48 protein-coding genes and 1 tRNA gene are annotated in these 44,415 nt (G+C 37.6%); 22 read left to right on the top strand and 27 right to left on the bottom strand.

Annotated features, from left to right (window positions below; all coding sequences use genetic code 11):
- Positions 1-75 precede the first annotated feature (75 nt).
- Both rpsB and tsf read left to right on the top strand, forming a co-directional pair.
- Positions 76-906, top strand: a complete 831-nt coding sequence (gene rpsB / locus A6M55_RS12835; RefSeq protein WP_064197995.1) for a 30S ribosomal protein S2 — start codon at positions 76-78, stop codon at positions 904-906.
- A gap of 105 nt (positions 907-1,011) precedes the next feature.
- The gene (gene tsf / locus A6M55_RS12830; protein WP_064197994.1) at positions 1,012-1,842 is read left to right on the top strand and encodes a translation elongation factor Ts; all 831 of its coding nucleotides are present in this window, start codon (positions 1,012-1,014) and stop codon (positions 1,840-1,842) included.
- Between the two features lie 72 nt (positions 1,843-1,914).
- On the opposite strand, the gene A6M55_RS17640 is transcribed toward tsf, so the two are convergent.
- From A6M55_RS17640 to A6M55_RS12820, 3 genes are read right to left on the bottom strand one after another with little or no spacing between them, the layout of a single operon-like run.
- A complete protein-coding gene (locus tag A6M55_RS17640; RefSeq protein ID WP_255364420.1) occupies positions 1,915-2,043 on the bottom strand; it encodes a hypothetical protein in 129 nt (42 codons plus the stop codon).
- Positions 2,040-2,630: a zeta toxin family protein gene (locus tag A6M55_RS12825; protein WP_064197993.1), complete on the bottom strand. Its 591-nt coding sequence runs from the start codon at positions 2,628-2,630 to the stop codon at positions 2,040-2,042. Before A6M55_RS12825 ends, A6M55_RS17640 begins: the two co-directional genes overlap by 4 nt.
- Before the next feature lie 51 nt (positions 2,631-2,681).
- Complete coding sequence (locus A6M55_RS12820) at positions 2,682-3,380, bottom strand: porin family protein (protein ID WP_082893016.1); 699 nt, start codon at positions 3,378-3,380, stop codon at positions 2,682-2,684.
- Positions 3,381-3,597: 217 nt separating this feature from the next.
- Between A6M55_RS12820 and A6M55_RS12815 the strand changes: the two genes are divergently transcribed.
- The gene (locus tag A6M55_RS12815; RefSeq protein WP_064197991.1) at positions 3,598-4,953 is read left to right on the top strand and encodes a methyltransferase RsmF C-terminal domain-like protein; all 1,356 of its coding nucleotides are present in this window, start codon (positions 3,598-3,600) and stop codon (positions 4,951-4,953) included.
- A 159-nt stretch (positions 4,954-5,112) separates the two neighbouring features.
- On the top strand, positions 5,113-6,270 hold the full coding sequence (locus tag A6M55_RS12810; RefSeq protein WP_064197990.1) for an iron-containing alcohol dehydrogenase: 1,158 nt from the start codon (positions 5,113-5,115) through the stop codon (positions 6,268-6,270).
- A 61-nt stretch (positions 6,271-6,331) separates the two neighbouring features.
- Here A6M55_RS12810 and A6M55_RS12805 read toward each other — a convergent pair whose 3' ends face one another.
- From A6M55_RS12805 to A6M55_RS12795, 3 genes are all read right to left on the bottom strand, one after another.
- Entirely contained in the window at positions 6,332-7,672 is a 1,341-nt protein-coding gene (locus tag A6M55_RS12805; RefSeq protein WP_064197989.1) for a thioredoxin family protein, read from the bottom strand.
- Positions 7,673-7,814: 142 nt separating this feature from the next.
- Positions 7,815-8,846 carry a PmoA family protein gene (locus A6M55_RS12800; protein WP_064197988.1) on the bottom strand — a complete coding sequence of 344 codons (1,032 nt, stop codon included), beginning with the start codon at positions 8,844-8,846 and terminating at the stop codon, positions 7,815-7,817.
- A gap of 191 nt (positions 8,847-9,037) precedes the next feature.
- The gene (locus A6M55_RS12795; protein WP_064197987.1) at positions 9,038-9,772 is read right to left on the bottom strand and encodes a DUF2490 domain-containing protein; all 735 of its coding nucleotides are present in this window, start codon (positions 9,770-9,772) and stop codon (positions 9,038-9,040) included.
- A 346-nt stretch (positions 9,773-10,118) separates the two neighbouring features.
- Here A6M55_RS12795 and typA point away from each other — a divergent pair, with 346 nt between their 5' ends.
- The 3 genes from typA (at position 10,119) to proB (ending at position 13,744) form a co-directional block, all read left to right on the top strand.
- Positions 10,119-11,939, top strand: coding sequence for a translational GTPase TypA (typA, locus tag A6M55_RS12790; RefSeq protein ID WP_064197986.1), 1,821 nt, complete (start codon positions 10,119-10,121; stop codon positions 11,937-11,939).
- A 157-nt stretch (positions 11,940-12,096) separates the two neighbouring features.
- Positions 12,097-12,630, top strand: coding sequence for a transposase (locus tag A6M55_RS12785; protein ID WP_229235530.1), 534 nt, complete (start codon positions 12,097-12,099; stop codon positions 12,628-12,630).
- Positions 12,631-12,709: 79 nt separating this feature from the next.
- Positions 12,710-13,744 carry a glutamate 5-kinase gene (gene proB, locus A6M55_RS12780; protein WP_064197996.1) on the top strand — a complete coding sequence of 345 codons (1,035 nt, stop codon included), beginning with the start codon at positions 12,710-12,712 and terminating at the stop codon, positions 13,742-13,744.
- Positions 13,745-13,848: 104 nt separating this feature from the next.
- Here proB and A6M55_RS12775 read toward each other — a convergent pair.
- Positions 13,849-13,920: transfer RNA gene (locus tag A6M55_RS12775), tRNA-Arg, on the bottom strand.
- Positions 13,921-14,033: 113 nt separating this feature from the next.
- Here A6M55_RS12775 and A6M55_RS12770 point away from each other — a divergent pair.
- A complete protein-coding gene (locus A6M55_RS12770) occupies positions 14,034-14,420 on the top strand; it encodes a hypothetical protein (RefSeq protein ID WP_064197984.1) in 387 nt (128 codons plus the stop codon).
- Between the two features lie 85 nt (positions 14,421-14,505).
- Here A6M55_RS12770 and A6M55_RS12765 read toward each other — a convergent pair whose 3' ends face one another.
- From A6M55_RS12765 to A6M55_RS12755, 3 genes are all read right to left on the bottom strand, one after another.
- Complete coding sequence (locus tag A6M55_RS12765) at positions 14,506-15,021, bottom strand: acyl-CoA thioesterase (RefSeq protein WP_064197983.1); 516 nt, start codon at positions 15,019-15,021, stop codon at positions 14,506-14,508.
- Between the two features lie 24 nt (positions 15,022-15,045).
- Positions 15,046-15,630, bottom strand: a complete 585-nt coding sequence (locus A6M55_RS12760) for a methyltransferase (protein ID WP_064197982.1) — start codon at positions 15,628-15,630, stop codon at positions 15,046-15,048.
- Positions 15,631-15,733: 103 nt separating this feature from the next.
- The gene (locus A6M55_RS12755) at positions 15,734-16,231 is read right to left on the bottom strand and encodes a rhodanese-like domain-containing protein (RefSeq protein ID WP_064197981.1); all 498 of its coding nucleotides are present in this window, start codon (positions 16,229-16,231) and stop codon (positions 15,734-15,736) included.
- Positions 16,232-16,451: 220 nt separating this feature from the next.
- On the opposite strand from A6M55_RS12755, the gene A6M55_RS12750 reads away from it, so the two are divergent.
- The 4 genes from A6M55_RS12750 (at position 16,452) to tatC (ending at position 21,087) form a co-directional block, all read left to right on the top strand.
- Positions 16,452-18,914, top strand: coding sequence for a penicillin acylase family protein (locus A6M55_RS12750; RefSeq protein ID WP_064197980.1), 2,463 nt, complete (start codon positions 16,452-16,454; stop codon positions 18,912-18,914).
- Positions 18,915-19,028: 114 nt separating this feature from the next.
- Entirely contained in the window at positions 19,029-19,385 is a 357-nt protein-coding gene (locus A6M55_RS12745) for a hypothetical protein (protein ID WP_156511056.1), read from the top strand.
- 152 nt (positions 19,386-19,537) lie between these two features.
- Complete coding sequence (locus A6M55_RS12740) at positions 19,538-20,140, top strand: OmpH family outer membrane protein (protein ID WP_064197978.1); 603 nt, start codon at positions 19,538-19,540, stop codon at positions 20,138-20,140.
- A gap of 71 nt (positions 20,141-20,211) precedes the next feature.
- The gene (gene tatC, locus A6M55_RS12735; protein WP_064197977.1) at positions 20,212-21,087 is read left to right on the top strand and encodes a twin-arginine translocase subunit TatC; all 876 of its coding nucleotides are present in this window, start codon (positions 20,212-20,214) and stop codon (positions 21,085-21,087) included.
- A 665-nt stretch (positions 21,088-21,752) separates the two neighbouring features.
- Here tatC and A6M55_RS12730 read toward each other — a convergent pair.
- A complete protein-coding gene (locus tag A6M55_RS12730; RefSeq protein ID WP_064197976.1) occupies positions 21,753-22,124 on the bottom strand; it encodes a DoxX family protein in 372 nt (123 codons plus the stop codon).
- A 117-nt stretch (positions 22,125-22,241) separates the two neighbouring features.
- On the opposite strand from A6M55_RS12730, the gene A6M55_RS12725 reads away from it, so the two are divergent.
- From A6M55_RS12725 to A6M55_RS12695, 7 genes are all read left to right on the top strand, one after another.
- Positions 22,242-22,598, top strand: a complete 357-nt coding sequence (locus A6M55_RS12725; RefSeq protein ID WP_064197975.1) for a helix-turn-helix domain-containing protein — start codon at positions 22,242-22,244, stop codon at positions 22,596-22,598.
- 2 nt (positions 22,599-22,600) lie between these two features.
- The gene (pnuC, locus tag A6M55_RS12720; protein ID WP_064197974.1) at positions 22,601-23,254 is read left to right on the top strand and encodes a nicotinamide riboside transporter PnuC; all 654 of its coding nucleotides are present in this window, start codon (positions 22,601-22,603) and stop codon (positions 23,252-23,254) included.
- A gap of 128 nt (positions 23,255-23,382) precedes the next feature.
- Positions 23,383-24,660 carry a TIM barrel protein gene (locus A6M55_RS12715; protein WP_064197973.1) on the top strand — a complete coding sequence of 426 codons (1,278 nt, stop codon included), beginning with the start codon at positions 23,383-23,385 and terminating at the stop codon, positions 24,658-24,660.
- A gap of 100 nt (positions 24,661-24,760) precedes the next feature.
- Complete coding sequence (locus tag A6M55_RS12710) at positions 24,761-25,501, top strand: (Fe-S)-binding protein (protein WP_064197972.1); 741 nt, start codon at positions 24,761-24,763, stop codon at positions 25,499-25,501.
- A complete protein-coding gene (locus A6M55_RS12705; RefSeq protein WP_064197971.1) occupies positions 25,498-26,907 on the top strand; it encodes a lactate utilization protein B in 1,410 nt (469 codons plus the stop codon). The genes A6M55_RS12710 and A6M55_RS12705 overlap by 4 nt, the downstream gene beginning before the upstream one ends.
- Positions 26,908-26,935: 28 nt before the next feature.
- A complete protein-coding gene (locus tag A6M55_RS12700) occupies positions 26,936-27,499 on the top strand; it encodes an LUD domain-containing protein (RefSeq protein WP_064197970.1) in 564 nt (187 codons plus the stop codon).
- Between the two features lie 117 nt (positions 27,500-27,616).
- Entirely contained in the window at positions 27,617-28,336 is a 720-nt protein-coding gene (locus tag A6M55_RS12695) for a hypothetical protein (RefSeq protein ID WP_064197969.1), read from the top strand.
- 3 nt (positions 28,337-28,339) lie between these two features.
- On the opposite strand, the gene A6M55_RS12690 is transcribed toward A6M55_RS12695, so the two are convergent.
- From A6M55_RS12690 to A6M55_RS12640, 10 genes are all read right to left on the bottom strand, one after another.
- On the bottom strand, positions 28,340-29,032 hold the full coding sequence (locus tag A6M55_RS12690; RefSeq protein ID WP_064197968.1) for a LytTR family DNA-binding domain-containing protein: 693 nt from the start codon (positions 29,030-29,032) through the stop codon (positions 28,340-28,342).
- 114 nt (positions 29,033-29,146) lie between these two features.
- Positions 29,147-30,346: a sensor histidine kinase gene (locus A6M55_RS12685; RefSeq protein ID WP_082893015.1), complete on the bottom strand. Its 1,200-nt coding sequence runs from the start codon at positions 30,344-30,346 to the stop codon at positions 29,147-29,149.
- A gap of 22 nt (positions 30,347-30,368) precedes the next feature.
- Positions 30,369-30,734: a hypothetical protein gene (locus tag A6M55_RS12680; protein WP_064197966.1), complete on the bottom strand. Its 366-nt coding sequence runs from the start codon at positions 30,732-30,734 to the stop codon at positions 30,369-30,371.
- A 17-nt stretch (positions 30,735-30,751) separates the two neighbouring features.
- Positions 30,752-31,255, bottom strand: a complete 504-nt coding sequence (locus A6M55_RS12675; RefSeq protein ID WP_064197965.1) for a hypothetical protein — start codon at positions 31,253-31,255, stop codon at positions 30,752-30,754.
- Positions 31,256-31,262: 7 nt separating this feature from the next.
- The gene (locus tag A6M55_RS12670; RefSeq protein WP_064197964.1) at positions 31,263-31,511 is read right to left on the bottom strand and encodes a hypothetical protein; all 249 of its coding nucleotides are present in this window, start codon (positions 31,509-31,511) and stop codon (positions 31,263-31,265) included.
- 88 nt (positions 31,512-31,599) lie between these two features.
- Positions 31,600-31,779, bottom strand: coding sequence for a hypothetical protein (locus A6M55_RS12665; RefSeq protein WP_064197963.1), 180 nt, complete (start codon positions 31,777-31,779; stop codon positions 31,600-31,602).
- Between the two features lie 32 nt (positions 31,780-31,811).
- Positions 31,812-32,084 carry a hypothetical protein gene (locus A6M55_RS12660; protein ID WP_156511055.1) on the bottom strand — a complete coding sequence of 91 codons (273 nt, stop codon included), beginning with the start codon at positions 32,082-32,084 and terminating at the stop codon, positions 31,812-31,814.
- Between the two features lie 207 nt (positions 32,085-32,291).
- Positions 32,292-33,086, bottom strand: coding sequence for a hypothetical protein (locus tag A6M55_RS12650; protein WP_156511054.1), 795 nt, complete (start codon positions 33,084-33,086; stop codon positions 32,292-32,294).
- A 153-nt stretch (positions 33,087-33,239) separates the two neighbouring features.
- Positions 33,240-33,530 carry a hypothetical protein gene (locus tag A6M55_RS12645; protein WP_064197959.1) on the bottom strand — a complete coding sequence of 97 codons (291 nt, stop codon included), beginning with the start codon at positions 33,528-33,530 and terminating at the stop codon, positions 33,240-33,242.
- Between the two features lie 30 nt (positions 33,531-33,560).
- Complete coding sequence (locus A6M55_RS12640) at positions 33,561-34,307, bottom strand: type II CAAX prenyl endopeptidase Rce1 family protein (protein WP_064197958.1); 747 nt, start codon at positions 34,305-34,307, stop codon at positions 33,561-33,563.
- 330 nt (positions 34,308-34,637) lie between these two features.
- Between A6M55_RS12640 and A6M55_RS12635 the strand changes: the two genes are divergently transcribed.
- From A6M55_RS12635 to A6M55_RS12625, 3 genes are all read left to right on the top strand, one after another.
- Entirely contained in the window at positions 34,638-36,731 is a 2,094-nt protein-coding gene (locus tag A6M55_RS12635; RefSeq protein WP_064197957.1) for a BatA domain-containing protein, read from the top strand.
- 56 nt (positions 36,732-36,787) lie between these two features.
- Entirely contained in the window at positions 36,788-37,600 is an 813-nt protein-coding gene (locus A6M55_RS12630) for an SUMF1/EgtB/PvdO family nonheme iron enzyme (RefSeq protein ID WP_082893014.1), read from the top strand.
- Between the two features lie 125 nt (positions 37,601-37,725).
- Positions 37,726-38,586 carry a hypothetical protein gene (locus tag A6M55_RS12625; RefSeq protein ID WP_064197955.1) on the top strand — a complete coding sequence of 287 codons (861 nt, stop codon included), beginning with the start codon at positions 37,726-37,728 and terminating at the stop codon, positions 38,584-38,586.
- A gap of 42 nt (positions 38,587-38,628) precedes the next feature.
- Here the strand turns inward: A6M55_RS12625 and A6M55_RS12620 are convergent, their stop codons facing one another.
- The 6 genes from A6M55_RS12620 to A6M55_RS12595 all read right to left on the bottom strand — a co-directional run.
- A complete protein-coding gene (locus A6M55_RS12620; protein ID WP_064197954.1) occupies positions 38,629-40,446 on the bottom strand; it encodes a hypothetical protein in 1,818 nt (605 codons plus the stop codon).
- Positions 40,447-40,554: 108 nt separating this feature from the next.
- Positions 40,555-40,995: a DUF5990 family protein gene (locus tag A6M55_RS12615; protein ID WP_064197953.1), complete on the bottom strand. Its 441-nt coding sequence runs from the start codon at positions 40,993-40,995 to the stop codon at positions 40,555-40,557.
- Between the two features lie 110 nt (positions 40,996-41,105).
- Positions 41,106-42,152, bottom strand: coding sequence for a 2-oxoacid:ferredoxin oxidoreductase subunit beta (locus A6M55_RS12610; protein WP_064197952.1), 1,047 nt, complete (start codon positions 42,150-42,152; stop codon positions 41,106-41,108).
- A 100-nt stretch (positions 42,153-42,252) separates the two neighbouring features.
- Entirely contained in the window at positions 42,253-42,468 is a 216-nt protein-coding gene (locus tag A6M55_RS12605) for a hypothetical protein (RefSeq protein ID WP_156511053.1), read from the bottom strand.
- Positions 42,469-42,472: 4 nt separating this feature from the next.
- Positions 42,473-42,943, bottom strand: a complete 471-nt coding sequence (locus tag A6M55_RS12600; RefSeq protein WP_064197950.1) for a DUF6932 family protein — start codon at positions 42,941-42,943, stop codon at positions 42,473-42,475.
- Between the two features lie 6 nt (positions 42,944-42,949).
- On the bottom strand, positions 42,950-44,415 hold a 1,466-nt coding region (locus A6M55_RS12595), incomplete at its 5' end, for a 2-oxoacid:acceptor oxidoreductase family protein (RefSeq protein WP_064197949.1).

The raw sequence follows: 44,415 nt of genomic DNA, 5'->3' as shown, positions 1-44,415 counted from the left end.
GACAGCACTTAATCGTGTCCGGTGTGCTGTGCTGCGTAGTTTAATTTATTATTTACATCTTACTAATTTAGTCAAATGGCACAATTAGAGTACAAAGAATTATTGGATGCAGGTGTACACTTCGGTCACCTTACCCGTAAATGGGATCCAAAAATGGCACCGTATATCTTCATGGAGAAAAACGGTATCCACATCATCGACCTTAACAAAACACTTGCTTGTCTTGAAGACGCTCAAGAAGTTGTAAAAGGAATCGTTCGTTCTGGACGTAAAATCATGTTCGTAGCTACGAAGAAACAAGCTCAAGAAATCGTTGCTGAAGAAGCACGTCGCTTGAAAATGCCTTACGTAACTGAGCGTTGGTTAGGTGGTATGCTTACAAACTTTGCAACAATCAAAAAATCTTTGAAAAAATTGCAAAACGTAGAGCGTATGTTGAAAGACGAAGCTACTGCTAAAAATATAGCAAAGCGTGAGCGTTTAATGCTTGACCGTGAGCGTATCAAACTTGACAGATTGTTGGGTGGTGTTGCTGACTTGTCGAGACTTCCTGCTGCTTTGTTTGTTGTTGACGTTAAGCGTGAACACCTTGCAGTTTCAGAAGCTCACCGTTTGGGTATTCCAGTAATCGCCATTTGCGATACTAACTCAAACCCTGAGGCAGTTGAGTATCCAATCCCAGGAAATGATGATGCTTACAAATCAGTAGCCTTGATTACTTTGGCTATCGGTAAGGCTATCGAAGAGGGTATCATGGAGCGTAAAGTTGACAAAGACAACGCTGCATTACAAGACGAAGAAGATGCAAAACGTGCAGTTGACGAAGCAAGAGCAATTATCTCACCTGCGGCTGAAGCTGTGGTAGAAGAAACTCCTGCCGTAGCTGAAGACGAAACAGAAGCTTAATATAAGGCTAATGATATAATTCAGATAGAATAGCCCGAAGCGAAAGTTTTGGGCTGTTCTGTTTCAAAAGAAAACGTATTAATACAAACTTAATAAAAACATAAAATGAATATCACAGCAGCAGATGTAAACAAACTCCGTCAGATGACAGGAGCGGGTATGATGGACTGTAAAAAAGCTTTGACAGAAGCAGAAGGCGATTTCGACAAAGCAGTAGAGGTTCTTCGTAAAGCTGGACAAAAAGTAGCAGCAAAACGTGCTGACAACGAAACAAATGAAGGATTGGTATTAATCGATGTAAGCGATAGCGGTAAAAGTGCAAAAATTATAGCTCTTGCTTGCGAAACTGAGCCAGTTTCTAAAGTTGAGGTTTTCCGCACTTTGGCAGAAGATATTTTACAAGTAGGTGTGAAACACCACACAAAAGATGTAGCAACTTTGATGACTCAACCAATGGCTGATGGCCGTTCGGTAGAAGAAGCGATTCTTGAATTAGTTGGTAAAATCGGTGAGAAAATCGTTATCACTGACTTCCAACACGTTGAAGCTGAGCAAGTTGTATCATATAGCCACTCAACTGGTAAATTAGGTGTATTGGTAGCTTTTGATAATACTCAAGGAACTGATGTAACTGAAGTTGGTAAAGACGTAGCAATGCAAATTGCGGCGATGAAGCCAGTAGGTCTTGACAAAGACGATGTTGACCCAGCTATCGTTCAAAAAGAAATCGAAATCGGTATGGAAGTTGCTCGCCAAGAAGGTAAAGCAGAAGCCATGTTGGAGAAAATTGCAATGGGTAAATTAGGTAAATTCTACAAAGAAAATACTTTATTGAACCAAGTTTTCGTAAAAGATAATAACTTGACAATCGCTCAATTATTAGAATCAACTTTGAAAGGCTTGAAAATCACAGCTTTCAAAAGAGTTCAAATCTAATAGTCCACGGACGATTAATTTTAGGGGAGTCTTCGCTTTGAGCGAAGCCCCCCTTTTTGTTTAGAAGAACCTTTATTTTTTATCTTTTAATGCTTCTTTACGCTTCTTTTCTTGTTCTAATTCAGCAGGAATATGAGCGTAGGCTTTGAGAAGTCCTTTATGAATATTCTCAAGAAGAGGGTCACGTTTTAATATTTTCATGTTTCAGTATTGCTAATGTTATTCAATATATTCCAAATTTCAACATTCTCAACTACAACCATTTCTTTTGGAAATTGCTCTGCAATGAGTTGAGGATGCCCCAATGTATAATCTGAGTTGTCATAAATTGACCATTTATCAACAATCGGCAAAAAAAGATTCATCAGGTTTCTTATCCCACTTTCATAACGTCTTCCGATAACTTCTTCAGGAATATTATGCCCTCCTTGACGAACTCTTCGAGCTACCCTTTCAACAGCTTGGTCAGCATTTTCAAGCCAAAAATAGACCAAAACAACTTCATAAGCAAGATTCTGAGCTTTCTTAACTAATTCAACGTAGCTTTTGGTAGCCAATGTTGTTTCTATCACAAAATCTATTTGTTTCTCTAAAGCTACATTAATTTCCTTGAGCATTTGCCTACCCGCCTGAATGGCCACACTTTCAGGAGAAACAGGGTTTAGTTGAGCTGCAATTATATCGGCATTCAGAAAGGTTTCAATTCTGAAAACATCGGGTAAAAGCACCTTTGCGGCAGTAGTCTTGCCCGCCCCATTGCAACCTGCTATGATGTATAAATTAGGCATTCTTAGATTTAATTTGGTCAAATTTACTAAAAATACCTAATTCGACAAGTTTTAAACCTCTCTCAGCTCCGACCTCAAAGCAAACGATAAACCCACCGAAAAACCTACGGTTTGATTTCTTACGGGCAATTGCACCAAAGGCAGATTCAACACACGAGAAAACCCATGTTGATAGCGACCTTCCATGAAAAACTTGCCATTTCTGAACGGAATTTCATAACCCAAAGCCCCTACCCCACTAAATTCTGCATCTTTAAAGAGTCCTGTTCCAAGTCCCGTACGAATCGGGAAGATATTTAGCACTCGAATAACGGTTCTGGAATCAAACAAATAGCCAACCGATGGCCCAAGCAGAATGTAAGCATGACCTTGGTTTGAGTCTCCAAGTTTGAATTTTGCTAAAATTGGTACTTCTAAATGATTGTTTTTCAAAGCTATTCTTCCCCCAATTGGAATATTGATTCCGAATAAATTTTCACCTCCACTCACATTAAAAGATTCATTTATTACAACGCCTTTTTGAGTAAAAGCCAATTCAGGTTGAATCGAAATTCGGTCAGAAATCGGTAATTCTACAAAAATAGCACCCGATGGAGCAGGTAAAAGTTTAAAATCAGGAGTGATATTTTCAATCAATTTGAATTTTGTCATGCTCGAACCAGTAACGCCTCCACGCACACCAACAAAAATTTGGGCAAAAGTAAAATTTGCCAGCAATACAAATACAAGTGTTTTGAACATTGTTCTCATTTTAGTAATCAGTTTTAGTTAAATTTGTAAAAAAATGAGTAATATTCTCGAATAGGCAATTTGGTTAAATTAATTTGACAAAAGATTATTGACAAGAGACAAAAGAAAGAAAAATTGAAAAGCTTTGTTCTCATGTCTTTTGTCTCACTTCTCACATCTTTCTTCAAAATGCCATTAAGACATCGAGCGTTGCACTTTTACTGTTAATGAAAAGTAAATGAATTTACCCGAAAATTTTGTAGCCCAAATGCAGCACATCCTTGGTGCTGAATATTCGACTTTTGCCGAAAGTCTCGAACAAGAAACGCCAACAGCTATTCGACTGAACCCACGTAAAAAGGTCACAAACGATGTTCTATTCGATCAAGAAACCGAACCAGTAAAATGGAATGCCGATGGTCGATATTTACCCCAAAGACCTAGTTTCACGCTTGACCCTGCCTTTCATGCAGGAGCATATTATGTGCAGGAAGCATCATCAATGTTTGTGACCGAAGCCGCCAAACAAACCCTTGATTTTGAAAAACCACTCAGAGTCATGGATTTATGTGCCGCCCCTGGTGGAAAAACTACGCTTTTGGCTTCGTTGCTCAATGAAAAAAGCCTTTTGGTAGCCAATGAAGTGATTAAAAGTAGGGTTGCTCCTTTGAAAGAAAATCTCGAAAAATGGGGTTTTCCGAACTACATCGTAAGCAACCATGACCCCGAAGACATGATTGATTTAGAAGGCTTTTTTGATTTAGTTCTGACCGATGCACCGTGTTCGGGCGAGGGGCTTTTCAGAAAAGACCCAAAAGCTCGGAACGAATGGTCGGAAGATAGCGTACAGCTTTGCTCGGCTCGCCAAAAACGTATTTTACAAGCGGCGGCAATGTTGGTTGCTCCGAATGGTTATTTGTGCTACTCGACCTGCACATATAATGAAAAAGAAAACCAAGAAAATGCAAAATGGCTCACCCAAACGGCTGATTTTGAAGAAGTTAAGCTAACTATTCCTGCCGAATGGAATATTACCGAGAAAAGTTTTGGTTATCAGTTTTATCCGCATAAAACCAAAGGTGAAGGCTTTTATTTGGCTATTTTCAGAAAAACACAAGGTTCAAGAGCCGAAGTAAGAGGAAAAGTAAAGTTTAACCGTGTTCCACAAAAAAAGGTTGAATTATTAAAAAAATGGCTGGCAAACCCTGAAAACTTTGATTTCTATGAAAAGCCAGAAGGAGCAATCGTAGCGATTCCGACAAATTTGGCCAACGAATACTCTACGATTTTGAGAGTTTTACAAAAACGCTCGTCGGGTTTTGAAATTGGACAGTTTAAGGGTGAAGATTTTATTCCAAGCCACGATTTGGCTTTGAGTACGGCTATTTCAACAGATTTGCCTTTTATCGAATTAACAAAAGATGATGCCTTGAAATTTTTAAAAAAAGAACAGATTTCGGTTGAAAATGAACAAAATGGTTGGCTTTTAGCTCGTTATGAAGGCTTAAATCTGGGTTTTATGAAAGTTATTGGCAATAGAATGAATAATTACTTGCCTAAAGAATGGCGAATTCGGATGGATATTCCTGAGTAATTTTTCACCACGGAGGCACGAATTACATGGATTGACACTGAGATAAATTCTGTGAAACTTTGTGTAATCTGTGCCTCCGTGGTTATTTAATATTTTTTAGAAAAACTTTATTCAAAATAGCATTGTTTGTAATAGATAGAATCATCAAACAAAAAGCTAATGTTTAATAATTTCGTCTATCAAAATCCAGTAAAAATACTTTTTGGCAAAGGCCAAATTGCCCAACTGAGCAAGCAAATACCAGCTGATGCAAAGATTTTGCTTACTTATGGCGGTGGAAGTATCTTCCAAAATGGGGTTTATGAGCAAGTAAAAAAAGCCCTCGAAGGCAGAAATATCGTAGAATTTGGCGGTATTGAAGCCAATCCAACTTACGAAACACTCATGCAAGCCGTTGAATTGGGGCGTAAAGAAGAAATAACTTTCTTACTGGCCGTTGGTGGTGGCTCGGTGCTTGACGGAACCAAATTTATTGCCGCAGCCATTCCGTTTGAGGGTGACGATGCTTGGCAAATTGTAACAGGACAAACAAAATATAAGACAGCCATCCCGTTGGGTTCGGTGCTTACTTTGCCCGCAACTGGCTCAGAAATGAATTATTATGCCGTAATCAGTAAGAAATCTACGCACGAAAAGAAAGGAATGGGTGGGCCATTAGTTTACCCAAAGTTTTCGATTCTTGACCCTGAAACTACGTATTCGCTACCGCCACGCCAAATAGCCAACGGTATTGCCGATGCTTTTACGCATACAATGGAGCAATATATGACCTACCCTGTCGATGCTCAAATTCAAGACCGTTTTGCCGAATCAGTCATTCAGACGTTGATTGAGGTTGCACCAAAAACCCTCGAAAATCCGACTGACTATGAAGCTCGTGCCAATTTTATGTGGGCGGCTACGGTAGCACTCAATGGTTGGATTGGTTTGGGCGTGCCGCAAGATTGGGCTACGCACCAAATCGGACATGAAATAACTGCTTTTCACGGTGTTGACCATGCTCGTACACTTGCCGTTGTTTTGCCACATTTATTGAAATACAAACAAGCCGACAAACGAGCAAAATTGATTCAATATGCCAAAAGAGTTTGGAATTTGAGCGGAACTGATGATGAGTTAGTAGCAGGAGCAATTCAGAAAACAGGCGAGTTTTATGAGTCGTTGGGCTTACCAATTAAGGCTTCGGAATATGGCGTAAATCAAGATACGATTGCTAAAATTAAACAGCGTTTTGAAGAGCGAGGAATGAATTTTGGGGAAAAGGCAGATATTACCCCAGAAGTTGTAGCTGAGATTTTAGAAATGAGTATTGCGTGAATTGCGTGAAACGAATTACGAATAAAGGTGGCATATTCTAAAAATATGCCACCTTCATCGTTTATTGCTTCATTTTTTCAAGTGTTTCTTCAAATTTAGTCGTATCAGCTTTCCATAATTTTGCAGTTTCTATCACATCGGTTTGCCATTTGATTGCATCTTCTTTTTGTCCTAATTTGAAAAGTAGCTGGGCGTAGGTGTCCATCATATAAGGGTTTTTCTTTCGTGAAGCATCCATAGACAACACTTCGTTGATTTCTAAAGCTCTTTTTGCCCATTTCAAGGCTTTATTCAACTTATTTAAATCATTTGAATACTCAAAATATCTGTAAGCAATATCATTAAGTTCATCGGCATATTTTTGATAAAATGAATTATAAGATTCAGAAATAAGTGTGTCTTTCTTTGTACTTGCAAGGTATTTACTTCGAGCAATACTATCTCTTTTCAACAGAGTATCAAGGCTTGAAGTCATCAAAGTATAGTTTGCAAATGTTTCTGCCGTACTCAGAAACTTCAATGTATCTTTCACTTCCTTATAAAATCTAAGTATTGTTGTTTGATAAAAAAAACTTCCTTTCTCCCAGTCTTTTCCATGACCATTAGAGACAAAAGTGGCCAAACGACCAGCTAAAGTGCTGTTTTTTTCAGTAGCCGCTTTCCTGAAAGTAGCACCACTAATCTTACTATTTATTATAACTCGTTGATTAAATGGCAAAATTCTAAACAAGCTATCTGTCATTTTTTCAGGTAAAACTGCGTATAATACTTTTCTTATTTTACTATCAATCGGAGAAGCTGTGTTTATCAAAAGTTTTACATTTTCAATCGTTGATAATTCTCCGATTGTATGGAGGTTGATGTATTCTTCTGTTATGCTCTCAACTTCATGCTCGACCGAAATTTTATATTCTATATACTTTTTTAAAAAATCTTTATCTCTATTACCGCTTTTATATTTGGCTTCTAAGTCTCGTCTTACTGGGTCTTTCGCATTTGTAATAGCATTGTCCGCAAGTTCTAAGTACTTATTTTCATCAAAATGACTTTCCCAATCTAACCCTATTAAATCGGCATTGGTATCTAAAAAAATCGAACTTGGAAGAACTCTAAATGTAGTTTTCTTTATTAATTGCTTGTAAATTTTTGACTCCATGTCAACCTCAATAGAGATGAAATTTTGAGCATATTTCTCTCTCAATTTTGTACTACTCAAACCCATTCGGGCAACATCATTACACTGATTACAATTGTCAGATTTGGTCTGTACGAAAATCAATTTATTGCGTGTTTGGGCGGCAGTAAGCAAAGTTTGTAAATCATCAAAACTTTCAAATTTAACTTGCGAGAAACCTAACTGAGTAATTAATAATAGAAATACGAAGAAACTGCGGAGTATCATGAGGTGAATAAAATTAGATGTGTTTGACTGGATTCAGTTGCAATTAAAAAAGTAAACTTCAGAAAGAAAAGGTGTTTGGAAAATAAAAAAACGTGGCACATTCATAAAATGTACCACGTTTGCTTTCTAAAAAACTATAATCTTACTGAACCTTCGCAAAATCGGCAGTTAATTTATTCATTTCAGTGTCTGAAACTTCGCCCGAAGTTACCACTAATCTAAAACGGAAAGTTGTTGATTGATTTGGTGCAAGTTTGAAATTCAAGACATCTTTTCCGTTTGAAAATGCTTTTTGTCCAAGCGGATTTGCCGAGAAAAGACCATAGCCACGTGAATGCCAATAAGTTGGATAACCAACATTTTTGGGGTGGTCGATAATCGCAACCGAAATTTTTTCTTCACCAATTTTTCCACGAAGATTTACCCAATCCGAGCGTTTTGCCCAAGTATCTTCTCCTTCGATTCCTTCTTTATTTCTGTAACTTCCCGTAATTCCAGTATTATCCAACGACGGAACGTTGGTCGCAACACCACTTGCATCAGTAAAAATTTCTGCTTTTGTAGATGGATGTTCCAATTGGCGAGCTAAACGAATCGCAAAAGTACCATCTTTCACATCTTTAAATAAAACTTCTTTATCGGCAGCCGTAAGGGTCGTAATTCTATCGGTAATACGCTGTTTATCAGTTCCTTGAAAAATATAGGTTGTTGTTTCTTTCAGCATCACTTTGCCATCTTTATCGAGCCAATCGGCCGTTACGACCAACGAACCTTTGTTTTTACCCGATTTTACAGACTTAATTCCTGTGTGTACGATTGTTCCATAAACACCCTTCGGATTTGGCGGTGTGTTTGAATTATTCCAGAAATCATGACCGTTTACATCTTCGTAGTTAAACCATACACCTACGTGGTGCGGATGGTCAACACGCTCGCCTGGGCGTGGGTCCATTGGCCAGCCACGAGTGATAAGTGTACCTTCCGATGTACGAACTGGATATAAAACTGCTTTTTTTAGTTTATCTGGGCCTGGATAGATGTAAGAAGTAAAAGCCTTACCATCGACGAGTACATCTACTTTTTTATTAGCATCATCACGAACAATTTTCACAGGCTTTGTTTGTCCGAAAAGAGCAGCAGGAACAAGTGAAAAAAGCAAAAATATTCTTTTCATGAGTTTTGGATTTGGATAGATTAAATAATGTAACAAAGTACGCACTCTTTTTCAAGCATAAAACCCAAATTTTTGCTTTTTTCTAATATTTTTTTGACTTTTAATCAGTTTTCCTTCATAAATGAAAAATATAATCCGCTGACGGATTCCGTAGGAACGTCCAAATTGGACGTTCTGGTGGTCAAACCTCCCTATAAACGCAGCATTAAACCCACTACAAGTGCATTTTCGTTATCAATTTCATCGGTAGTACGGCGACGACGAAAAATATAACGGTAGCCAATTTCTGATTCCAATTTATCAGTAAAATTATGGTTAAACGTCACTCCAAGTTGATTTTGCTCGTATTTTTTGGTAGAATTTGGCGGTGAACCAAACAAAAACTCTTGTAAAAATACAAGATTATTGGCCTGTGAAACAGGAAGACGGTATTGAAAACGTTGACGAAAACGTCCAGCATTGCGGTCAATAAATGAGCGATACTCGTATTGAGTTCGCCATTGAAGCGTTCCTTTATTTATTTTTTTGAAATATTCTATACCAGGAGTAAATCGCCACTCAACGGTTGGAAGTCGTTCAAAATCGGCCTCTTTCCCCAAAATTTGGTAAGCGTGCCAGCGTGAAGCGGCAAAGCTGAATAGCCAGTCTTTACTTCGGTAGCCGACCGATAAACGCTGTGCATCAAGCAATGGTTTGTCTAAAAAATTGATTTTAGATTGACGAAAGTCATTTTGCCGACGATAAGCAACATCACCCGTAAATATCCATTTTCCAACTTGCTTACTGAGTAAAAGTCTCGACCAAACCGAAGTATGATTATACGTTTGAGCATCGCTCGAAAAAGCAAAGAAAAATAGCATCAAACATAATCCGAGTTTTTGATAGACTTGCTTATGAATTTCGAGGTCTTGTTGTACGTTGTTCACTAATGTAATTATCTGATTTACAGGGTTCTAAAAAAATCGACCGCAAAAGTATAACAATAAAAATTAAGGTAAAATTAAAATACCACTAAATCTACCAAATTAGTGAGCAATAAGTCAAAAAACACAAATGTAGAGCTTACTCATACCTACGAAACATTGATTTTCTCGAAAATAATTGTACTATTCTTATTAACAATTTGATAATCAGGGGATTGTGTAGGATAGTCAAGGTTTTGTCATTTATATTGCCTAGTTTTGCGGTTTATTTAAGAAAGGTGTTGTTCGTCTTTGTTTATCAGTTGTGAATGGTAAATGTTGATGCACAACGAATTAACAAATACATTTAATGAATAATATCAGAAACATCGCCATTATTGCCCACGTTGACCACGGTAAAACTACATTGGTTGATAAAATCATTCATGCGTCAAAACTTTTCAGAGATAACCAAGAATTTGGTGACTTAATTCTCGATAACAACGACCTTGAGCGTGAGCGTGGAATTACTATCGTTTCGAAAAACGTATCAGTAAGATATAATGGCGTAAAAATTAACATCATTGATACCCCTGGTCACTCTGACTTTGGTGGAGAAGTGGAGCGTGTATTGAAATTAGCCGATGGCGTAATTTTATTAGTGGATGCTTTTGAAGGACCAATGCCACAAACACGTTTCGTGTTAGGTAAAGCCCTTGCATTGGGTTTGAAACCAATCGTTGTTGTAAATAAAGTTGACAAAGAAAACTGTCGACCTGACGAAGTTCACGAGCAAGTTTTCGATTTGATGTTTAACCTTGAAGCAACCGAAGACCAACTCGACTTCCCTTGCCTTTATGGTTCATCAAAACAAGGTTGGATGAGTACGGATTATACCAAACCAACAACCGACATCGTTCCGTTATTAGATGCTATCATTGAGCATATTCCAGCTTCACCAGTAGTTGAAGGAACAGCCCAAATGCAAATCACATCACTTGATTATTCTTCGTTTGTTGGACGTATCGCTATCGGTCGTGTAGCTCGTGGAACTTTGAAAGAAGGTATGCAAGTAGCACTTTGCAAAGCTGACGGCACAATCAAACGTAATAAAATCAAAGAATTACAAGTTTTTGAAGGTCTTGGTAAAGTAAAAGTTGCGGAAGTAGGTTCGGGCGAAATTTGTGCAGTAACAGGTATCGAAGATTTTGAAATCGGTGATACTATTGCTGACATGGAAAACCCAGAGGCTTTACCACGTATCTCAATTGACGAGCCTACGATGAACATGTTGTTTACGATTAATAACTCTCCTTTCTTCGGAAAAGAAGGTAAATTCGTAACATCACGCCACCTTCGTGACCGTTTGATGAAAGAAACAGAGAAAAACTTGGCTTTGAGAGTGCAGACAGGTGATACTGAAGATAAATTCTTGGTATTTGGTCGTGGTATTCTTCACTTATCAGTTCTTATCGAAACGATGCGTCGTGAAGGATATGAGCTTCAAGTTGGACAACCACAAGTATTATACAAAGAAGGAGAAAACGGCGAGCGTCTGGAGCCAATCGAAACATTGGTTGTTGATGTACCAGAAGAAACAGCAGGAAAAGTTATCGAATTAGCAACACAGCGTAAAGGTGAGTTGTTGATTATGGAGCCAAAAGGCGACTTACAACACCTTGAGTTCAATATTCCATCTCGTGGTTTGATTGGTTTACGTTCAAGCGTATTGACAGCTACTTTCGGAGAAGCGATTATGAACCACCGTTTCAAATCGTATGAGCCATTCAAAGGTGCAATTCCTGGCCGTGTAAACGGTTCGTTAATTGCCAGCGGAAATGGTCCAGCTACTCCGTATTCAATTGATAAATTGCAAGATAGAGGTGTATTCTTTATCGACCCAAGTGAAGAAGTTTACATGGGAATGGTAATTGGTGAGCATAACCGTCAGAACGACATCGTTGTAAACGTACAAACTGCGAAACAATTAACCAACATGCGTGCTTCGGGTTCTGATACTAACGTGAAGATTGCTCCAAAAATCAACTTCTCTTTGGAAGATGCAATGGAATATATCCAAAAAGACGAATATTTGGAAATCACGCCAAAATCAATTCGTATGCGTAAGATTTACCTTGACGAAAACGAGCGTAAACGTGCAGAAAGCAAAAATGCTTTTGCAGGAGCTTAATTTCTGAGAAATATACAAAAGCCTTGATAGTCGGAAGATTATCAAGGCTTTTTTTGTGTAGTCTGAAAATTGTACCTTTGCCATTGTCACTGTGGATATTCCGCCATTGTCAGTGTCCCCACTGACAATTCATTATTCATAAAATTCAATCAAAAACATGCAGTTTTCATCAATGGAAATCGGTTTCGTTTATTTTTATACTGCAACTATTCTAAACTGGAAAAAGTTACTCGAACCAGATAAATACAAAGCTATCATCGTTGATAGCGTAAAACATTTAGTTGATAAAAAGAAAATAAGAGTTTACGGTTTTGTCATTATGCCCAATCATATACATTTGATTTGGGAAATGCTCGCAAAAAATGGAAGAGAAATGCCCCATGCAAGTTTAATGAAACACACAGGACATTTATTTTTAGAAGATTTACGAGAAAATTACCCCCAAGTTCTTCCATTTTTTGTAGTCGATTCAAGTACACGTATGCATCATTTTTGGCAGCGAAATAGTTTACCATTCTTGCTCAATAATGAAAAAACGCTGCTCCAAAAACTTGACTATATTCATAACAACCCAATACAAGAAAAATGGAACTTAGCAATAAGACCAGAAGACTATCGATATTCATCGGCTAAATTTTATATAAACGGCACTGATGAATTCCAATTTTTGACTCATTGGCAAGATAGATAACACTTATTGTCAGTGAGGACACTGACAATGGCTCAAGGCTTTTTTTGTGTAGTCTGAAAATTGTATCTTTGCCATTATGATTCAAAAACCTATTCTTATCCTAAAATTCGGAACGGCATCTATCACTCAAAAAAATGGTGAGCCAGACGAAACCATCATTGCCGATATTGCTCGCCAAGTAGCCATTCTTCATACTGACTATCAAATAGTTATGGTGTCTTCGGGTGCGGTAGGTGCTGGAAAGCATTTCATCAAAAACTATTCGGGAGAAATAGCCGAGCGAAAAGCCGCCGCTGCCATCGGAAACCCACTTTTGTTGAATATTTACTCGAAATATTTCTCGCAGTACGGTATTCAGATTGCCCAAAGTTTGTGCGAACGCCAACATTTTGGCAATCGTGAACAGTTTTTGCAACTCAAAGAAACCTATCAGGAGCTTTGGAAAAATGATATTATCCCGATTGCCAACGAAAATGACGTTGTGAGTAATCGAGAATTAAAATTTTCGGACAATGACGAATTGGCGACGTTAATCGCAACGGGTTTTGGAGCAGAAACACTAATGATTTGCACATCAGTTGGCGGGCTTTTGGACAAAGAGAAAAACATCATTCGCAAAATAGAAACCATTGATAATCAGATTCTTGGATTGGTTGATAATAGTAAATCGGCACTGGGTTCGGGTGGAATGGCTTCAAAACTCACGTTTACGAAATTGGCCACCCGAATGGGAATCAAGGTGATTATTTTCGGTACGAAAGAAACTAATGGTATTTTAAAAGCTATCAAAGGCGAAGCAGGAAGTGAGTTTACAGCCCAAGAAGTGAATCTTTCGTCGAGAAATAAATGGTTGGCCAGCGGAAGCGTAACGGTAGGAACGTTACAGATAGATGCAGGTGCGGCTAAAGCTATTCAAAAACGCAGCAGCTTATTGGCAGTGGGCATTAGAAAAGTAAAAGGAGATTTTGAAGTTGGTGAGGTTGTAGAAATTATTGATAATCATGGCGAAATGTTGGCTGTTGCCCGCACAAAAGTTTCTTCGATTGAGTTAGCAGCCAATCTAAAAACAATCAACTACGAAGTAGCCAATGCCAATGATATTGTATTGATTTGAGTGCATTTACTTAAGTTTTGTCTGCTCTATAAATTCAAGACAACAAAAAAGCCGCTAACTACTTAGTAGTCAGCGGCTTTAATGCATTTAATAATGCATTTATGTGTTCCCGAAGGGATTCGAACCCCCATCGTCAGAACCGGAATCTAAAATTCTATCCATTGAACTACGGGAACCTTTTGTGCAAAGTTACAAAAAATTTCTGCTTCATTTTAAACCTTTTTGACTCTTATTCATCCAAACAATACAAAGCCAGAAAAACTATTCATCTTAAAAACAAAATTTAGCCATGAAAACTTCAATCAAATTACTCGGATTCGCTCTTGCATTAATTGCTTTTTCATATATTGATGCCAATGCTCAAGGTCGTCGTGACCGCAGAGAAGACGTTCGTGACCGTCGTGAAGATGTGCGTGATAAACGAGAAGACCGAAAAGATAAAGCCGAGGACCGACGTGACCGTGCGGAAGATGTACGAGATGCCAAAGAAGATATCAGAGACGCTCGCCATAATGGTGGCAGAAAAGATAAAATGGAGGATATTCGTGATGCGAAAGAAGACGTCCGTGACGCAAAAGAGGATGTAAGAGATAGACATGAAGACCGAAAAGATAAGGCTGAAAACGTACGAGACCGAAAAGAAGATCGCCGTGACCGCCGTCGTGGTACTTATTGATAAATTTAAGTTTTAGGGTTTGTAACGCAAAAAAGACGAGCATTTTACTCGTCTTTTTCTTTTTAAATAACTGCTCAAAAGGCATTTATACCATAAATATCTCTTTCAGTTCTACGGCCTCTTCTGGCTTCATTCTCCCAGCAAGCACAAGTCTCAATTGACGACGACGCAACGCTCCTGCATAAAATTCTTTTTCTTCATCAGTTTCTGGTTCAACTGGTGGTACTTCAATCGGACGACCAGTTTGGTCAACTGCCACAAATGTCAAAAAGGCTTTATTTGTATTTACCTTTGTTCCTGCAGGAATATTTTCAGCCCAAACTTCGACCACTACTTCCATTGAAGAGTTGAAAGCACGTGTCACTTTTGACTGTAACGTAACGACACTCCCGAGAGGAATGGCTTCTTTAAATTGGACATTATCAACCGAAGCGGTCACTACTATTCTATTACAATGTTTTTGGGCGGCTATTGCCCCTGCAATATCGAGTAATCTCATTAAATTCCCTCCCATCAAATTTCCAAGTGTGTTGGTATCATTCGGGAAAATCATTTCGGTCATTACCGTCAATGATTCGTTTGCTTTCTTTGGTTTTGGCATTTCTAAAGTTTGTTGGGAAGTTTTTTATTTGCTTAGAAAATTTATAAATAGTTCATTGCCAGCCCGTGGCGGTACTGAATTGGTACATCTTTCGATAGTTTTTAAATCAAAATATGGAATAAAATAAGGAATATATTCTTCTTTTGTTCCACCAAATGGAGGTCCATCCACAAATTCACGGTCGAATAATAAACCAACTAAGTGTCCAGTCGGTTTGAGTAACTCGCTCATTTTTTCTGCGTATTTGGGGCGTAAGGTTGGGTCAATGGCACAAAAAAATGTTTGTTCAACAATCAAATCGTAGTTTCCTGAGTGTTCAAAAAAATCTTGGTGAATGACTCGACAAACGCCTTTATCAATATAATCTTTGAGTTTTACTTGCAAATTCTGCACTAAAACACCCGAAATATCAATCAAGGTAATATCTGTAAACCCCTGTTGAAGCAAATATTCGGCCTCATAAGCGTTTCCGCAGCCTGGAATCAAAATTGAAATTGATTGAGTGTTTAGCTGGTCGAAGTAAGCTTTCAGAGCTGGGCTAACATTGCCTACATCCCAACCTGTTTGTGATTTTTCGTAGCGTTCGCTCCAATATTGGTCGTTGAGCATAGATTTTTGATTTTTCTGCAAAACAACTAAATATTTCGCAGAAAAACGCCTTTTGCTCAGTTTTGAAGCACTTAATTATGCAATTCTATACAAAAGAAGTATTTTACTCATAAACTTTTTCACCCTTGTTGCACCAGACGCCCCATTTCCAGTTGTAGCCGTGAATTTTATTGGTGGGTTTTCCTGCCATATCATAAACTGGGTTTCCTTGATTGACCCATTCGAAGATGCTTCCATAAAAATTATGGACGTTTTTATAGCCTGCTTGCATTAATTTTTCGCCGATTTTGCCACTTCTCACCCCAATCGAGCAGTAAACCACAATGTTGGCATCTTTCGGTATGGAAGCGACATTTTTCATGTCAAACTTCTCGAAACCTACCCAACGAGCATCTTTTAGGTGGCTTACTTCATATTCTCGTTTTTCACGAGTATCGAGCAGCACCACATTTTTCATTTTCTTAATATCCTCACAACCAACCGTCGGGACTGATTTTGTAACCATTACATTCAATAAGCTATCAAAAGCTTTACTTTTTACTTGTGCGTTGATTGTTTTTGATAAAAACATAAGAAAAATCAAGAAAAGGAATCGGTTCATTCGTATAAATCTTTTGTTTTGTAGATAAAAACTACAAAGCGGTCACATCTTAAAATGTATTTGTTTTTATTCGTAATTCGTAAATCGAATCATTCGTAATTTCTTTCATAACAGACTTTTATCACAAAAAAATCCTAAAAACTCATTAAAAAATAAAATATTTATGCTTTTTTTTCTACTTTCGCAATCGTTAAACTTCTAAACATCCTTAACCAATTCAATGAAATTCGTAAAATTTATCATAAGTCTGATAGCTGCGGCTGGTCTGACTTATGTGCTGAACCGTCCACTCGGAGCAGTTCCTGCTCTCGGCAGGCTATTTAGCCCGTTTGAGGGCTTTTGGCAAAACGGAGAATCGAAACTCGACCTCCCTCCGACCGACCTTCAACTCGAAGGAGTACAAGACGAAGTAAACGTTGTATTCGACGATAACCGAGTACCGCACGTTTTTGCCAAAAACGACCACGATGCTTATTTCACGCAAGGCTACCTTATGGCTCGTGACCGCCTCTGGCAAATGGAGTTTTATACACTCGCTGCTTCTGGTCGATTGGCTGAAGTTGTAGGCGAGCGTGCCTTAGAACTCGACCGATATAGCCGCCGAATGGGTATGGCCGACGCTGCAAAAAAAGTCTATGAAAACGGCAAAACCAACAAAGTTTTTGATGAAGTGCTTAATGCTTACGCTGCGGGCGTAAATGCGTATATTAAGCAACTCAAATACAAAAACCTTCCTGTCGAATACAAAATCATTGGGTATCAGCCAGAAGAATGGTCGCCGTACAAAACCATTCTCATGATGATGAATATGCGTAATGTGCTAAACGGTGGCAGCGACGACTTCCGCATGTCGAATGCTCTTTCAAAATACGGAATGGAAGTTGTGAAAGATTTATTTCCCAATTATCCGAGCAACGAATCTCCAATAATTCCTGTTGGCACAAAGTGGAATTTTACGCCTGTACCAGTGCCAGCAGTTCCTGCACAAACAACTGCCACCTTATCTACCAGCGAAACTGTGGCGTTTGATGTGCCGCAACATTCGCCCGAAATTGGTAGTAATAATTGGGCAGTGGGTGGCGAAAAATCAGCTACTGGATTACCAATCTTGGCCAATGACCCACATTTGCAACTCACCTTACCTTCTATTTGGTACCAAATGCAGCTCTGCACACCAACTATGAATGTGTATGGTGCTTGCTTGCCTGGGGCTCCTGGAGTAGTAATAGGTTTCAATAAAGACGTGGCTTGGGGCGTAACCAATGTTGGCTCTGATGTCATGGATTTCTATCAAATCAAGTTTAAGGATAATACGAAAAAGGAATATTGGTATAATGGTGCATGGAAACCAACTACGATTCGAATCGAAGAATTTGTGGTAAAAGGTCGCCCTGAAGCTTTGAAAGATACTGTTTTCAGTACGCATCATGGCCCAATTGTTTATAATGCAGCTTCTGATAAAAACTTCAATCAAAATGTGCCTGTCGGACACGCCATGCGTTGGGTTGCTCACGAAAAAGAAGGGACTGATTTGATGGCTTTTTACTACTTAAATCGTGCAAAAAACTACGATGATTATCGCAAAGCCCTGACCTATTATGTTGCACCTGCTCAAAACTTTGTTTTTGCGAGTAATCAAAACGATATTTCGATTACACCAAATGGTAAATTGCCTTTAAAATGGGAAGAACAAGGCAAGTTTATCATGGATGGCTCAAATCCTGCCCACGATTGGCAAGGTTGGATTCCTGTTGACCAAAATCCGACGGTAAAAAATCCTCCGAGAGGTTTTGTAAGTTCGGCCAACCAGTTTTCGGCTGATCCAACTTATCCTTATTATTTAGGTTGGAGATTTGCTCCGAGCGAGCGTGCAATTAGAATCAATGAACGTCTCGAAAGAATGCAAAAAGCCACCGTTGATAGCCTAAGAATGCTACAAAATGATAACTTTAATGTAGAAGCTCGTCGAATTTTGCCAGTTTTGATGAAAATATTGAATGCGGATTCGTCAGAAAACAAAAATCCTGCTTACCAAACCTTGGCAAAATGGAATATGAAAAACGATGCCAACGAAGTAGGTGCAACCATTTTTGAGCGTTGGATAAAAGAGCTTCGCTACACGGTTTTTGATGATGAGTTCCCGATGAAAGACCTCAAAGCTCCGATGACTTACCCTTCACGCAACCGAATGTGGGATATGGTTGTGAAAGAGCCAACTGCAAAGTGGTTTGATAACGTTTCGACTAAAAACAAACAAGAAACACTTCAAGATGTGGTAAAACTAAGTTTCAAAGCAAGTATCGACTCTTTGACACAGAAACTTGGCCCGATGAACCCAGAAACTTGGGCATGGAATAAAGTAAAAAGTACAGACATCAATCACTTAGGACGTTTGCCAGGTTTTGGTCGTCAGGACATTCCAAATGGTGGCGGTGCAGGAATTGTGAATGCAACTACCGAACTCAATGGCCCATCGTGGAGAATGGTTGTGCAACTTGACAAAGGCTGGCCAAAAGCGTACGGACTTTACCCAGGTGGACAATCGGGTAATCCAGCGAGTCCATTCTACGATAACATGATTGATAAATGGGCTAAAGGTGAACTCAACGAGCTACTTTTCATGAAATCGAAGGATGAAAAAAGTAGCCGTATTTCGGGAACAGTTAAAATAAGCAAAAGATAGTTCTGAGTTCTGAGTGCTAAGTTCTGAGTCGTGAGTTTTAATCCTTTCGTCTTATGAATTTTGAACCGCTGCGGCGGACCACTCAGAACTCAGCACTCTAAACTCAGAACTCAAATGAATTACATTATCATATTAATCGTCAGTGCAGTTGCACAATATTTTTTACCGTGGTGGGTGGTTGCACCCATTGCGTTTGCCATCGGTGCTTGGAAATCAGAAACCGCTTTCGGAGCGTATGCCGCTGCCGCTGGGGCTATTGCCACACTTTGGGTGGGCTATGCTGCTTTTTTAAATTCAAATAACGAAGGAATTATGGTGCAGAAAATTGGTGGCTTATTCTCTGAAAACATCAAATTCTTGAAAAATCTACCTGTTGTTCCAACATTTTTTACGATTATGGCTATCATTGGCTCACAAGTAGCAGGCCTCTCAGCTATGGCTGGGTATCATTTTAGACAGCTTTTTAAATAAAACTCTTGAAAATCCCTCCGAATCGGGGGGATTTTTTTATATTTGCGAACTTTATTTATTCAAAAACCATTAAAAAAACATCACGAATAGCTTTCTGAGTCAAAGATTCAACTGTCATTTACTCCTTAGCTTGTTTACTAATTTAATTTCTCATGAAAAATCTTTCTTTTGTAGTTCTTTTACTTTCAGTAATTATCTGGGGTTGTGACAAATCTGCTTCTACAGCAACATCTGGTGGCAAGCAAGTGGCTGGTCGTATTGTTTATGTAAATACTGACACACTTTTAAACCAATACGATTATTATAAAGACGTCGTGAAATCTTCTGAAAATAAGCGTTTCCGTCTTGAAACTGACATTGCTAACAAAGCAAAAAATTTCCAAAATAAAGTAGCGTTTTTCCAACAAAAAGTACAACAAGGTGGTATGACGCAAGAGCAAGGACAAACCGCTCAAGCCCAATTACAACAAGAAGAGCAATCAATCATGGCATACCGTGATAAAGCCGCTCAAGACTTAGCAAAAGAAGATGGTAAAAAAACTGAAGATGTATTGAATAATATTCAATCATTCTTGAAAGAATTTAACGCTGGTGATAAATATGACATGGTAATCGGCTACTCGAAAGGTGGTGGTGTATTATTTGCCAAAGAAGATTTAGACATCACGAAAGCCGTTTTGGAAGGTTTGAACAAAAAATACGCAGACGATAAAAAATCGGGTAAAGTAAAAGTTGATACTACTGCAAGTAAATAATTATTAATGCTTAATGATTGATGATTGATGTTTAATTTTACCATTAAACATCAATCATTAACAATTATAATATGCCTTTAGACCAAACACCCTATTTTGATTACGACGACGAAGAAAAGGAATCAGAAGGCAAAGAAATGGGTTTTCTTGACCACCTCGAAGAACTTCGTTGGCATTTAATCCGTGCGGCAATTTCAATAGCTTTATTTATGGTTATTGCCTTTGTTTTCATCGGCGATATTTATAATAAAGTCATTTTGGGCCCTGCAAAAGTTGATTTCTGGACTTACCGAATGATGTGTAAGCTGGCTGATTTAGTTGGAGCTCCAGGGCTTTGCGTAAGCGAACTCAAATTTGAATTAATGAGTCGTGAAGTTTCAGGGCAGTTTGTAATGGCCCTTACTTCGGCGGCAATCATCGGTTTAGTTTTTGCGTTTCCATATGTATTTTGGGAGATTTGGCGATTTGTAAAGCCTGGCTTAAAACCTACGGAAAGTAAATCTGCACGTGGAGCGGTTTTCTATGTAACATTCTTATTCTTTTCAGGCGTATTTTTTGGTTACTTTATTGTCTCTCCACTGGCTATCAACTTTTTAGTTAATTTCCAGATTGACCCAAGTATCAAAAATCAGTTTGATATTGGTTCGTATATTTCGATTTTGGCAACCCTTACGCTGGCCTGTGGAGTAGCGTTTCAGCTTCCAGTAGCCATTTTTGTTCTGACAAAAATCGGAGTAATCGGGCCAGAATTTATGCGTACTTATCGCAAACACGCAGTAGTAGTTATCTTAGTTGTGGCGGCCATTATCACACCATCGCCTGATGTAACAAGTCAGATTTTGGTAGCTTTCCCACTCTATATTTTGTATGAAATAAGTATTGTTATTTCAGCAAGAGAAGAAAAACGAAAATTAGCTGAAGAGAAGGCGGCAGGAATTAAGGATTGATTGTTTAAAGATACATCCATCCTTAAAAACATATCATTTGAAGAAGTGAAAATAATATTAAAACAGTAGTAGCGTGAGTTACTACTGTTTTTTTTGCGAGTACATTTAAGAAGGAGAGTTTTATAAATTTGGATTTTTATTACTGTAAGCTTAAATTGATTTTAGGCTTTGTCCAAACCTATCAAACCATTTACTCTACAACTTCGTAATAGCCTAAGGTGTAAGCGGTTTGGCAATACTTTAAAGTAAGTCTTTTACTCCTTAAATAGCATACGTTCCTTAAGCTATTCCAATAGATAATTCTCCTCATTCTATTTATTGTACTATCTATAGTTTTAAATTCAACTGTAGTCTTCCCCTACTCTCTCTATAAAACTTTTCTATTTAACGATACCTTTTGTAGCACTATTTCTGCACATAAAATTATTAAGCAAACGTGAGTTCGGGATTAAAGTAAGTAAAATTTGCTCCAGAGGAGCTTGATAGTTAGAGTAGTCATATTTTCTACCGATACTTAACCCCTACTTAGTATTTGCCTATTTTCAAGTCATTGATTACAAATATTTTATGAAAATTTCATAATCCCAAACTCAGATTAAACAACAAACAAGTATCACCAATGAAAAACTTGGTGATACTTGTTTATTGACATAACTCACTGGCTATCAAGCAATAATCGTTTGTATTTTTGAAAAATAAAAATTAGAAACGAGTAAAACCACCAACATAACAAGCGGAGGCATAATAGCCGAAGTTGGATCGCCGATATTGATATGGGCAATTGCAGCCGAAATAAAAGTAATAATAAAGCCAGCATAAGCCCATTCTTTGACTTTGCTTGGAATTTGTGGAATAAGTAGCACTAATGCACCAATAATCTTAGCTGTTCCAAGTTCAACTCTAAAGAAATCTGGAAAACCAATGTGTTTGAAAGAATCTGCAATTTGAGGATTTGTAAAATAAGCATATCCGCTAAAAATCATCATCGCTCCGATAAGTCCAGTACTAACCCAATAAATAATTTTGTCTTTTTTCATTTTTAACTTTAATTTAGAATATTTCTGCAAACTTATTTATATTTGCTTTACAAAAGATAGTACTATACTAAAGGATAGTGCTATCGTTGAGGATAGCACTAGCAAAATGATATAATTATGACAGAATCTAAGCAAATACACAACCCAGAAGAATGTACAAAAATGATTGTACCTGTGCGGGATGCTTTAGAAATATTGAATGGAAAATGGAAGTTGCCAATTATTCTTTCATTAACTTTCGGAGCGAAACGATTTAAACAAATCTCTAAAGACATAAATGGCATTACCGATAAAATGCTTTCTAAAGAATTGAAAGATTTAGAAATGAATCAGTTAGTCAAACGAACTGTACATGATACTTTTCCACCGACAGTTGAGTATGCGATCACAGAGCATGGGAAATCGCTCGAAAAAATGATAAGCGAACTTCGAAATTGGGGTCTTGAACACCGTAAACAGATAATGGGACATTAAAAATGAACTTCTTCGATATAAATAATATACTTTTTGAGTTTTTGGGCGTAAAAATGAGTCACCTCGAATTCTACGCAACGCTTACGGGTTTGGTGGCAGTTATTTTGTCGGTGCGTGAAAATGTGTGGAGTTGGGTGTTGGGATTGATAAATGTTGTGTTGGCGTTTATGATGTTTTATCAGATTCAGCTTTACCCCGATATGTTTTTGCAAATTTTCTTTTTCATTACCAATATTATTGGTTTTTGGCAATGGAAATTTCCGAAGGCACAAGAAGCCAATCTGAAGAATGAATTAAAAATCAGTCAGTTATCTCTGAAACAATTCGGCATATATTCATTAACTGGCTTAATTTGCACTTATCTACTTGGCACTTTTGCCAAGAATTTGAGCGAACTAATTCCGCAACTTTTTAGTAAACCAAGTGCATTTCCGTACATGGATTCTTTCACGACTGTCATGAGTATTTTTGCTACATTTTTACTCATCAGAAAAAAAGTAGAAGCATGGTGGATGTGGCTGGCCATTGACATCATAAGTACTTACATGTATTTTGTGAAAGAGGTGAAGTTATATTCATTATTGTATGCTATTTTCTGCGTAATTGCACTTTTCGGAGCAATTAACTGGACAAAAGAGTATAGAAAAACTATGTAAGCTCAACAGGCAAGTACAGGATAGTTTTATAATTTTTTAAATAGAAAATTGCATCTGTTCTTGTAAAGAATTAGTAAAACGTAGCACCGAATTAAACATTTATCATTCAACATTAATCATTGACTAAGATGCTCAGTAACGATATTATTCAACAGCATAACGAAAAATTACAGGCCGACCACCAGTTTAGATTGGCATATTTGACCGAACTCCTCGACCGTAAAGGCATTGATATTCAAACAATTATTGATAAAATTAAAGCTTTTCAAGTAGCCATTCCGAGTTGGGCTTTGGGTACGGGCGGAACTCGCTTCGGGCGTTTCCCGAATGGTGGTGAACCAAGAAATTTAGAAGAAAAAATTGAAGATGTAGGTCTGATTCACCAGTTAAATCGTTCATCAAACTCAATTTCTTTGCATATTCCTTGGGATATTCCATCTGATGCCAATGCTATCAAACAATTACTGAAAGCTAATGATTTGACGATTGACTCAGTAAACTCCAATACGTTTCAAGACCAAAAAGACCAGCAGTATTCGTATAAATTTGGCTCACTTTCGCATACCAAAAGCGAAGTGCGTGATTTGGCAATTCAGCACAACATTCAATGCGTAGAATACGGCAAAATGCTTGATTCTAAGGTGCTTACTGTTTGGTTGGCCGATGGCTCAAACTTCCCTGGACAATCGCACATGAGAAGTGCGTATCAACGCACAAGCGATTCATTATCAAGTATTTATCAATCAATGCCAGATGATTGGACGATGTTGATTGAATATAAACCCTACGAACCTCACTTCTACTCAATGGTGATTCCTGACTGGGGAACTTCCTATTCGCTTTGCCAAGCGGTGGGAAAAAATGCCCAAGTTTTGGTAGATTTGGGTCATCATTTGCCAAACACAAACATCGAACAAATTGTTGGACGTTTGATGCACTTTGGTCGCCTCGGTGGTTTCCACTTCAATGGATCAATGTACGGCGATGATGATTTGACAACAGGAAGTATCAAACCTTATCAATTCTTCTTGATTTTCAATGAATTGGTTGATGGAATGCAGGACGCAAGCGTAAAAAATCCGCCATTGGCATGGATGATTGATGCAAGCCACAACACAAAAGACCCAATCGAAGATTTGTTACAGTCGGTAAATGCCATTCTGACGACTTACGCAAAAGCACTTTTGGTTGATAGAGTAGCACTGGCCGATGCCCAAGAAAACAACGATGTGTTGCGTGCCGAAGAGTTATTGCGTGATACTTTCTTGACTGATGCAAGAGCTTTGGTAGCAGAGGCAAGTCGCCAAGCGGGTGGAGCACTTGACCCAATTGCCACTTTCCGTGGAGCAAAAATCAGAAGCGGTTTAGTTGACAAAAGAGGTTTTAGCGTGGCTACGGGGCTGTAAGTTTCGGTCGGTACCGAAGGTCTGACCGTATTGTTATAGAGATAAATTTCAACATGAAATAAAAAGGTCAGGCCTTTGGCACAGACCTTTACCCAAAAATATGAAAGTAGCCTTATTTATACCTTGTTATGTTGACCAATTTTATCCGAATGTGGGTGTCGCAACCTTGCAATTATTGGAAAAATTGGGTGTGGATGTAGTGTTTCCGATGAAACAAACGTGCTGTGGACAACCGATGGCCAATGGTGGTTGCGAGCAAGATTCTAAAGATGTTTACGAACATTTTGTTAATACATTTTCAGAGTTTGATTATATCGTTACACCTTCGGGAAGCTGCACTTATCATATCAAAAAACATTATGATATAATAGAGCAAACGCCCGCCGTTCAGAGAGTCAGAAAGTCGGTTTATGAATTAGTCGATTTTATTGAAAATGTGCTAAAAATAGAAGAAATTCCTGTCGATTTCCCGCATAAAGTTGGTTTGCATTTGAGTTGTCACGGTCAGCGTGGACTTCGCCAGGCCAATGCTTCCGAAATCACGGGTATCAGAGATGGACAAATTTCAAAATTACTTCGTAAACTAAAAGGCATCGAGCTAACCGAATTGGAGCGTAACGACGAATGTTGTGGCTTTGGCGGAATGTTTTGTGTAACCGAAGAAGCTGTTTCGGCACGTATGGGAAAAGACCGAATCGCTGACCACCTTCGCAACGGAACGAAAGTTTTGACAGGGGGTGATGTATCATGTTTAATGCACCTCGAAGGCATTGTAAAACGCCAAAACGCACCAATAAAAGTAATGCACATAGCCGAAATTTTGAACGGAAATCAACCATGAACCACCAAAATCACCCAGAATTAGCCGAAGCTTTCAATAAAGATTTTGAGCGTACGACTTGGCACGACGAAACGCTTTGGTTTGTGCGTCAGAAACGAGACAAAGCGGTTTATCCAATTCCTGAATTTCAAGATTTACGCACACTTGCGTCCGAAATCAAAGACCATACACTGAGCAATCTTGATAATTACCTCATCGAATTTGAGCAGAATGCGATAAAAAATGGCGTAAAAGTGCATTGGGCTGCCGATGCCGCCGAGCACAATCAAATTGTGATGGAGATTATCAAAAACTCGTGCAAAGTTGAAGGAAGAAATCCTCGTTTGGTGAAAAGCAAATCAATGCTTACCGAAGAATGCCATTTGAATGGTTTTCTCGAAAAAAATAATATTGATGTAGTAGATACGGACTTGGGCGAACGCATCGTACAGTTTAGAAACGAGCCACCAAGCCATATTGTATTGCCCGCCATTCACCTTAAAAAAGAAGATGTTGGCGAAACTTTCCATGAACATTTGGGTACAACCAAAGGCGAAAAAGACCCTCAAGTTCTGACCGAAGCGGCTCGTCAGCATCTAAGAGAAAAATTTGTAGCGGCCGACGTGGCTCTTACGGGCGTAAACTTTGCAATTGCGGAAACTGGTAGTTTTGTGGTTTGTACCAACGAAGGGAATGCCGATTTAGGCGTAAATTTGGCAAAAGTTCACATTGCTTGCATGGGTATCGAAAAGATTATTCCAAAACTTCTTCATTTATCAGTTTATACTCGATTGCTTGCCAGAAGTGCTACTGGTCAGCCGATTACAACTTATACTTCGCATTTCACAAAGCCAGTCGAAGGCAAAGAAATGCACATAGTAATTGTGGATAATGGCCGAACACAACAACTCGGCAGAGCCGATTTCAGAAATTCATTGAAGTGTATCCGTTGTGGGGCTTGTATGAATACTTGTCCAGTTTATCGCCGAAGTGGCGGGCATAGTTATGATTTTACCGTTCCTGGCCCAATTGGTGCTATTCTTTCTCCGAATATTGATTTACACAAGCATAAAAGTTTGCCTTTTGCTTCTACACTCTGTGGTTCGTGTTCGGATGTTTGCCCTGTAAAAATTGATATTCACGTGCAGCTTTATAAATGGCGACAAATTGTTGGTCAAGCAAACGAACTTACAGCCGCCAAAAAATGGGGTATGAAGGGCATGGCAAAAGTGCTTTCGATGCCAAAAGTGTATGATTTGAGTGGAAAATTGGCTCGTGGAGCTTTGCGAATTTTACCGCATGGACTCACGCATAATCAAAGCATGAATCCGTGGGCAAAAGCAAGAGAATTACCCGACGCTCCAAAGCAGAGTTTTAAGGAATGGTATGAGGAAAATAGGAAAAAAAATCTCATTAAATACCAGTAACAAAGTACCCAATAACTAATAACTACTTGTGACCAGCAGAGAAAAAATATTAAATAGCATCGCCAACAATAAACCTGCATTGACAGCATTGCCCAATGTGCCAATTTTTGAAGGTGATGGAAGCATCGAGCGATTCAAAACCGTGTTGGAAGGCATCGGCGGAACGGCTGTTGAGCTTGCATCAAAAGCCGAATGTCAAACAGCGATTGACAAGTATTACAGCGATTTGAAAAACGTAGCTTCTAATATTGTCAAATCAAACGTAGACGTTAATCTTGATACAACTAAAGAAATTTTAGAACAGGTCGATTTAGCAGTAATTCAAGGAGAAATAGGTGTTGCCGAAAACGGTACAATTTGGGTGCCTGAGAGCAATATGCTCAACCGTGCCTTGCCGTTTATTACCCAACATTTGGTTTTGGTGCTTGATAAAAATAATATCGTTGCCAACATGCAGGAAGCCTACAATAAAATCGAAAGCGTAGGTAGTTACGGTGTTTTTATTGCTGGGCCATCAAAAACTGCTGATATTGAACAATCTTTAGTCATTGGGGCTCACGGAGCAAGAAGTATGATGGTGTTGATTTATTGAAGCCAATTGGCTTTCAAACACTACCGCTTACTAAGTTTATGACTCTCATCATTATTTGGATCCTTATTTGTAGGTATATTAGATTTACTTTACTGATAACATTAAAGAATCCTTCAAATGAGCGAAAGGTTTACCCGTATGTTCTTTACATCGGTTCTTTTAGTCAATATCTACTTTTTTATAAAGATTGAGCCTAACGAACTAAAAAATCAAATGGATAGATTGCTGGCTCTATTCCTATTTCAATTCGACTACTTTTTTTTATTTGTATATATTTTCTCCAAGATTTTAAAAAACTTTCAGAAACCTTTAGTTTTACTGGCCGTTTGCTACGGAGGACTTTTCACTATTGGACTTTCTTCGTTTGTTATTGTTGATGAAAAAGAATTTGATGTTGTTTATTCTTATGTTCAACCGATTTTAAGATTGATATTGGTGGGTATTTTCTTTGAAATGGGCGTTAAAAAATTTGCTTTATCCGACACCAAGAATACACTTCTATCCATTTTAGGCCTAACTGGGGGTGTATTTTTCCTGTATCTTCTAAATCTTTACCCAAGAACGTCCATGTTTTCTTTTAATTTCTATTGGATAGGAATAATGGTCTTTCTTCTTGTTGGAATTCAACTTAGGATTCATCAAATCAAAATTAGAATATTCTTTCTTGTGGGCTTGTTTTTTACGGTTACAGCCGATTTATATTATATTCTGCCACCAGAAGCACGAGTTTATGAACTCACCTATATGTTCATAAGAGTCATCAATACTTTCGGTGAGTTTCTAATCGTAAATCACATTCTACGATTCTATGCTTTTAAGGGAAAAGAACACCTTTAGGATTTATTTCACCATCCAAATTTTCTTCAAAACCTCCATCAAATCATCACGGTAATTGGCAGCGATTGGAACTGCTTCTGTGCCTACCCAAACTTGATGACGCTCGATTTTTTTGACGTGGTTGAGATTAATCACAAATGATTTATGTACTCTGAAAAAGTCAGACTTTGGTAGCATTTCGATGGCTTCGGTCATAGTCATGCGAGTGACGGTCTTTTTATCCGATTCCTTAAAAGTCAGATAATTACCTTCGGATTCGACAAAAAGTAAGTTTTCGATGCTAATTCTCACCAAATCATAGCCATCTTTTACAAATAAATATGGGATTTTTGGAGCTTCTTCGTTGATATTCTCATACGCTTTCTGGCAAGCTTTCATAAATCTACTAAAATCAATGGGCTTTAGCAGATAATCGAGTGCATTGATATTGAAGGCATCTACTGCGTATTGAGAATAGGCCGTTGTGAAAATAACTGATGTATTTTGTGGTAAAAGTTGTGAAAAATCAAGGCCAGTAATATCGGGCATATTGATGTCGAGAAATACTAAATCACAAGGGTTCTTCTTCAAGAAATCAAGTGCTTCCATAGCACTAACGAAGGTTTCTTGCAAATCAAGAAAAGTTACCTTTTTGGCGTGGGCTTTGATTACTTCCAGAGCCATTGGCTCATCATCTATGGCAATTGCTTTGAGCATTTTTTGTGGTTGTGGTTAATTTTTCATCAAGAAGTTTAACAGCAATGTTTTTTTTACATTCTCTGCTTGTCAGTGAAGACACTGACAATGGCACAGGGGTGATTGCGTATAAAACTACTTCAAATTCACTTCTAAAGCTACTTCAAAAATATTGTTTTCATTAGAAATTTTCAACGAATGTTTGTGCGGATAGTTTAACATAAGGCGGCGTTGGGTGTTTTCGATGCCTGTTGAAGTACCAACTTCCAATTTATCGAATTGTTTAATGATGCTGTTTCGGCACGAAAAACTTAGTTTTTGGTCTTTTATCTTAAAATTTAGGTCAATAAAACTTTCCTGCGTAATACTGATGCCATATTTGAAGGCATTTTCGATGTACGGAATTACCAAAAGCGGTGCAATTTGCGTCGGTTGTTCGTCCCAGTCAATATTAATATTGATTCTGATATTATCTCGTTTCGGAATTCTCATTTTATTTAATTCCACAAAATCGTACAGAAACTGCACCTCTTTTTCGGCTGAAATTCGTTCGTTTTTTGTGCCTTCAACTACGTGCCGCATAATGCTCGATAATTGCTGAATACCTTCGGCAGTTTTTGGGCTATCTTCAACGATGGCCGTTCCGTAGAGATTATTTAGTACATTAAACAAAAAGTGTGGATTTATTTGTGCTTTTAGAGCCGAAAGCTCAACTTTTGTTTTCTGAATTGCCATTTCTCGTAGTCTTTTGTGTGAATCTGAAACATATTGAATAACCGAATAGATGACCGAAAAACCAATCCAAGTGTTAGTGATAAATGTATGTAAACCAAGTGATTCAGCTTTTAATCCGAATAAACTTAGTAATATAGCAAAGATGAAAAAATACAAGAAAACTAATACTAAAAAGTAAAAAAACTTACCTTTTCGGCCTTCATCAACGAATAAATTCTTAAAAAGAAATTGGTAATTGAATTCGGCTATGAGAATTGTTGTGCCAGATAAACTAAAAATAAAAGACTTTGATTTTAGAATAGCCCCAATAATGTATCCCATTTTATATGAAAAAGAATTTCTTTTAAAAACAGCCCCTCTTTTTTCAGGGAATGTGCTTTTAAACTTATCGGCAATTTCCGATAATGGATGGTCAATAGTAAAATACCAAATCGTATGAACCAGACTTAAAGCCGTAAGCACAGCCACAATCAACACCCAATGTTTTTTTGCGAAAGGAATAGCCGTTTCTTTCCAGTATGCTTTAGTAAAAATATGTCCAAACGAAAACTCCATTGGTCGGTTAATTAGTTTTGAGGCGAAATTAAGGCTTTTTTCCATGTTATAGTGTGGATTTAGTAGCTTATTTATCAGATTTTCTGAAAAAACTTACCCAATTGATAATGGCAACGATTGTAAATAATGAAGCAATAAGCCAGTCAAAATTGTCTTTCTGAAAATATTTAAGCCATTTCATTATTGCCAAAGCACTCCAGATACTTCCTGAAATTAAATTCGGATTGGTACTTTTATATTTTTCAGCGATTTTATTAAAATCAAATTTTAATAATGTGATGATACCCGCCATTAAAGCTGATAAGAGAAAGATGTATCCTACGCCGAAACCTGCAATCGGATTTACGTAATTGATAATGAATATAAAAGCCGCCAGTGCCGCAAACGTGATTCCGAAAAAAAGTAATTTGTCTTGTTTTGTAACGGTTTCCATATTCTAAAATTTGATATTTATGAAATTATCAATGCAAGAGTATCTACGGTGTTTTCTTCTGCAATCGGCTTGAAAATATACCAACAAATAGCTAATAAATAAGGATTTATCGAATTTTCGATAAGTGTGTCTCCTAAATTTATTACGGTTTCGGTCATACCTTTTTTATCGGATTTTAAGCCACAAGAAAGCAGAAGACTTTCTTCGGTTTCAGTAAAAAATACTATTTCTGCCAATGGATTATTCCGAAGTTTGAACTTGATTTTTTGTCCATTTATTTCCAAAGTGCTGAGGCTGCTGTACCATTTATCAGTCTTAGTTTTGGCAATAATGATTTCATTTTCTTTAATGAGAATATTGCTTTTCCAAAAACTTTCAGTTTCAATAACAAATGTTTTAGAAATACTTTGACACTTTGCTTTTAATCCTTTTTTGTCATAGTCAAAGTGCATTTTTAGAATAACCTCGTCGTTATTTTTTAGCACATAGTTTGTTCCCGAATTGTCTTTAAGCCATTTCATAGTATGCTTAGTTTAAAAGAATTGCTTGGTTATTTCTGAAAATATCGAAACCGATTCTTAAAAATTTCAGACTGATTCTGATTTCATATTTGGCAGTTTCGCCATTTTCTTCTTTCTCGAAGGTATGAACCGAACCAAAGGTTGAATACCTTTCTGACACAGTCTCATTATTATATCTTATCGTTTCGGTTCCCCAAATACTATTGTCGATGTCGATGCGGGCGTTTGGATTGATGTTGAGTGTTAAATATCTCATTATAGTAAATGTTTTAATGATTCAAATTTGTATAAATTAGCTTTTTCATAAAAACTGATGTGATGAACTCCCCGAAATCTGGGATGAACTACCACGGCTTTGTGATAGTGATGTAGGCCGTAACTTTCATCCATACACTAAAACCAAATGAAATACTGACGATTTCGTAGCCTTCTTGACTTTTTTGATTAGCTACATTTTCTGCTTTTTCGATTAACGAATCAGTTGACCACCAATCTGATACTCTGATAATTTCAAACTTTTTCATGTCTTTTGTTTATTTAGGTAAGTGTTCATATTTTACTTTACATCATCGCTATCAATTTGCATGATATTGGTCGGTATAGTAGATTTTGGTTGATTCGACTTTGCTACATTTTCATTATTTGGTGTTTCTAAAATTACATTTCCATCTACATCTGTCTCTTTGCCATCAATAATTGTGGTTGTACTTGGATTTTTGTCATTTGAATAATAACCAACATTGGGCATAATGTTTTCCTCTTTTTGGCAAGAAGCAGTGGCGAGTGAGATTGAAACTAAAGCGGCGAATAAAAGTGATTTCGTTTTCATAATTTTGGCGGGCGGCGAACCGCATTTTTTGAGTTGTTTAATAATTGTTTTTGTTTTGATGATTCAAAGATATAGCACCAAAAACAGTGTAGAAAACAGATGTGACCAACTCACAGAACCGTGTGATGAAATATTGAAACCGTGGGAAATAAAAAAACTCATGACCGCAGAATCATGAGTTTTGAAAATGTTTTTGTATTACTTTTATTATAAAAATGCCAAATCTTCATCTTCTTCGGGGCGTTGCCATACAATCGGATTAGTATTTTTTCGGATGAAATAAAGACCGATTATGATGATTAATACTGCCACCAAAAGCCCGATTTGATAGAGAACTGGATTCGGAACTAAGTGGATACGAATATAGTTTTGGGTAGTGATATTATGTCCCCAAATGAGTTTACATAAGTATTCTACCAGACTAAATGAAAGAGTCATGAGCAGGGGCAATTGGAATGAAGCCGTACGATAATAAATATAAAACATAATGGCTGTCTGGAAGATAAGCCCAATGACAGCTTGTGGAATCACCATAACAATACTTACGGCAACAACTGTGAAAATCACTTGTTTGAATAAATAATTTTTGAGCAAACCATGCCCGATAACTCCAATTTGCAGAATCGTAAAAAGCAACGATAATGTTATTCCTAATAAAAGTTCAATCTCTACTCGTTCAAGGCTTTCTGCTTCTATAGTATTGAACGGCAGAAAATCAAGTACTAAAGGGCTAATATAAGACCATGATAAGGCTATAAACAAGCAAAGCAGATAAATTAGCAAAGATGTTTTATGAAATAAGGGCAATTTTTTTTTATTAATAAAATAGCCCCAAATACTTGAGAGACTAATAATGAGTAACATTATCAGGAAGATGCCATTTTCTAATAATGGTTCAGGCTCAATATTATTCATACTTGCCACTGCTCCTAAAATACCTCCCCCTAAAAATAGCACAGTCACACAAATTATCATCAGCATCCAAGCTTTGGCTATTGTCATGCCGGTTTTTTTGCGTAGTAAATTTAATTCATCCATAAAATTGATAGGTAGTTTTTTGTGTGATTTTGGTCAAATTTACCACAAGAGTTTGTCAAAACAAAAACCCCTACCAAAATAGTAGAGGAACCTGCGTGTATGGTTTAGTAGAGAATCTTAGAATAATAACCGCAAAACATCAATAAGTTGAATGATTCCAATAACTCCCCAAACACCAACCAAAATTTTATGTAAAGTTGGGTTATATTTTTCGGGTTGATTGATTTTCTGATGCAGCATACTAAAATGAAAAGTCAAAGCCAACGATAGTTGAAAAATACCTTTTGCGAGTTTATAATAGAGTCCTTCATAGTCAAGTTGCCAGTCCATGTAAATATAAGTAATGACAGATACTATCATTATAATTCCACAGATAGCTTGTAATACTTTGAGTTTTTGAGTTGTCATTTTGGTAAGTTTTGATTGAATTTCTTAAAATTAGAAAAACTTAGCCAGCAACACAACCAACATACCAAACGATGCAATAAAATTCCAAGCTGAGTGCAAAGCCACACCGTAGCCAAAACCCAGTTTCATACGTACAAAGCCCAACACATAACCCGAAATTATTTGACTCGTAACCAAAGGTAAAGCAAACAAATAATTGCTGATACCCGAATAATTAGTAAGATGTGCTAAGCCAAAACCAACAGCCACCAGGTGAAAGATATACTTGAAGTTTTTTGCCCAAAGTGCTTCAAAAATACTATCCAAAGGTTTGGTTATCAAATAAATAATCGGGATTGATAAAAAACAAGCTAAGTAAGTAAAACCAATGTGCCAGCCAATTCGGTCGAAAGCTCCTGTATATTTAGTAAGAGTCATCAATACAAAAGAAAATGCAAAAGCAATAATCCAACGGCTATAATGCAATATTCCTCTAAAAATAAGTTCTTCGATGAGTGGAACAATCATCACAATCGCCACATAATAACCCCACGTCTGTGGCATGTCAGCCGATTTTGCACCAGTTAGTTGTTTTGTAAAATAGATAATCGGAATTAAAATCGGTAAAAGTGCCAATTTGCAAAGTAAGACCTTAAACAAGTATTGAAATTTTTCGGTTTTGCTCATTGTAGCGTCTTCTGCAATGTATAGCGGCTTGCGTACATAAGTGAGGAAATCGTTGATAATTTGTTTTGCCTTGAAAGTTCTTTTTGTGCCAAAAGTAAGTGCTGTGTTCATAATTTTATAAAGTTTAGGAATGATTGAAATATTTTTAATTTTGTGTTATTTGTCTTGTTTGATGATTCAAAAGTAGCGGGTGTTTTTTTCAGCCGAAAACGGATGTGACGAACTCCACAAGCTTTGTGACCAATTATTCAATCCATGTGATTTGCTTTGGCATAATAATTGGCATTTAAACTTAAAAGATGATGATTTATTGAAAGTATTTTCAGACTTTTACGTTAGATATAAGGACTTTGGTCATTTGGCTTTTAGCGATTTGCTATTTTTAAAAACTAATTTTAAATTCCCCTTTAGGGACGGTCCGCCGCTGCGGTTAGGGTATATATGCAATTTCTTTTTCCGACTTTTCTTTGGGGTTTAGCGGCACTTTCTGTGCCTTTGATAATTCATTTATTCAATTTTCGTCGTACGAAGAAAGTTTTCTTTACCAATGTGGCATTCTTGAAGGCCGTCGAAACTCAAACGTCTTCGTTTCGTCGCATCAAGCAATGGCTCATTTTGGCTTCACGATTGTTGTTTTTGTTGTTTTTGGTGTTGGCTTTTGCTCAACCTTTTTTACCCGCCAAAAATGCCTCAACAAATCGTAGTTCGGGTTTGGGCGTCAATAGCCTTTATCTCGATAATTCGTTGAGTATGCAAAACACCACCGAAAACAAACGCTACCTTGATTTAGCCGTTACGAAAATTGACGAATTGCTTACATTATTTCGTCAATCTCCTAATATTCAGCTAATTACAAATGATTTTTCGGGCGAAGACCAAGCCGTAACCAACGGAACAAAAGTAAAAGACCGTCTTACTTCGGTAGGTTTTTCGTCGAATCCACGTACGTTTGAAAGTATTTATAAACGTCAGAATAATCTTGCTCAAAAACATAATCCAAGTGCCAATAACCAATTCTTTTGGTTTTCTGATTTTCAGAAAAGTACATCGGGCGATTTACGTAAAATCAAGACCGACACACTCAATAAATTATTTTTAGTGCCAGTTCAAGGCAAGAAAAATCAGAATGTTTTCACTGATTCGGTTTGGTTGGCATCGCCATTCATTCGTGAAATGCAGAATAATATTCTTTACGTAAAAGTGTTTAATTCAGGAAGCGAAGAAGTTGAAAAACTACCAGTAAAATTATTTATTGACAACGCCCAAGCCTCAACGGCTTCGGTGGATATCGCTCCGAATGGTTCGGCAACGGCAACGTTTAATTTTACGGTAAAAGACAAAGGTTTTCATCGTGGAAAAGTTTCGTTTGATGACCAACCCATTACCTTCGACAACGATTATTATTTTGTGCTGAATGCTTCGCCAACAATTCAGGTTCTTCATCTCTATCAAGAACGCAGTGCGGCCGATTACATCGGAAAAGTTTTTGATAATGATAGCCTTTTCAATTACCGAGCATACAGTGCCACAAATGTCGATGTTGGGCAATTTAAAAACGCTAATTTGATAGTTTTGGAAGGGGTAGAAACCGTAGCAGGAACGTTCCGTGCGAGTCTCGAAGAATTTGTGAGAAATGGTGGAAATCTCTTGATTTTCCCAGCGGCAAGACCCGATGTTACGTCATATAGCCAATTCTTAGGTGGATTCGGTATTCAAGGTATCAACCTCAATAATCAACCAGTTTTGGCACAAAGCCAGCAAGCAATTGCCGAACCTAACCGACAAAATCCGTTTTACATTGATGTTTTTGAACGCACAACTTCGCAAGGTGTGGTAAACACGCCCACCATGCAACCTGCATGGACGTGGAGTGGCGTAGGTGAGAAGATTCTGACCTTCAAGAATATGCAAAATTTCATTACATCGACACAGGCTTCTCAGGGGCGTGTGTATGTGTGTGCATCGCCACTTGATAAACCTTACGGAAACTTCGCCGAACACGCATTCTTTGTACCAACGATGTTTAAAATTGCCTCGATGAGTACAAAACAAGAGCGTGCTGCCTATAATTTTAGCGAAGGAAGTATCAATTTAGATTTATCAAATGTCAAGAAAAATGCTACATATAAACTCAAAAATGTTTCGGCTCCGAACAATAAAATTGAGATAATTCCAGTACAAAGAATCGTAGGAAATACGCTTACGTTAGAGTTACCGAAGTCTTCACAACTGTCAGATAATCAGGTGCTTGAATCGGGTTATTATGAATTACAATTAGACGGAAAAACCGAAAAACTTATAGCTCTCAACCACGACAACGAAGAATCAAAAATGGATTTTTATACCCCCGAAGAACTAAGAACATTCTTTGCAGGACAAAAAAACATCACAATTTTCGATAACCTACTCGACGGAGATTTCGTAAAAACCTTCCAAGAAAGCAATGTGGGTACGCCACTTTGGAAATACTGTGTGATGCTTGCTTTGGCTTTCCTTCTGATTGAAATTTTATTGATTCGATTTATGAAGGGGTGATATCGGAAGCACTTCAAACCCTAAATACTTAACACAACAAACTATAAACATCAACCATGATTTATTACCGAATTTTTCTACTGTTCTGTTTGGTAGAGTCAAGCTATAGTAGTTTAGCTCAAAGATTTAACAATCAAATTAAAAAAGAACCTCGTTCTGGTTTTTTGATTATACCAGGGATTAAAACAGCGGAAATCAATGCGAGTAGATATTATATGTATGACCATGAGGTTTCGGTTAGTGATTATCAAGAGTTTATGGATTATTTGAAAAAAGAACAAAAATATGATGTTTTAGAGAAAATTCGGCCAGATTCAAGCAAATGGATTTTTGAAGATAAAGTGCCTTTTCAGAAGTATTTTTACTCTAATGAATATTTAAATTTTCCCGTTGTCTGTATTTCTTATGATGCAGCAGTTGAGTACTGTAAATGGATTGAGTTATTAATCAATAAATCAAGAAAAGATTCGAGAATAGCAGTTGTACGGCTACCCACTAACTTTGAATGGGTAAATGCCGTTTATTGGCCCCATCCTGATGCTGTTTATGCGACGGGAGCAAAAGATAAATTAGTAAATGAGAAGCAATGCTATTTAGCTAATTATAGAATTGAGGCACAAATTCATATGCAAAAGAAAGGCTCACAGATTCCTCTAAGGCCAATAAATAGCTTTAATCCATCTATGGTTGGTACATACAATATGGCTGGAAATGTTGCCGAAATGCTTTTATCAAGAGGAAAAGTTAAAGGCGGACACTGGGATTCTGAGGAGGAAGACTTAAAAGTTGCACCCATTAAAAGTTTTGATGGTCCTTCGGTTTATGTTGGTTTCAGACCCGTAATGTATTATACTGAAGCTCCAAAGTGATTTTTAAATAGAAAATTTAGACTTATAAAATTTCATTGCCGTTGGTTTTAACCAACGGATGCAGTAGTAAAATTTGCTTTTTAGCCTAATTTTCGGTATTTTCGCTAACAAACAAAACTACGCCTATGAAGAAAATACTCGCCCTACTATTCGTTTCCAATTTACTTTTTGCCCAAAATGGAACTGAAATTTTTCTATTAGATATTTCAGAATCGGGCGGAAATATTACGCTCTCAAACCCTAAAAATATCACCAATCGCCGAGGTTACGATAATCAACCGTTTTTTCATCCATCACAACCGCTACTTTATTATACAGCCATGCAAGATGGGCAAACCGATATTTGGTCGTATAATCTTAAAACTGGAGTAGGGTTACAAATAACTAATACCATTGATTCAGAATATTCTCCAACCGTTATGCCCGATAAAAAATACTTGTCGTGCATTGTTCAGCGAAAATCAAACGGCGACCAAGACTTGGTAAAATACAATATCAAGAATCCAACTGAAACTCAGCTAATTTTTGAATCTCAGAAAACTGGTAAGATTGGTTATCAGGCATGGTTGAATCCAAACGAACTTATTACTTTTGTATTGGGTGAACCACAAACGCTTCATTATCAAAATCTTATCACAAAAAAAGATATAGTCGTTGCTGCAAATATTGGGCGTTCGCTGCACCTTATTCCGAAACAAAAAGCTTTTAGCTTTGTGCAGCAAATGGATAAAAAATGGCTAATTCGCTCGTTTGACCCTCAAAAAAATACTATTACCGATATAGCAGAAAGCCACCCAGACTCGGAGCATTATAATGCTTGGTTATCAGAGAATATCATTTTTGAAAGCCGAAATACTGATATTTTCAGCTACAATTTAATGACTAAAGAATGGAAAGCGGTTACTTTGCCCGATATGCTTCCCAAGCGAAAAGTTAGTCGAATGGCAATAAAAGGAAATAAAATTGCGATTGTGATTGAGGAATAAAAGAATGGTGCAAATCTTCACCATTTGCACCATTCTTTTAGATTACTTTGCAACAACTTCAAAAGGCAGATTCAACGACATAATTGTATTTTCCAATGCACTGAGTTCTTCCTTCATTTCTTCCATGTATCGCTCAGTTTCGTTTTTAAAAGATGAAACCAATGATTTGTAGTAGTCAATTCCTGATAATAGGTTAGTATGAAAAGCTTTAAGTGTCCGTACTTGTGCCGTTGAAAGATTTTCGACTTGTTTGTTGAGTTGGTTTTTGTAGTAATCTACATACAAAGCTAATTCATTCACAAACATATTTGGACGTTTCAATGAGTTCAAAACATTGGTTCGCCCATAAATGTGGTCAACCATTTGTTTCAACGAAAATACTCCCGAAAAGTAAGCCAAATTAGGCCCTGGGCAAATCGTTACGGCTGTAAGTTTATGAGCAGGATTTATGTCGTGTTTCAACAATGCAGAAACTCCCAAACCTTCGCACAAACAATCTCTTTGATTAAGAAAATTGATTTTCTCTGCCTTTTGTCCAGCGGTCATTTCGCTTGCTTCAATTTGCTTTATTTTTGCGTGAATGTATTCACGAGAAGACTCACAAATTGGTTCTTTTGTAAATTCCGTATTGGTAGAAAGAAACTTTTTATAACACGGACTTCCCGCACGATTTTTATTAATACGCATCAAGCGTTGTTCTTCTCCACTTGTATGTCGGAAATTATTGAATGGAACGCCCAAAGGCGAAGCATTACTCAAGAAATAATCTTCTTTTTTGGCATTAGCCATTTTATTGAGCGTAGCATCATCAACATTGGTAGCTTCGGGAACCAACAAAAATGGACTCGCCCAACCAGTGCCATCAGCATCATAATATTCAAGCAAGAAATTATCTTCGTTGGCTGTTCCGATACCACCTTGCACCGTGATTTTCATAGCTGGAATTGATGGAAACGGTGACATTTCTCTACCAACTAATGCTTGATTACAAATATCAAATACTTCTTTTTGCAAAGTTGCTCGATTTTGTTTGAATTCTTCCATGATTGGGCCAAGCAAAAGTCCATCAGTAGCAAAAGCGTGTCCACCGCAGTTTAGCCCCGATTCAATTCTGAATTCCGAAACCCAGAGTCCTTTTTTAGCTAAAATCTTCCCTTGCGTAAGAGCCGAACGATAATCGCTTACTTTTAAGATGATTTTCTTTTTTAAGAAGCCATTTTTATCTGGGAAAAAGTCGTTGAAAGCATCTATATAACCATACAAACGTGGGTTATAGCCAGCCGAAAAAACAATACTCGAAGTCAAATTGCTTTGTGCATAACCACGAAACGAAGAAAGAGCATCCGAAAATTCTTTCGGTAGCATTTCACCGTTTTCATCGTAGTGCGTTCTATCAACTTTCGACATCACGTTTACATCAATCGAACCTGCCACAATCGCATTGCGGAGTTCGTCCTGCACTTGTTTTTTTACCGAACTGTCTTCCAGTTGCAGCATTCCGATATACATCTGCTTAATTGGGGAAGTTTCGGGTAGTAACTCAAAATATTTTGTAATTTCTGAGCCTTCTACGAAAGGTTCTAAGCGTAGTTTTTCTACTTGCTTATTTATCAATCTATCCAAAAGATTCAAATATTCTGTAATTCTTTTGGCTCGGTAATCTTCCACTTTTTCGGTAATTGGTTCATAAACTTCACCGTTTTCTCTGCAGTGAAATTCTCGCATTTTTTCGATGAGTTCGTGTTCGATAATCGAAATTACGGAAGAGATACCAAATCTTGCTACTTTCAGCGGAGTATCAATCGTGAAACCTAAACCCATTACGGGTATATGGAAGGTATGTGCCTGTGTTTTGGTCATTGCTTTTCAAAAAATTTAACAAAGCAAGCCAAAATGTAGGTTTTAAAACATGATTTTTGTCATGGATTGGATTTAAAGCTGATGCGAGTGTGTTAAGCGAAGCAATATTTACGCCTTAATTAACCATCCTGCGAATGGTTTTACTGTTGCACAATTTGGACTACCATCTTTTCCTGTACCTGGCACATAAGTTTCTAAAACAGCATTAGGGTTATTGTATAATTGCTCCACTTGTTCCCAAGTAATTCCAGTCAAAGGAACTTTGAGCCTTCTTGACCAAATAGAATCGAATTGACCTGCATAAGTTCCGATACCAATGTAAACGAACTTATCACTTGAACCTTGAACAAAATCACCCGAAAGTTTCGGTGACTGCTTTTTCTCGGCATCATCTTTTACCAAAATTGAAAACTCAAAAATCAAATCATTAGTGGTAGTACGTTGCTTTTCAACAATCATAAAGTTATTTCCAGAGCCTTTTTGTAAGCCAAAATCTACCCCAGTAGGTGGGTTTATTAGATTAATCCGAAGGTTCAATGATTTTTTCATTTGATTAGTTGACTTAAAAATAATTCTTGGTCATTTGTTAAACTAAACTATAAAAAAACGCTCAAGAAATCAAAATCTCTTGAGCGTTTTCAATTTATCTTAAAATATTCTTACCTCAAACTCTGATTCAAAGCCTCAAGTGCATCAACACCTGGGCAAAGAAGGTCTTCTTTGAGGGTATTTAATGGTTGCTTGGTTGTTTGAAGCACATCGTGCAGAGCATTGGTATTTGGTTCAATGTAAATCAAACCTGTCAAGATTTCACCTTTTTCTTTTGAATTTTGAATAGCATTCATTGCCGAAAGTTTATCTTCTGGATTCCAACCTTGATGCAATTTTTGTAAATGTAAAGCCGAACCATCGTGAAGCGTTACTTCTTTGGCATCATCGTAGCTTGCTGTGATTTCTTCCATTACAGGCACAAAATCTACGGTTGAAGTAGCCTCAATATGCTCACGTACATAATCGTAAGATTTTGTAGAACCTACGTTATTATTGAAAGTTACACAAGGAGAAATCACATCAATCAAAGCAAAACCTGGGTGAGAAATAGCAGCTTTGATAAGCGGAATCAACTGAGTTTTATCTCCTGAGAAGCTACGAGCCACAAAAGTTGCTCCCAGTTCAAGTCCTAAACCCACTAAATCAATGGCATTGAAGAGGTTTGTTGAGCCAGCTTTACTTTTTGAGCCATTGTCTGCCGTGGCAGAATCTTGCCCTTTTGTAAGGCCATAACAGCCATTATTCATTACGACATACACCATATTAAGGTTACGGCGAATGGCGTGTACGAATTGCCCCATACCAATAGAAGCTGAGTCACCATCGCCCGAAACACCGAAGTAAACTAAGTCACGGTTAGCCAAGTACGCACCCGTAGCCACCGAAGGCATACGTCCGTGAACAGAGTTAAAACCGTGCGAGTTTCCGAGGAAATAAGCAGGAGTTTTTGATGAACAACCGATACCCGAAAGCTTGGCGATTCGGTGAGGCTCAACCGACAACTCAAAACACGCTTGGGCGATTGCTCCACTGATAGAATCGTGTCCGCAACCAGCACAGAGCGTTGATAAAGCTCCTTCGTAGTCTTTTTTAGTAAAATTTATTTTGTTTTTTGGCAAATCTGGATGCCTAAAGGTCGGACGAACGTATGTCATGTTTTTATTTACGATTTATGAACGGGCGGCGACCCGCTGACGATTTGCGAATTTTATTTCACTTGTAGTCAATTCTTTATGTAAAATTATTTATCAACTTTTATGCTGCTTGTTGGATGTGTACGCCAAAGGGCATCATCAAACTTTCTAATTCTCTGAGATATTCAGCTTTTAATTCCTCGTATTGTTTTATTGAAAACCGAGAAGATTCATCATCCTCTTGATGCAACGAAATTAAGCGATTGGTACTCCTGATTAGCTCAAGAAGCCTTATTAATCTTGCTTGCTCTTGCTGTGTTAATGCTTCTGATTCCATTTTCTTAGAAATTAAGTTCAATAATTCCTTTCTTGTTACCGTTTCGGTCATTACCAAATTGAAATTTCCATTCCTGTTGTTCCATTTTAAAAATAGCATTTTTACGATGATTTTCTGGGAATATAGGTACAAAATAACCATCCACTCCTTTTGTTTTATCGTAACGCCATTTTCTTAGTGAGTCAAAAGTTTTGATATTCCTTTCAAAATCTTGATAATTGATAAATGTTACAATATCAATATCATTTGGATTTTGTTTTTGAGTAATAAAACTACCATCAATCCACTGATGAAAATTATTTGGAATTACATCTTTAATGATGGCCAAATACTCTAAATAATTATCAAATAACGGCTTTCTTGTTTTAGATATTTCTATATTATCTACAAAAATAGCTTTTAAAGACTGTAAGTCTGAATGAATTATTTCATAGGGTTTCAAGAAACCTTTCTCATCAAAGTTAATTAAATTCATCCAAAACTAAGCAAGAGTCAGATTTTTACTAATTTCTTTCACAATTTTATCAGCCGTAATTGGCATTCCGTCATAATTTAAGACACGAATCAATTTCTTAGGATTTATCTCTAATTCATTGATAAGCAACGAACGCATTTGGGCATCACGGTTTTGCTCAATTACAAAAACAACTTCGTGGTCTTCGACGAATTGTTCCACGTCTTTATTGAATGGAAAAGCTTTGAGTTGCATTGCATCAAGCACAACATCTTGTTCACGCAATAAATCAATGGCCTCTTCCGAAGAATATGTTGAAGTTCCGAAGAAAATCACGCCCAACGGACTCATGTTTTTTTCTTGATAGAAATGAGGCTTTGGCACAAGGTCTTTGGCTGTCTCCCATTTTTTCTCCAACCGCTGCATATTTCTTACATAAACAGCACTATCTTCGGTATAAACTGCGTATTCGTCACGAGAAGTACCACGAGTAAAGTACGAACCTTTGGTTGGGTGCGTACCTGGGTAAGTTCGGTACGGAATACCATCGCCATCAGAATCTAAATAGCGGCCAAAACGCCCCATATTTTCTAAATCTTCGGCTGTATAAACTTTACCACGGTCATATTTACGCTCAGGATTCCACTCGAAAGGCTCGCTCATGTGGTCGTTCATTCCTAAATCTAAGTCAGTAAGAACGATAATTGGCGTTTGTAATCTTTCTGCTAAATCAAAAGCATCGGTTGTTAGTTCAAAACAATCTTTTGGGTTGCTCGGAAACAACAAAACGTGTTTTGTATCGCCATGTGAAGCATACGCCGAAATCGTAATATCCGATTGTTGCGTACGAGTTGGCATACCCGTTGAAGGGCCAGTACGTTGTACATCAATCAAAACGGCTGGAATTTCAGCAAAATAGCCTAAGCCCAAAAACTCGTTCATCAACGAAACCCCAGGGCCAGAAGTGGCTGTAAAAGACCTCGCACCGTTCCAGTTTGCCCCGATAACCATACCGATGGCGGCCAGTTCGTCTTCTGCCTGTACGATTGCATAATTTTTCTCGCCAGTTTCCTTATCCGTACGGAATTTCTTGGCGTATTTTTCAAACTTCTCTACTACCGAAGTCGATGGCGTAATTGGATACCAAGCTGCTACGGTTGCTCCTGCATAAACCGCACCGAGTCCGCACGCACCATTTCCATCAAACATGATTCGATTTCCTACTAAATCACGTCTTTCTACTCGAATATCAAGCGGGTAATTGAAGTTTTCTTTTACGTATTTAACACCAAGCTGCAAGGCTTGAACGTTGGCTGGAATGAGTTTCTCTTTGCCCTTGAATTGTTCGGCTAAAAGCTGCTCTAAAACACCAAATTCAATATCGAGCAAAGCTGATAATGCTCCAACATAAATAATATTTTTGAATAGTTGACGTTGACGAGGGTCGGTGTATTGTTCCATACAAATACCCATCAACGGAATACCCAAATACG

The sequence above is a fragment of the Emticicia sp. MM genome (assembly GCF_001649495.1).
This window is presented reverse-complemented; position numbering and strand designations above follow the sequence as displayed.

Excerpts from the sequence above, each read along its gene's own strand:
- rpsB (WP_064197995.1), top strand. The coding sequence starts at position 76 with ATGGCACAATTAGAGTACAAAGAATTATTGGATGCAGGTGTACACTTC.
- tsf (WP_064197994.1), top strand. The coding sequence starts at position 1,012 with ATGAATATCACAGCAGCAGATGTAAACAAACTCCGTCAGATGACAGGA.
- A6M55_RS17640 (WP_255364420.1), bottom strand. The coding sequence starts at position 2,043 with ATGAAAATATTAAAACGTGACCCTCTTCTTGAGAATATTCATAAAGGA.
- A6M55_RS12825 (WP_064197993.1), bottom strand. The coding sequence starts at position 2,630 with ATGCCTAATTTATACATCATAGCAGGTTGCAATGGGGCGGGCAAGACT.
- A6M55_RS12820 (WP_082893016.1), bottom strand. The coding sequence starts at position 3,380 with ATGAGAACAATGTTCAAAACACTTGTATTTGTATTGCTGGCAAATTTT.
- A6M55_RS12815 (WP_064197991.1), top strand. The coding sequence starts at position 3,598 with ATGAATTTACCCGAAAATTTTGTAGCCCAAATGCAGCACATCCTTGGT.
- A6M55_RS12810 (WP_064197990.1), top strand. The coding sequence starts at position 5,113 with ATGTTTAATAATTTCGTCTATCAAAATCCAGTAAAAATACTTTTTGGC.
- A6M55_RS12805 (WP_064197989.1), bottom strand. The coding sequence starts at position 7,672 with ATGATACTCCGCAGTTTCTTCGTATTTCTATTATTAATTACTCAGTTA.
- A6M55_RS12800 (WP_064197988.1), bottom strand. The coding sequence starts at position 8,846 with ATGAAAAGAATATTTTTGCTTTTTTCACTTGTTCCTGCTGCTCTTTTC.
- typA (WP_064197986.1), top strand. The coding sequence starts at position 10,119 with ATGAATAATATCAGAAACATCGCCATTATTGCCCACGTTGACCACGGT.
- A6M55_RS12785 (WP_229235530.1), top strand. The coding sequence starts at position 12,097 with ATGCAGTTTTCATCAATGGAAATCGGTTTCGTTTATTTTTATACTGCA.
- A6M55_RS12770 (WP_064197984.1), top strand. The coding sequence starts at position 14,034 with ATGAAAACTTCAATCAAATTACTCGGATTCGCTCTTGCATTAATTGCT.
- A6M55_RS12765 (WP_064197983.1), bottom strand. The coding sequence starts at position 15,021 with ATGCCAAAACCAAAGAAAGCAAACGAATCATTGACGGTAATGACCGAA.
- A6M55_RS12760 (WP_064197982.1), bottom strand. The coding sequence starts at position 15,630 with ATGCTCAACGACCAATATTGGAGCGAACGCTACGAAAAATCACAAACA.
- A6M55_RS12755 (WP_064197981.1), bottom strand. The coding sequence starts at position 16,231 with ATGAACCGATTCCTTTTCTTGATTTTTCTTATGTTTTTATCAAAAACA.
- A6M55_RS12750 (WP_064197980.1), top strand. The coding sequence starts at position 16,452 with ATGAAATTCGTAAAATTTATCATAAGTCTGATAGCTGCGGCTGGTCTG.
- A6M55_RS12745 (WP_156511056.1), top strand. The coding sequence starts at position 19,029 with ATGAATTACATTATCATATTAATCGTCAGTGCAGTTGCACAATATTTT.
- A6M55_RS12740 (WP_064197978.1), top strand. The coding sequence starts at position 19,538 with ATGAAAAATCTTTCTTTTGTAGTTCTTTTACTTTCAGTAATTATCTGG.
- tatC (WP_064197977.1), top strand. The coding sequence starts at position 20,212 with ATGCCTTTAGACCAAACACCCTATTTTGATTACGACGACGAAGAAAAG.
- A6M55_RS12730 (WP_064197976.1), bottom strand. The coding sequence starts at position 22,124 with ATGAAAAAAGACAAAATTATTTATTGGGTTAGTACTGGACTTATCGGA.
- A6M55_RS12725 (WP_064197975.1), top strand. The coding sequence starts at position 22,242 with ATGACAGAATCTAAGCAAATACACAACCCAGAAGAATGTACAAAAATG.
- pnuC (WP_064197974.1), top strand. The coding sequence starts at position 22,601 with ATGAACTTCTTCGATATAAATAATATACTTTTTGAGTTTTTGGGCGTA.
- A6M55_RS12715 (WP_064197973.1), top strand. The coding sequence starts at position 23,383 with ATGCTCAGTAACGATATTATTCAACAGCATAACGAAAAATTACAGGCC.
- A6M55_RS12710 (WP_064197972.1), top strand. The coding sequence starts at position 24,761 with ATGAAAGTAGCCTTATTTATACCTTGTTATGTTGACCAATTTTATCCG.
- A6M55_RS12705 (WP_064197971.1), top strand. The coding sequence starts at position 25,498 with ATGAACCACCAAAATCACCCAGAATTAGCCGAAGCTTTCAATAAAGAT.
- A6M55_RS12695 (WP_064197969.1), top strand. The coding sequence starts at position 27,617 with ATGAGCGAAAGGTTTACCCGTATGTTCTTTACATCGGTTCTTTTAGTC.
- A6M55_RS12690 (WP_064197968.1), bottom strand. The coding sequence starts at position 29,032 with ATGCTCAAAGCAATTGCCATAGATGATGAGCCAATGGCTCTGGAAGTA.
- A6M55_RS12685 (WP_082893015.1), bottom strand. The coding sequence starts at position 30,346 with ATGGAAAAAAGCCTTAATTTCGCCTCAAAACTAATTAACCGACCAATG.
- A6M55_RS12680 (WP_064197966.1), bottom strand. The coding sequence starts at position 30,734 with ATGGAAACCGTTACAAAACAAGACAAATTACTTTTTTTCGGAATCACG.
- A6M55_RS12675 (WP_064197965.1), bottom strand. The coding sequence starts at position 31,255 with ATGAAATGGCTTAAAGACAATTCGGGAACAAACTATGTGCTAAAAAAT.
- A6M55_RS12670 (WP_064197964.1), bottom strand. The coding sequence starts at position 31,511 with ATGAGATATTTAACACTCAACATCAATCCAAACGCCCGCATCGACATC.
- A6M55_RS12665 (WP_064197963.1), bottom strand. The coding sequence starts at position 31,779 with ATGAAAAAGTTTGAAATTATCAGAGTATCAGATTGGTGGTCAACTGAT.
- A6M55_RS12660 (WP_156511055.1), bottom strand. The coding sequence starts at position 32,084 with ATGAAAACGAAATCACTTTTATTCGCCGCTTTAGTTTCAATCTCACTC.
- A6M55_RS12650 (WP_156511054.1), bottom strand. The coding sequence starts at position 33,086 with ATGACAATAGCCAAAGCTTGGATGCTGATGATAATTTGTGTGACTGTG.
- A6M55_RS12645 (WP_064197959.1), bottom strand. The coding sequence starts at position 33,530 with ATGACAACTCAAAAACTCAAAGTATTACAAGCTATCTGTGGAATTATA.
- A6M55_RS12640 (WP_064197958.1), bottom strand. The coding sequence starts at position 34,307 with ATGAACACAGCACTTACTTTTGGCACAAAAAGAACTTTCAAGGCAAAA.
- A6M55_RS12635 (WP_064197957.1), top strand. The coding sequence starts at position 34,638 with ATGCAATTTCTTTTTCCGACTTTTCTTTGGGGTTTAGCGGCACTTTCT.
- A6M55_RS12630 (WP_082893014.1), top strand. The coding sequence starts at position 36,788 with ATGATTTATTACCGAATTTTTCTACTGTTCTGTTTGGTAGAGTCAAGC.
- A6M55_RS12625 (WP_064197955.1), top strand. The coding sequence starts at position 37,726 with ATGAAGAAAATACTCGCCCTACTATTCGTTTCCAATTTACTTTTTGCC.
- A6M55_RS12620 (WP_064197954.1), bottom strand. The coding sequence starts at position 40,446 with ATGACCAAAACACAGGCACATACCTTCCATATACCCGTAATGGGTTTA.
- A6M55_RS12615 (WP_064197953.1), bottom strand. The coding sequence starts at position 40,995 with ATGAAAAAATCATTGAACCTTCGGATTAATCTAATAAACCCACCTACT.
- A6M55_RS12610 (WP_064197952.1), bottom strand. The coding sequence starts at position 42,152 with ATGACATACGTTCGTCCGACCTTTAGGCATCCAGATTTGCCAAAAAAC.
- A6M55_RS12605 (WP_156511053.1), bottom strand. The coding sequence starts at position 42,468 with ATGGAATCAGAAGCATTAACACAGCAAGAGCAAGCAAGATTAATAAGG.
- A6M55_RS12600 (WP_064197950.1), bottom strand. The coding sequence starts at position 42,943 with ATGAATTTAATTAACTTTGATGAGAAAGGTTTCTTGAAACCCTATGAA.